A 57302-nucleotide genomic window follows, 5' to 3' on the forward strand; every position below is an offset into this window, starting at 1 on the left:
CGCCCAGTAGAAACTGCGAGCGAAGCGAGCAGTTTGCACTCGCTACGTAACGAATCGGCCACCTCGTATTCAGCATCGAGGCTGAATACCAAAAATATCGTACCAACTACTGCTAAGCGGCGACGATCCTCTTCTCGCGTCTACCGACCGATGTCGAACACCTCGCGCGGGTTCTCGAGCACCACCTTCCGAATCGCCTCCGCGTCGATCCCGTAGCGATAGAGTTCGAAGATGGCCCGCTTCAGCGCGAACGGATCCGTCCGCAGGACGTTTGCACAGTCGGTGTCGACCATGATCCGCTCGGGTCCGTACTCGTCGATCGCGTCGGCGACGTCCGCGGCGGTGACGCCGATCAGCCACGAGTGGCCGATGGTGTAGCTCAGGTAGCAGTCGGTCTCTTCCATGAGGTACTCGGTGTTGTTCCCGTCCGCGTGGGAGGCGACGACCTGCTCCTCGTCGATCCCCGCGTCGCGTGCCGCCTCGACGTCGATCTTCACCGCCTCGAGCGCCGGGTTCTCGGCGTCGATCACCGGCTCCTGACCCAGCCCGGGGTTCTTCTCGTAGCCCGGCGTTCCGATCCCGTCCCGGTAGGATCGACCCGAGTCGCTCGAGGTGTTCGGCGTGTGCAGGAGCACCGGCAGGTCGTGGTCGGCCGCGAGTTCCATCTGGGCCTGAACGATCGCGCGCTGCTCGTCTATGTCCCACGCGCTGACGTGCTGGGAGGGCGTGACGCCGGTCTCGCCGACCGCGACGACCTCCTCGAGCGCGCAGTAGTCGGCCATCGCGTCGATCGCCTCGTCGGGGTCCTCGATGCGGACGCCCGTGTGGATTCCCAGTCCGAGGTTAGCCTCGAAGAAGTGGTTTCGTTCGATCGCCGCGCGTCGATTGATCGCGTCGTCCCAGAGGAACCGAATGTCCTCGGTCCTGACCGGCTTGTAGGGCGTCCAGTGGTAGCCCGAGGCGACCATCACCATCGACTCGCAGCCGGAGAGCGCGTACCGTTCGCGGTCCTCCCACGAGAGCGTGTGGGCGTGGTTGTGGACGTCGATCCAGGGCAGGTTGAGGAGTTCCGTCGGTAGCTCCGGGTGGTCGTCGAGGGACGCTGCGTCGGTCGGCCGTTTCGTCGGGTGTGTCGGTGGCATAAGTCAGGTTGGGTGTACCGCAAACGGTGTGAACGAGGCCGTCGTAGTCACCCTATCGTCGGCGCGAGCACTTAGCGTTTTACAGGCTGGTAAAACTTTATTATGTGCCCGAGTAACGTGACACACATGACGCTGCTGATCGGGACGGACGACGGCCTCTACCGGGTCGACGGGATCCCCTTCGATCGGGACGAGGCAGAGCGTGTGCTCGACTGCGAGGTCGTCACGGCGGTTAAATCGTGGGACCACGCCGACGGCGCCTTCGTCGCGTCGTCGACGGGGGCGTACCGCTCGAGAGACGGCGGCCGAACCTGGGAAGATCTCGAGGTCCCTCTCGGCGACCGCTTCTGGCACGCCGGCGAGAGCGAGGTGTGGTCGATCCTCGCGACCGCCGACGGGACGCTCTACGCGGGGACGAACGATCCCTACATCTACCGCTCGGTCGACGACGGCGAGACCTGGTCGGAGCTGAAGGGCTTTCGAGAACTCCCCTCGCGCGGCCACTGGGAGTCGCCGATCGATCCTCACTACGCGCGGCTGCGGGCGCTCGAGGCCGTCCCCGGCCGACCGGAGCAACTGATCGCCGGGGTCGAAGCCGGCGGGATCCACCTGAGCACGGACGGCGGTCAGACCTGGCTCGACCGCCGGGAGACGATCATCGACGACGTTCACCAGGTGCTGCCGATCTCCGAGGACGTCTGGCTCGCGACGACGGGCTACCTGGATCACGACCTCGAGAACCTCGGGCTGGGCCACGCGGTCGGCGTCGGCGGCCTGTATCGGACGACCGATGCGGGGGACTCGTGGACTCGACTCGACGACGGCAACGACTTCTCGTACATCAGGTGCGTCTTCGTCCACGACGGCCGACTGTTCTTTTGTGGCGGCGAGGAGGCGCCGCCGGCGTGGGTCGACGACGAACACGAGGTCGCGCTGTTCGAATCGACGAACTTCGGACGGGACTTCGAGCGGGTGCCGTTCCCCGGCGAGCCCCACGAGGTCATCGAGACGTGGACCGTCCACGACGGCGACGTCCTCTGTGGCTCCGGCCTGTTCGACGTGCCCGACCAGCGAGACGACGTTGAAGGGCGACTCATGCGACGCGACGAGCGCGGAGCGTACGAGACGGTCGGACGACTCGGGGCGAACGTCAGCCGAATGGAGGCGATCTGACCGATGGCCGACTCGTCCCCGCCCTCGAGACTGGGCCGTTTGCTGTACGGTGCGACGCTCGCGTACATGGCGATCGACGGCTTCCGGAGCAACGACAAACGCGTCGAGATCGCGCGCGAGAAGGGGGTCCCCGCCGCAGAACATCTGGTTCCGTTCGTCACCGGGATGCTCCTCGTCGCCAATCTGGGTATCGTCCTCTGGAAGTTCCCTCGAGCATCCGCCGGCGCGGTGATCGTCTTCTTCCTCGGGACGACGCCGGGGATCCACGATTTCTGGACGATGGAGGGCGAACAGCGCCAGGCGAACAAGATCAACTTCTGCAAGAACGTCGCCCTCCTCGGCGGGGCGATCCTCCTGCTCGAGGCCGCGAGCGAAGACCCCGTCGCGACGAACGAGTAGCGGACCGACCGGGCCGCCGCGTGCGGGAGAGCGGTTTTAACCCACACCGCCGAACGTGTCCTATGGACGAGAACACAGTGCACGTCGTCGCCGTCGCCGGAAGCCTCCGCGAGGAGAGCTACACCCGCCCCGCCCTGCGACACGCCCTGGACGCCGCCGCGGCCGCCGGCGCGAGCACCGAACTGATCGACCTCCGGGAGCTCGAGATCCCACTGTTCGACGCCGACGACGACGAGGCCGGCGACGCGTCGGAACTCGCCCGACGGGTTCGGGAGGCCGACGCCATCCTCCTGGGAACGCCGATGTATCACGGGTCGTACTCCTCGGTGTTGAAGACCGCGCTCGACTACTGCGGGTTCGACGAGTTCGAAAACAAGACCGTCGGGCTGCTCGCGGTCTCCGGCGGGAGCTTCCCCATCGGGGCGCTCGACCACCTGCGGGTCGTCTGCCGGGCCCTCGACGCCTGGGTGCTCCCGCATCAGGCCGCGGTTCCGAACGCCCACCGTCGGTTCGAGGGGCGCGAACTCGTCGACGACGCTATCCGTCAGCGCGTCGAGACGCTCGGGACGCGGGCGGTCCAGTTCGCCAACATCGAGCCCGACCCCGAGTCGTTCGAGAGCCGGGAAAACGTCGGCGCCGACGAACGTGCCGGCTGATCGTGGGGTGAGGTTCGCCCGAATCTGCCGAATTAACCGTTATAGACGTCGCACAAAGTATATACGCTCGAGCGGATTACCAGCGCTCGATGACTGAGACCCAGTACAAGTGTACCCGGTGCAGTGCTGCGCTCGATTACAGAACCACGAAACACGTCGGCTGTCCGGAGTGTGGATCCATTCCGGCCCACAGCGCGGACTGAGTGAGGAGCCGAACGTCAACCGACCGTCGTCCTCTTCGAACCGACGATCCGAACGCAGTCGAAGACCGCCGCTCAGCCGACCGTGATCGCGGTCGCGAACCGTACGGCGTCGAACAGCGGCCTGCCTACCGTTCGTCGAGTCGCTTCGAGAGCCGATCGAACTTCTCCTGCAGCCGTTCCCGTCGCTCTCGCTCGCGCTCGGGTCGATGCTCGAGGTCGACGAGCGTCCCGTCGGAGACGTCGGCGTCGAACAGCGCACCCTCGTGGCGACACTCCTCCGGGAGCGTCTCGAGGTCGAGATCCAGCTGGTCGACGACGTCGCCATCCTCCTCTAAGAGCACGACGGCCGTCGTCCCGTCGACGATGCGATCGACGACGCAGGTGAACGAGCCGTCGGCGGTCATTATCCGGACACACCGGCCGTAGCCGTATCAACCTGTGGTGTGGCGACGCTGGCCTGTTCGTCGGCTCGCTCTTCCCGGAGGTCGGCCGCGTCGTTCGAGAACTCCCGTTCGGTCTCGACGCTCACAGCGCTGCCGTCGGTCGTCACCACGACGTCGCCGTGGACGCCCGTCCAGTAGGTCTCGATCCCTCGCTCGGCGTAGTCCTCGAGCACCTCCTCGTGTGGATGGCCGTACTGGCTGTCGTAGTCGCTTGAGATGACGGCGATCTCCGGCTCGACTGCAGCCATAAAGGGCTGGGTGGACGACGTCGACGAGCCGTGGTGGCTAGCCTGGTACGCGTCGGCCTCGAGGTCGTCGCCGTGGGCCTCGACCATCCGCCGTTCGGCGTCGGCCTCGGCGTCGCCGGTCGTCAGGTAGACGAACTCGCCGAACTCGAACGCGACCGCGACGCTGTTGTAGTGGAGGTCGCCGGCGGCGCCCGCGGGCGGGTTCAGCACGGTCGCCTCCAGCCCGTCGATCGGCAGTTCGTCGCCCTCGGCGACCTCGAAGAGGTCGACGTCGTGGGTATCGACCGCGTCGAGGTAGTTCTCGTAGGTCGCGGAGTCGTGGACGACCCCCGAGTCGTAGGCGACTCCGACACCGTCGCCGTCGGTTTCGAAGTGTTCGATCACCGCGGCGTGACCGCCGACGTGGTCGGCGTGGCCGTGGGTCGCCACGAGGTGATCGATCCGGTCGACGCCCTGCGATTCGAGGTATGCGATAACGTCCGACCCGTCCTGGCGCCAGTCGCCGGTGTCGATCAGCACCGTCTCGCCGTCGGGGGTCACGAGCAGCGTCGAATCGGCCTGGCCGACGTCGATATGGTGGATCTCGAGTTCGCCGTCCACGTCGGTCGTTCGGTCGGGCTCCGAGTCGCCGTCCGTGCTGGCGGGTTCCGATTCGTCGCTCGGGTCGTCGTCAGGATCGTCCCCTCCGGTATCGTCGTCGGCGTCCGCCTCCGCTGACCCCGGTTCGCTGTCGGTTTCGTCCGCCGCACCGTCGTCGGACTCCACTTCGCCGTCCGCGTCGTTCGTCTCGTCGGCTTGCGTCCCGTCGTCGTCCGCCTGGCTGTCGGTATCGGCGGCCTCGAGGTCCTCGCCGTCGGCGTCGACCGCGGGTTCGTCGTCGGCCTCGAGCGGCGTGACGAGCACCCCGGTCAGAACCGCGACGACGACGAGGACGGCGAGGACGCCCGACGAGAGGGAACGATCGGTCCGTCCGACGATCGCCGCCCGCGTTCGCGGAACGATGAGCGCCGCGGCGCCGAGAAACAGGAGGGCAGCGAGCACGCCCTGCAGTATCGAGAGCGGTGAGAGTTCGATCGCGGAGAGCGCGGTAAGCGCGAAGAGTGCGACGAACACGCCCAGCCCCCACTGGACGAGCGATCTGACGGTGACCATACCGTTCAGTGACGAGGGAGTATCGGATGGCTCTTTGGATTGTCTGTACTTCAGGCGACGTCGACAGTCGGGTTCGTCGAAACTCGAGCGCACCCTTTTGTATCGCCGACCCGACTCCGGCAGTATGACCGGAGGACTCGAACCGACCGAGGAGATCGACGGCTCCGTAACCGTTCGCCTGCTGGACGACGGCGACGAGACGAGGACGATCCGGTGTGACTCGTACTCCGACGCGATCGAGGTGGTGAAAGACCACAAGCAGTCGGTGACGGCGGCGAAGATCGTCGACCGCGACGAGAGCGTCGTCTTCACCTCCGCGGAGATGGATATCGAACGCTGGGAGGCCGCGTGGGAGGACGCGAAGCGCGAACTCTCCGTCGACGTCGAGGAGTCCGACTGCCCGCACGACGACGACGGCTGCGTCCCCGGCGACCGCTGCGTTCGGTGTCAGCTCTCGAACGCTCGAGCGGGGTACTGACGGCGCGATCGGCGTTTCGGCGACCTCAGTCCCCTCGAAGGACCAGCGGCCCCATCGCCGACGTTCGCTTCGCGATCGTCGCCAGGCGAAGGATGTAGGAGACGAACAGCAGGAACGGCAGCACGCAGATCGTGTACGCGAGAGCGACGATCCACAGCAGGTTGTCGACGCCGAACAGCGAGCCGATCATCGTCCCCTCGTGGACGAACAACAGCATTCCGCCGGCGACGACGAGCGCGAGGACGGCCAGGTAGAGGATCCCCTGCGAGAGCTTGACGAGCGACCACTGGAAGTACAGCGTTTTGATGTACTCTCTCGCCGGCCCGTACATCGTCAGCGCCTCGAGGGTCCGGACGCCCGCTTCGCGTTGTTCCTCGGAGAGCCGGTCCTCGTACTCGGCCAACAACCAGCGGAGATCGTACATCTTCCGGTCGTAGTTGTAGTTCAGCGCCGAGTTCATCACGTCGTAGGAGCCGAAGTCGGCACCGTTCAGCCCCTCTCCGGCCACGGTCGCGTTCTCGAGGAGGTCGTCGACGTACTCCGCGGTCTGTGCGCGCAGCTCCTCGTCGTCGCTGCGTCGTACGGCCTGCTCGAATCGACGAGCCCGATCGCTGGTCGCGTCGATGAGTTCCTCGAGGAACAGCGCCGGGTTCGCGGGACTCGGAAAGTCCAGTAGCTCGTCGGTGTTCTGGTAGAAGTCCATCGCGAGATCCATTCGCTTTCGCTGGCTCCCCAGCGGTCCGATCTCCTGGGAGAGGACCAGCTGGTTGATCGAGACGACGAGGGTCGTCCCGGTGATGATGGCGCCGACTAGCGCCTGGAACGTCATCTTCACCCAGTCCTCCGAGGCGATCACCGCGCGAATCGACTGCGAACTCGAGACGCCCCAGAGCATCAGCAGCGAGAACACGCCCGCCGCCAGCACCCCCGTGAGGAGCCACCGGTTCGCGTTGAGGAGCACCCAGAGCTTGTAGCGGTTCTCGGCGGCCCGCTCGCGCATCGTGTTGGCGGTCGTCAGATCCCTCATCGGTAGATTCAGTCCTCGAGACGCCGTTCGAAGAGCAGGAACTTCGTGCCGCCGCCGTCGTAAGAAACGGTCTCGACGAGCCGCCAGCCGTCCGCACCCAGCTCGTTCAACCGTTTCTCGGGGTTTGCGGATTCGCGCTTCGTCAACTCCGTCGGCGGCTCGACGGCCTTGTACTCCCAGCGCGGACTCCGATCGCTGCTCATCCCCTACGAAGGTCGTTCGTCTCACCTTACTCTTTCCCTTGAGATCGGGGCGAGCGCCCCTCTGGGCTGCCTCGAGGAAGACGGAGTTCGTTTAGTCGCCCGCTCGAAGCGTCGCCGTGTACTCCAGATCGGTGTCGAGGGCGACGGTCTCCTCCAGGGTCGGATAGCCGTCCGCGGCTGCGGTGAGTTCGTACTCGCCGTCCTCGAGGTCGAACTCGGCTCGCCCCCGGTCGTCGACGTTTTGTGACTCGCTCGCGCCGCCGAATCCGCTCTCATCGACCGCGACGGTCGCGTGATCGATCGGGTCGTCGTCGCCGTCCCGGACGAAGACGGTCAGCGTGTTCGTCTCGTCTTCGTCGCTCTCGTCGCTTCCGTCCGCCTCGAGCGTCATCGCGTGCTCGGTGTCGCCGTCGACCTCGACGGTCTCCTCGACGGGCGAGTAGCCGTCCGCCTCGGCGGTGAGCGTGTGCGCCCCGTCCTCGAGGTCGAACTCGGCTCGCCCCTGGTCGTCGACGTCTCGAGTTTCGCCCCAGTTGAACAGGCCGGCGCCGTCGACCTCGACGGTGGCGTGATCGATGGGATCCCCGTCCTCGTCCTGAACGGTCACGCGGAGCACGCTCTCCCCGTCGTCCGCGTCGTCTGCGTCCTCCTCGTCGTCGGCGTCGTCCGTGTCGTCGGTTTCGTTCTGGCCGTCGCTGTCGTCGTCCGACTCCGCCTGTTCCTCCTCGTCCGGTTCCCCGTCGTCCGGGTCCGTTTCCCCGTCGTCGCTATCGTCGACGTCGGCTTCGTCCGCCTCGTCGGTCTCTTCGGCCGTCTCCTCGTCCGCCTCGTCGAGGTCTTCCTCGTCGAACTCTCCGGCGACGTCGGCGACGGTGACCTCGAGTTCGTACTCGGCGGTCGCCTCGCAGTTGTTGAGTTCGATCGAGTACACCGCGTCGTCCTCGTCCGGCTCCGGGCCCGCCACGCCGGCGCTCGTCGTCGAGGAGAGTTCGGTCCCGTCCTCGTCGTAGATCCGAGCCGTCATGTCGACGGTCAGGTCGGCTCCGCTGTCGTTCGCGAGCATCACGTGTACGTGACACGTGTCGCCGGGCGACTCGTTCATCCAGGAGAAGGTCTCCCGGACGGCCTCGAGGTGGCGGTCGGCCTCGTCCGACAGGACGACCTCGCCCGGCATCGATTCGTCTTCGTACACCTTCTGCTCGTCCTCGACGTCGGTCTCGGTCTCGGGATCCTCGCCGCCGCCGCTCTCCTCGGTATCGCCGGCGTCGTCGGTATCGTCAGTTTCGGTATCCGTCTCGTCCCCGTCGCTTTGCTCGTCGCCGAGCGCGCTACAGCCCGCGAGCAGCGCCGAGAGCGAGGCTCCCGCGGCCGTCCCGAACTCCCGACGACCTAGATCCATCCCTCCCCCCGTTCGCCGTCGAGTCCACGCCAGTACATCGAATCTACTGAACCGTTCTCGGCTCCAGGATATTCAGCACGTCGAATCGAGCCGGAGCCGAAGACGGCGGACTCGAGGGCCCGAACAGCCGAATTCGTCCTCGATCGATTGACGTCCTCGGCCCCTTCGCCCCTCGCTGCGGGCCACGAGGGCCGTCACCTGAAGCCGTCCGGTTTCGAGATCGATCGGAGGTCGCCCACATATAGCAACTATATTACCATCCCGGTACCCACTGTAGTTAGTAGTTCAATATATTGGGTTAGAGATAGTATCTTCGCTCACTGACGGTCCGGAGGTGAACGCGCGGTGCCGGCAGGAAACGGGTTCGATTAGCGCGCAGACAGCGCGGCCCCATCACAGGAAGTCGCTCTAAAACACGCGGATGATACGACTCTCGTATGGAGTAGACGGCCAGTCTCGTCCTTCGACGATGGTCTACCGAGGACTGATTTCCGACTGTCGGTTGCGAGACGCTCGAGCGTAATCCGCCAATAGTATAGTATATAGAGCACAATACTATACTCGGCCTGGATTGACATAACTAGAACATTTCGAACTCAGTAGGGAACGCGACGGAACGCCCCTACATTCGGAACGACGACCGGTGTTCGTTCGGTTACCGGGCGTTCGCAACGACATCTATAAGACAGTGTGGTTTGTTATCTCACGCACTGAGATGGTAAGTCATAACTCCCCGCAGGGTCGGCCAGAGGCATCGCCGACTCGCTTCGGACTCCCCGGCGTCGGTATGACGAGGTTTACCGGATCCGACGATCGATCGATCGCCGAGTTGTTAGAAACCGCGGCGGAACGGGCCCTCGAGGACGCCGAGGTCGAACCGGCCGCCGTCGATTCGGTACACGTCGGGAACATGGCCGCCGAAGCGTTCAACAGCACGTCCGGACTGGCCAACGCGTTGACCGCCAGCCTCGGCCTCGGTCGCGCGTCCGCACGCCGGATCGAGAACACGAGCGCGACCGGTGCGAGCGCGGTGCTCGACGCGGTCGACACCGTTCGCGCGGGACGTTCCGAGGTCGCACTCGCCGTCGGCGGCGAGAAGATGTCGGTGGCCGACACGTCGGTCGCGACCGAGATCATCAGCCGGATCACGCACAGCCAGGAGTACGACCAGGGGATCACCCTCCCCTCGTTTGCGGGTCTCGCGGCCGCACGGTACCTCGAGACCTACGACGGGACCCGGCGCGACCTCGCACGGGTTGCGGTGAAGAACCACGCGAACGCGCGGCGAAATCCGTACGCGCAGTTCGAGCGCGACGTGACCGTCGCGGACGTTCTCGACTCGCCGAAGGTCGCGACGCCGCTTCGCCTGTACGACTGCTGTCCGACGTCGGACGGAGCCGCCGCGGTGGTCGTCACGGCGGCGGACGCGGACGTGTCGGTCACGGCCTGCGAGAGCGCCGTCGGCGTCCACGCCGTCGCGGATCGGGCAGACCCGTTACGGATCGAGAGCGCCGCGGCCGCCGGCCGAGCGGCCTACGACGCGGCGGAGACGAGCCCCGACGAGATCGACGTCGCGTGCATCCACGACGCGTTCACCATCCTCGAGTGGCTCGAGATGGAGGAACTGGGTCTCGCCGAGCGGGGTCAGGCGTGGAAACTGACTCGCGACGGTCACACCGATATCGACGGCGACGGCGGTCTGACGGTCAACCCCGGCGGCGGGCTGAAGGCGCGGGGTCACCCCCTGGGAGCGACGGGAATCTCCCAGCTAATCGAACTCGTCTGGCAGCTCCGGGGCGACGTTCCGAACGACCGCGCGGTCGATTCGCCCCGGTACGGACTCGCCATCAACGTCGCCGGGTTCGGAAACAACAGTGTCTGTACGATCGTGGAGGCGAGCGGATGACGCGCGTCCTCGAGTGTCCGAACTGCAGTCGGCGAACCTTCTACGAGAAACGCCGCTGTCTCGACTGCGGCGCCGACGGACTGCGGTCTCGCGATTCGGGCGTCGGAACCGTGCAGGCGGTGACGGCGGTTCACGTCACGCCCGACGGCGTCAGCGCCCCGAACCGGCTCGGGCTGGCCTCCTTCAACGGCGATGCGAGTATCATCGCGCGCCTCGAGGACGGCCTCGAGGCGGGCGATTCGGTCGTCCTCGAGCCGACCGACGGGGCGGAGTCCCCGCCGCGACTCGTTCCCGTCGAGACCGAGCGGGATCGAGAGACGCCGACGGGTTCGGGCAAACAGCGGGATCGGTGACCGACGGCTAGATCGAGTGAGCGATGTGGAGTTCGAGTTCGTTGACCGCGCTGAGCACCCGCTCCGGAAGCTCGTCGGTGAGCTGTGACCCTTTTACGCGGTGGGCGGGTCCGGAGACGCTCAGCGCCCCGATCACCTCGTCGTCCGCGTCCGTCACCGCCGCACCGACCGCGTGAACGCCCTCCGTCGTCTCCTGCCTGTTGAAGGCGTACCCCCGGTCCCGGATTCGCTCGCACTCCTCCTCGAGTTCCGCGCGCGTCGTGATCGTGTTTTCGCTCACTCCCTGTAACCCGTGTGTCGCCACGATTTCGTCGACGCGGTCCGCCGGCATGTTCGCGAGGATCGCCTTTCCCGCAGCACTCGTGTGAAGCGGGCCCCGTTTTCCGATGTGGGCGCCCGTCTGCACCGCGCTCTGTCCGACCTCGGTGTACAGGTAGACGCGTTCACCGTTTTCTTCGACGAGAAACTGGGCTCGCTCGCCGGTCTCCGCTGCCAGCGTGTCGACTTTCTGCTTGATCATGGGGTACGCCGTCGTCGTCCGCTGTGCGTGGCCGCCGACGGTGAGAAACTGGAGCCCGATCCGGTAGCGGCCGTCCGCGAGAACCACGTAGCTGTGCTCGCGAAGCGTGACGAGATGGCGATGGACGGTGCTCGGCGCGAGTCCGAGATGGTCGGATAGATCGTCGATCGTCGCCTCCCCCAGCTCGCGGAGCGCGTCGATGATCGCTATCGAGGTCTCGGTCGTTCGTGCCCCCGATTTCGGTCTGTTTGCCATGGTCGATCTTGTGCCTCGAGGCATTATAAATTATCCCCATTCACCGCAGAGACGGCTCCCAGGATCGATCTCCCTTCGAATCCGACGATGCGGGACTGTCGACGTTCGCTCGCCGAATCGACGATCTCGATTCGGCCGTCTTTCGTCGCAGTTTCGGATATATTATCATCCAAGACCGGGCTCGTTCCTGCTGATTACACCTGTACTTTTGTAATAAAGACTGCCGGCCGACAGCTGAACGTGTGATTCGGCTCCATTCGACAGGCTCGGACCGATTTCCACACCTATCCCGTATGTTCGGATTCTATATAGCGTTTGTCTCAGCGAGTTGCTCGACCAATTGGCGTTTAACAGCCGCCTATTGACCACATATGAGACGTCCTAATATGCGGGATAGCGCGTCGCCGATCGGCCCGGACGGAAGCGAAAACGGTAGGGAACGGGTTAAGTAGATCCGACACGCTTCGTTATGACATGCCAGGTGCGTCCCCGCTTTCGAACGGAGTGATAGACGACGATGGATGAGAACGACCGATCGATTACGGGGTTTACGATGCTCGCACACGGGATCTTCCACACCTACGAGCTGAGCATCCCCATCTTCATCGTCATCTGGCTGGACGTGTTCGACGTCTCGCCGTTCGTCCTCGGAATCGTCGTCAGTATCGGCTACGGCCTCATCGGCGTCGGCGCGATCCCGAGCGGGCTGCTCTCCGATACGTACGGATCGCGCCGATTGATCGTCGCATCGGTGATCGGAATGGGCGGCGGGTTCTTCCTGCTCGCGCTCGCGCCCAACGTCTACGTGCTGATGGTGGCGATCGTCGTCTGGGGCGTCGCCGCGAGCGTCTATCACCCCGCCGGTCTCTCGCTGATCAGTCGCGGGGCGAAAAACCGCGGCACGGTGTTCGCCTACCACGGCGTCGGCGGCAACATCGGCACCGCGTTCGGTCCCCTGTTGACCGCCTCGCTGCTCCTCTTTTTCGACTGGCGGCTCGTCGTCGTCGCGCTCACCGTCCCGGCGGTCGCCGTCGTCGCGTTCGGCTCGCTGATCGAGTTCAACGAAGACGCCGCGACCGCGGCCGACGGGGGGGACGGCACCGACGACGACCGCTCGTCGATGGACCTCCAGTCGATCGTCGACGACTCGAGGCTGCTGTTCACGACCGGGTTCCTGCTCACGTTCGCCGCGATCATGATTTACGGGGTCTACTACCGGGGTCTCCTCACGTTCCTGCCGGATATGATCGGGGGACTGCCGCAGTTCGGCACCTACGAGATCTTCGGACAGGAGGCCGAACCCGCACAGTACATTTACACGGGGATCCTGATGATCGGCATTCTGGGCCAGTACGCCGGCGGCCGGATCACCGACCACGTTCGGACGGAGTACGCGTTTTTCTCGACGCTGTTCACCCTCGGCGTGCTCGCGTTCGTCTTCATTCCCTCCGTCAGCTGGGGGCTCGCTCCGTTCTTGCTCGTTTGTGCCGCGCTCGGCTTTTTCCTCTACGCGACGGCGCCGATCTACCAGGTAGTGATCGCCGAGTACGCGGCGGCCGACGTTCACGGGCTCTCCTACGGCTACGCCTACCTCGGGATGTTCGGCTTCGGCGCGGCCGGGGCCGCGCTCGCCGGCTCCCTGCTCACGTACGCGAACGAGACGGTTCTTCTCGGAACGCTCGGTGCGCTCGCGCTCGTCGGTGCCGGGATCGTCCTCGCCTTGCTCGTGCTGTACAGTGGGAATGAGTAACTAACGGCAAGATTTAATACGGTATTCTCGCATCCTTGGTGTATGGTAGCCAGAGCTAGCCGTGGGATTCTCGACGACATCACCGTAGTCGATCTGACGACGTTCGTGACCGGCGGGTTCGCGACGCTGATGCTCGCGAACCAGGGCGCTGAGGTGATCAAGATCGAACGGCCGGAGGTGGGCGACGACAGCCGACACTCGGGACCGCCGTTCGTCGACATCTCCGACTACGAGGGCGAAGGACGGGCGGCGTCCGAACACGGCGAGTCGCCGTACTTCTGGACGGTCAACTACGACAAACGGAGCGTCGAACTCAACCTCAAATCCGAGGAGGGGTACGAGATCTGTCGGGAGCTGATCGACGAGGCCGACGTCGTCGTCGAGAACTTCAGGCCGGGGACAGCCGAACGCCTCGGCCTCGGCTACGAGGAGCTGGCCGAGGACCACCCCGAACTGGTCTACTGTTCGATCTCCGCGTTCGGCGACTCCGGACCCTGGAGCGATCGGCCCGGCTACGACCTGCTGATCCAGGGGATGAGCGGCATGATGAGCGTCACCGGCCCCGAGGGCGGCGACCCCGTCAAGGTCGGGCTCCCGCAGACGGATCTGATCACTGCGATGTGGTCCGCGTTCGGGATCGTCAACGCGCTCTACCGGCGCGAGCGGACCGGCGAGGGCGAACGCGTCGAACTCGGGATGCTCGACGCGGCGCTGCCCTGGCTGACGAAACAGGCCGCGAAGGCGTTCGTCGGCGACGAGCCGACCAGGATGGGGACGAAAGATCCCGTCCTCGCGCCTTACCAGAGCTATCCGACGGCCGACGGCTACCTGAACGTCGCCTGCGGCAACCAGAAGCTGTGGGAGCAGTTCTGCGCGGAGATCGGACGAGAGGACCTCGCTTCTGATTCCAGGTTCGAATCGAACGCCGACCGGGTCGAGAACATGGACGCCCTCGAGGCGGAACTCGCCGAGACGCTCACCGAGCGCTCGACCGACGAGTGGGTCGAACGCCTCGCCGACGACGCCGACCTGCCGGTCGGACCGGTCTACAGCGTCGACGAGGCGCTGGACAACGAACAGGTCAACGCGCGCGGCGCGATCGAGACGCTCTCTCACCCCGCCGCCGGCGAGATCCCGATCCTCGAGCACCCGTTGAACTACGCGGAGTCGGAAAGCGGGTTCGACGAGGCGCCGCCGCTGCTCGGGGAGGACACCGAGGCCGTCGTCGAGGCGCTGGGATACTCCGAAGCGGAGATCGAAGAGCTTCGCCGGAAGGGGGTGTTGTCAAGCTAATCCCACGGGAAGACGGGATCGAGCCCCCTCGAGAGCGGCGGCACTGTCGGATCGAGTATACGATCCGACGGCGACCGACTTGCGGGACGAGACGACGGATTCTTGGAGCGATAACCCCGCATTCGGCCGAAAACCGACCGCAGGCGTCGAAGGATTTATGATAGTGCTCGGGAGTAGGAGTAGATAGCCCTACCCGGAGCAAACACTATGGATGTCAATCAAGCGATCGCGCGTACCCTGAAAGAGGAAGGAGTAGAGTATCTGTTCGGATTCCCGAGCAACCCGCTCTTCGACACCGGTGCGGCCGAAGCGGAGGGGATCCGAACGATCATCACCAGACAGGAACGGACCGCCGTCCACATGGCCGACGCCGTCGGTCGACTGAGTTCCGGCGAGCGGGTCGGCGCGTTCGCGTGCCAGCACGGCCCCGGCACGGAGAACTCCTTCGGCGGCGTCGCCCAGGCCTACGGCGAGTCGGCGCCGATCGTCGCGATCCCCGCCGGCTACGACGAGGCCAAGACCGACGTCGATCCCAAGTTCAGCTCGCTGGTCAACTACCAGCACGTGAGCAAGTCCTGCGAACAGCTGACCAAGCCCGACGCCGTCGGCGAGACGATGCGCCGCGCGTTCAGCGCGGCCCGGAACGGTCGTCCGCGTCCGGCCGTCGTCGAGGTCCCGAAGGACGTCTTCTACACCGACCTCTCGGAGGACCTCGAGTACCGGCCGACCGACTCGAACCGGTCCGGTCCCGACCCGGACGGCGTCGACGAGATCGCGGACGTGCTGCTCGAGGCCAAGAACCCCGTGATCTTCGCCGGTCAAGGCGTCCACTACGCCGAGGCGTGGGACGAGCTACGGGAGCTGGCCGAGACGCTCGAGGCGCCCGTCGCGACCAGCCTCAACGGCAAGAGCGCGTTCCCGGAGGACCACCCGCTGTCGCTGGGCGCCGCCAGCAAGAGCGAACCGGGACAGCTCGCACACTTCATGCGCGAGACCGACGTGCTCTTTGGCGTCGGCTGTAGCTTCACCGAGACCGCCTACGGCGTTACGGTCCCCGACGGCCCGACGATCGTCCACTCGACGCTCGACTCGACGGACATCGACAAGGACGTCGAGTCCGACTACTCGCTGGTCGGCGACGCCAAGCTGACCCTCGACGCGCTGGTCGATTCCGTCGATGCACAGGTCGACGACTCCCGCGGTCGCTTCGACGACGTCGTCAGCGAGATCGAGGACGCACGGGAGGCGTGGCTCGACGAGTGGCGGCCGAAGCTCACATCGGAGGAGACGCCGATCAACCCCTACCGCGTGATCCACGAGCTCACGGAGGTCCTCGACGCCGAGGACACGATCATCACCCACGACGCCGGCAACCCGCGGGACTTCCTGGCGCCGTTCTGGGAGTCGACCGAGCCCCTGTCGTACATCGGCTGGGGGAAGACGACCCAGCTCGGCTACGGGCTCGGGCTCGCGCTGGGTGCGAAGCTGCTCCACCCCGACAAACATTGTATCAACATCATGGGCGACGGCGCGATCGGAATGACCGGCCTGGACTTCGAGACGGCCGCCCGCGAGGACATTCCGATCCTGACGATCCACCTGAACAACTACGAGATGGCCTCCTACGACACCCCGTTCTCCGGCGACTTCGCCGACGTCGGCGAGGCGCTGGGCGGCTACGGCGAGCGCGTCGAGGATCCCGACGAGGTCGGCCCGGCCATCGAGCGCGCCATCGAACAGACCGAGTCCGGCACGCCCGCGCTGCTCGAGATCATCACCTCGAAGGAGACCGAGCTCTCGCGGCCGGACCTCGAGTAACGGCTCCCGTTCTCCGATCTCTCGTTTCGACGGCTAACGCGACGAGCCGCCGCTCGGGACCGTTCGTAAACCGCTTCGAAAGAAGTGTTGGGTCAGTCGCCGAACGCGCCGTCCTCGCTCCACTGCTCGAGGGTCGTCTGGTCGCCCGCGACCTCGTCGAACACCTCCTCGGTGTGTTCGCCGAGTCGCGGCGCCGGCGATCGGACGACGGTGTCGTACTCGGGATAGTTGATCGGGTGGCCCGGCAGCAGACACTCGCCCCAGTCGGGATCCTCGTGGTTGACGACGAGATTTCGGGCGCTCGTCTGCTCGTCCGCGACGACGTCGGCCACGTCGTTGATCGGACCGCAGGGGAAGTTCGCGGCCGTCAGCTGCTCGAGCCAGTGCTCGGTGGACTCCCCCTCGAGGGCCGTCTGGATCAGCTCAGTCACGCGATCGGCGTTGTCCTGGCGGTCGTCGTTGGTCGGGTACTCCCGCAGTTCTTCCTCACCCAGGAGGTCGACGAAATCGTCCCAGCGGTCGTCGCTGGGAACGCCGGTGACGATGGCGCCGTCGGCGGTCTCGAAGCGCTGGTAGGGAACCAGCGTCTGGTGGGTCACGCCCTGCGGGCCGGGAACGGTGCCGTCCATCGAGTACTCGGTGAGATACTCGTTGAGCAGGGTGACGATCGAGTCGAACAGGCCCACGTCGAACTTCCCGACGAACGCGTCGGGATCCTCGAGGCGGTCGCGCTCGTACAGTCGCGCGAGGACGCCCATCGCGGCGAACATCCCCGTGGTGAGATCGCCGATCGCCTGGCCGACCTTGACGGGCTCGGCGCCCTCGGGTCCGGTGACGCTCATGATCCCGCCCTCGGCCTGCAGGATGAGGTCGAGTCCCGGCTGCTCTCGCTTGGGACCGGTCTCGCCGTACCCCTTGATGCTCGCGTAGACGATGCCGGGGTTGCGCTCGCTGATCTCGTCGTAGCCGATGCCGAGCTTGTCGGTGACGCCGTAGCCGAAGTTCTCGACGAACACGTCCGCGCTGGCGATCAGCTCCCGGGCGGCCTCCGTTCCCGCGTCGGTCTTGAGATCGAGGGTAACCGACCGCTTGTTGCGGTTGTTCGCCATGAAGTAGCCGGACTTGCCGTCGGGACCGATCCCCTGGGATCGGGCCGGATCGCCGACGCCCGGGCGTTCGATCTTCACGACGTCGGCGCCCATGTCGGCGAGCAACGCGCCACAGAACGGCCCCGCGCGGTGACCGGTCATCTCGACGACCGAGACGCCGGAAAGCGGTCCCCCGGTCATTGGCCCTCGTTGAACTCGTCGACGAGTTCGCGGCGCTCGTCGGTGGCGAACTGCTCCCACCAGATCTCGGCCTCCTGTTCCCGCGCTTCCTCGAGGCTGCCGGCGCGTACCGCGCCGTTGATCGCGCGTTTGGAGTTCTTGACCGCACCGCGCCCGGTGTCCTGAATCGCGTCGACGATCCCGTCGACGGTCTCGTCTAACTCCTCGCGCGGGACGGCGTGGTTCACGAGGCCGATTCGCTCGGCCTCGTCGGCGTCGATCATCCCCGCGGTGTAGACGAGTTCCTTCGCCTTCGCCTCGCCGACGAGTTCGACGGCTCGCCAGGTCGAACCGCCGGTGGGGATCTGGCCGATGTTCGCCGTCGGGACGCCGAACTTGGCGTCGTCGACGGCGATCCGGAGGTCGCAGTACATCGCGAAGATCAGCCCGCCGCCGACGCAGTAGCCGTTGATCTTCGCGATCACCGGCGCGTGGCAGTCGTAGGGCTTCTGGTACATCTCGTAGAACAGCTCCTGGCGGTCCCGCTGGAGCGGATCGTGCTCGTCGGCGGTTCCGGCGTACTGGGAGATGTCCGCACCCGCGGAGAACGCGTCCTCGCCCTCGCCCGTGATCACGACGGCGTCGATATCCCGGTTCAACTGAATTTCGTCGAACGCGCGGCTGAGGTCGAGCATGACCTCGTTGTTGAGCGCGTTGTAGACCTCGGGGCGGTGGAACTCGATCGTCGCTACTCCGTCGTCGACGTCGAGGGTGATGCTTTCGTAGGCACTGTAGCTACCCATGCCTCCTCGTTAGTGGCTCTCTCGCAAAAAATTTTGTATTACGGTTCCGCACCGCACGGAGCAGGGTCGACCAGCGGTAGCTCCGCGGATCGAAGAGCGATCCTCGCCGGTAGCTCACTCGACCCGAAGGGAGACGACCGGCGACGAGGCGTTCAACAGTACCGACTGTGCGACGCTCCCGAACAGGGCCTTCCCGACCGGTGATCGGTTGCGTCCCGCGACGACCAGGTACGTCGCCTCGACATCGTCGGCGTAGTTAGCGATCTCGTCCGCGGGGTCTCCGATGAGGCCGACCGGCGTCGCGTCGACGCCGGCTTCCGCGATCGCCTCTTCCGCGATCTCCTCGGCGATCTCGACGACGTCCTCGACCGGTACCGTCCCTCCCGTTTCGCTCACATTCGTTCGCTCGAGGGAGACGAATTCGTCTCGAGTGAGGACGTGGACGACTTCGACCGGTTCGCCGAACGCTTCGCCGAGTTCGCTCGCCTGTGCAACGACCGCGGGTGCCCTGTCCGAACGGTCGACGGCGGCAACGACAGTCATAGCTACGCTGACGACCTCCACCCATAAATCAGTTACTTGCCCTTCGGGTACCGTTCGCGAGCCGGGATCGGTCGGTCGCAGTCCGCGGGAATAGTTTACTATTTACTATTGAAATCTTAATTTTTCGTATTAGGTCGGATCGAGAGCCACGATAAGAGAAAGCTTTATATCTGTACTATTTGATCATGGTAGTGTGACCCTGACTCACGGAGTCGAGTAACGAATTCCAGGGTCTGTGGTCGATACGTATGTCCGAAAAATCAACTCAACGACGTTTGACGGTGGATGCAACGACCAGGCGAGGGTTCCTCGGGATCGCTGGTGCGGGAGCTGCCGTATCGATGGCTGGCTGTCTACAGGACGACGACCCGGACGCGGGGGACGACGAGGACTGGGAGCCCTCCGAGACGATCCGATACATCGTGCCGTACGACGAGGGTGGCGGTACCGACGTCTACGCTCGCGGGATCGTCGAATCGCTCACCGACGCGATGGACCAGGATATCCAGGTCGACAACGTTCCCGGCGGCGGCGGCCTGAACGGATTCGGCGAACTGTACGGCTCCGACCCGGACGGACACACGATCTCCGGGAGCGCGACCCCGCTCGAGGTGCCGCCACAGATGCTGGACGACCCCGGCTTCGACCAGCGCGAACTGGAAGGAATCGCGAACATCGGCCGCTCGACGTGGTGTCTCATCGTCAACGAGGAGTACGAGGGCGAGGTCGAGACGTTCGACGACGTCCGTGAGATGCACAACTCCGGCGAGTGGAACTCGATCGGTATCCAGGAACCCGGCAGCCCGCAGGACATCATGACCCTGCTGGCGAAACACGGTGAGGGGTACGCCGAGGAGTACGACTGGCAGTGGGAGGATCGGGTTCAGTACACTGGTACCGGTCCGGTCGCGGAAGCGGTGACTTCCGGCGAGGTTCCCTGCGGGATCGGAACCGACGCGGGGACGGAACCGGACGTCTCCGCAGGCGGGGTCTACCCGGTCTGTACGTTCTGGAGCGAGGGAACCGAAGTGTACCCCGACATCCCGTCGGTGACCGACGAGGGGTATCCGAGTATGGACTTCATCTCCGGCGTCACCCGTGGGCTGTACGCGCCCCCGGACACGCCCGACGGCGTCATCCAGGAACTGACCGAGCGAGTCGAAGAGGCGACACAGGACGAACGGTACGAGGAGTGGTCCGAGGACACCGGGAACCCGATCTTCTACGAAGGGCCCGAGGAAGCGAACGCGGCGATCGACGACGCGTTCGAGGAGATGGAGGAACTGGAGATCATCGATCTGATCGAAGAGCACTCGTAACTACCCTCGCCGTTGTTATATTATAATGAGTAACTCAGAGTCAATTACGGGGAAAGTAACGCCGGAGCGGATCATGCTCGTTACGTTCCTCGTCGTGAGTGCGGTGTTTATTATCGAGCCGGTGATCGAGAGTTACCCGGACGACGCTCGCGTCTTTCCTCAGTTAACCGCGGCGGCGGTTTTTATCGGCTCGCTGCTGCTGTTACTGCAGAACTACCTTCCGGGCCCCCTCCAGCGGTTCGTCGCCGAGAGCGTCAGTATCACTAGCTCCGACGAGTCAGAGGTGATCGACCAGGCCGACGAGGTCGACGAACAGCTCGAGGAACCCGAACCGGAAGCCGAGGAGTACAAGAAGGACACGCTCGGTGCGAAATACGGGTACGAAGTGAACGAGACGGTATTCATGGTCTCGACGGCGGTGTTATACTTCGTCGCGGGATGGGCCGCCGGCTTCCTCTTCGTTACGCCGCTGTACATCCTCGGATACACCCTCTGGTTCCGCACCAACCCCCTCGTCAGCGTCGGACTGGCCGTTGCGGGAACGGCCGTTATCTACCTGTTCATGACGTATCTCATACTGCCGTTCGATCAGGGGTACGTCTTCGACTTCAGTCCGCTCGTGCCGATGCTGTTCGACGGCCCGCCGGTACTCCTGGGAGGTGGTTCGTAGATGGCAGTCGACGCCTTCTTCGAGGGGCTGTCGATCGCGACGACTCCCGAGATGGTGATGTGGTTGGCGCTCGGATTGCTCCTCGGTATCGTCCTCGGCGCGCTTCCCGGTATCGGCTCACCGGTCGGGATGGCGATCGTACTGCCGCTGACGCTGCCGCTCGACGCGACGGCGGCGATCATCCTGCTGGTCGCGATCTACAGCGGCGCGATGTTCGGCGGTTCGATCGCGGCGATCCTTATCAACGCACCCGGGACCGAGTCCGCCGCGGCGACGACACTCGACGGATATCCGATGTCCCAGAACGGGCTCGCGAAGAACGCACTCGCCATCGCGACGACGGCGTCGGCGCTGAACGGCTTTCTCGCCGCGATCGCGCTAATTCTCCTCTCGCCGATCCTGATCGAAGTCGTGTTAGCGTTCGGTTCGCCGGAGTACTTCCTGCTGGCGATTCTGGGCATCTCCCTGATCACGATCGTCACACAGGGATCGATCGTCAAGGGACTGGTCGCCGGTGCGCTCGGCTTCATGATCTCGACGATCGGGACCGCGATCCTCAGCCCGCGCCCGCGGTACACGTTCGGCCAGTTCGGGCTTTACGAGGGAATCGACTTCGTCGCGGCGCTGATCGGGATGTTCGCGTTCGCCGAGATGATGAAACTCGCCGCCCGCAAACAGATCTCGGAGGACGACGTCGAACTCGCCGGCAGCGTTCGCGACGGTATCACGACGGTCTTCAAGTACCCGGTGACGACGCTGAAGTCCGGGCTGATTGGAATGGGGATCGGGATGGTTCCCGGATCGGGCGCGACGACGTCGACGTTCGTCGCCTACGCCGAAGAGGCCCGCTCCTCGACCAAGGACGGGAAGTTCGGCGAGGGCGATCCTCGCGGGGTCATCGCGCCGGAGGCCGCGAACAACCCGACCGTGAGCGGATCGCTCATTCCGACGCTGTCGTTCGGGATTCCGGGCAGCGGATCGACCGCGGTCCTGCTCGGGGGGATCCTCATGCACGGACTCCAACCGGGTCCCGTCCTCTTCGGCGAGCAGCTTCAGATCACGTACGCGCTGTTTATTTCGCTGTTCCTCGGTAACATCCTCATCCTCGCCGTCGGATTGACGCTGATCCCGTACGCGAGCAAGATCACCGAACTCGATACGACGCTGATCATTCCGATGGTCATCGTGCTCTCGTACGCCGGCGCGTACACCCTGAATCAGAACTGGTGGGACGTCGGCGCGGTCATCGTGCTCGGGATTCTGGGCTTCTACATGGTCCGGAACAACTACTCGATCATCGCGTTCGTCCTCGGGATCGTGCTCGGTCCGATCGCCGAGGAGAACTTCTTCCGGTCGCTGCAGATCTCGGGCGGCGAGTACACGATCTTCATCGACCCGATCAACCAGCCACTGTCGTTCCTGCTGTCGCTCGCCATCTTCCTGATCCTGTTCGGCCCCTTCCTGAAGGGACGAGTCGAAGGGATCGTCAGCAGGAGCTGACCCCCCGACCCGTTTCGGAGCGAGCGAGAGGCTGCCGTTATCACAACGGCTAAGTTCCGACGTGCGACCGGTAGCGTATGGAAGACGGCTGGCAACACGTCACACTCGAGGAGCTCGAGACGAATCCCGACAAGCCCGGACGCCGGTGGGAGGCCTCGCCGGCGCTCGGTATCGACGCGTTCAACTTCAACGTCGCCGTGCTCGAGTCGGGCGAACGGCTCTCGCAGAACCAGTTTCACTACCACGAGAACCAGAAGGAGCTGTTTTACGTCGTCTCCGGGTCCTGTCGCGCCGAAACGACCGACGCGACGGTGACGCTCGAGACCGACGATATCATCGCGTTCGACGAGGGGACGGCGGGCGCCCACCTCGTCTACAACCCCTTCGAGGAGCCGTGCAAGCTCGCCGCGGTCGGCTGGCCACAGGACGGGCGGTATCCGGTCCACCAGCTCGAGACGGTCGAGGAGGCGACGGACGGGGCAGTCGGGGACGACGGCGAGTAGTACCGATCCCGCGGAGACGGTCCGATCACCGTATTTAAGACTCGAGTCCTCGTACCGACGGCTATGCCGCGACTCCAGCGGGGACTCGTACTGGGCGGAATCGTGCTCAACACGTCGGCGTTCGTCTACTCCCTGTCCGTTCGATCGGTGCTGTACGCGACGGTGTTTCTCGTCGTCACCGCGTATCTGATCGTCGTCTACCGGGCGAACGACGGCTACGCGGAGTGAGACCGACACACCGGGGATGCCCGCCTTTCGTCTGACGACCGACGTCTGTAACGGAGTGGCACAACAGTTATGTGACCTCCCGCGACTAGCAGTTATCACGCACAAGATATGCAAGCGGTTAGCAAACGATCGGTGAGCGCTCCCCGTTTCCCGACCGACCGGCTCGTGGCTCGGCGGACGGCCCGATCGGTCGCCGACGACGGGACCGACGGGTAGACGCCCTCGGCGGCTTCCCGAGTCGGTTCCGGCCCCGCTTGCAACAGAAACCCGAACACCAGACAACCAATGGCTACACACGACAGACCGATCGACGGAGACCCTGCGACGGATCGTCGCGCGGCGTACGACTACCAGAACGACACGACCGAACGGACCGATCTCGTCGACGCGCTCGAGCGACGGGTCGACGGCGACGTCCGCTTCGACGAGTACTCCCGCGAGCTGTACGCGACCGACGCCAGCGCCTACGAGATGCTGCCGATCGGCGTCGTCTACCCGACCGGAACCGACGACGTCGCCGCGGTGATGAGCTACTGTGCGGACCACGAGATCCCGGTACTCCCCCGAGGGGGCGGAACGAGCCTCGCCGGCCAGACCGTCAACGAGGCCGTCGTCCTCGATTTCACCCGCTACATGAACGCGGTGACGGACACCGATCCCGACGCCCGGCGGGCTCGAGCCCAGGCGGGGATCACGGTCGGCGAACTCAACCGGACCCTCGAGCCACACGGACTCAAGTTCGCCCCGGACCCGTCGACCGCCGACCGGAGCGCCCTCGGCGGCGCAATCGGGAACAACACGACCGGAGCGCACTCGCTGCAGTACGGCAAGACCGACGCCTACGTCGAGGAGGCGGAGGTCGTCCTCGCCGACGGCTCCGTCGAGCGGTTCGGCGAGATCGACCTCGAGGAACTGCGCGAACGCGCCGACCCCGACGGGGAGCTCCTCGAGCGGATCTACGCGGAAGTCGCTCGGATCGTCGACGAGGAGAGCGACGCCGTCGAGGATGCCTACCCGACGCTGAAGCGAAACGTCTCGGGATACAACCTGGACATGCTCGTCGAGGAGGCAAAGAGCGGAACCGTCAACCTCGCGAGGCTGCTGGTCGGCAGCGAGGGCACCCTGGGGATCGTCACGGAAGCGGAGGTCTCCCTCGAGACGATCCCGAACACGACCTCTGTCGCGGTGCTTTGCTACCACAGTCTGCTCGACGCGATGGACGACGTCGGGGACATCCTCGAACACGATCCCGCGGCGGTCGAGGTGTTGGACGACGTGTTGCTCGACCTGGCGCGAAACACCGAGGAGTTCGCCGACGTCGTCGGCATCCTCCCGGAGGGGACCAGTTCGTTCCTGCTGGTCGAGTTCTACGCCGACGACGAGGAGGCGGGCCGCGAACTGGTCGAGGCGCTGATCGACGACCGCGAGGGCGAGATCGCGTTCGACGCGCTGACGGCCTACGACGAGAAACAGCAGTCCCGGCTCTGGAAGATGCGAAAGGCCTCGACGCCGATCCTGCTCTCCCGGACCGGTGACGAGAAACACATCGCCTTCATCGAGGACATCGCGATCCCGCCGGAGCACCTCACGGAGTACGTCGCGGACTTCCAGGAAGTTATGGAGGAAAACGGGACGTTCGGAAGCTTCTACGCCCACGCCGGGCCGGGCTGTATGCACGTCCGACCGCTCGTCAACACGAAAACGGCCGAGGGGGTCGACACGATGGAGGCGATCGCCGACGGCGCGACGGACCTCGCGGTGAAGTACGGCGGCAGCGTCTCCGGCGAGCACGGCGACGGTCGCGCCCGGACCCAGTGGAACCGAAAGCTGTACGGCGATCACATCTGGAACGTCTTCCGCGAGCTGAAGACCGCGTTCGATCCCGACTGGCTGCTCAACCCCGGTTCGGTCTGTGGCGACCACGACATGACCGAGAACCTCCGGTTCGGTCCCGACAGCGAGTTCGAGGCGGGCTTCGACCCCGCCCTCAACTGGGAGAACGAGAACGGGTTCCAGGGAATGGTCGAGCTCTGTCACGGCTGTGGCGGCTGTCGGACCAGCCAGGAGGGTACTGGCGGCGTGATGTGTCCGACCTACCGGGCGGCCGACGAGGAGATCACGAGCACCCGCGGGCGGGCGAACATGCTCCGCCAGGCGATGACCGGGGAACTCGAGCCCGACGAGGCCTTTTCCGACGAGTTCGTCACCGAAGTGATGGACCTCTGTGTCGGCTGTAAGGGGTGTGCGAAGGACTGTCCGAGCGAGGTCGACATGGCGAAGCTCAAGGTCGAGGTCGAACACGAGTACCACCAGCGAAACGGCGCCTCGATCCGCGAGCGCATGTTCGCGAACATCGACACCCTCTCGAAGCTCGGCAGCGCCACCGCGCCGCTGTCGAACTACGCGCCGAAACTTCCCGGCGCGCGGATCGCGATGGAAAAGACGGTCGGCATCGCCCGGGAGCGGTCCCTGCCGACGTTCCACCGGGAGACGTTCACCGACTGGTTCGAGAGCCGGGAGCCAGCGGTGGATCCGGAGACGGCCGACCACAAGGTCCTGCTGTTCCCGGACGTCACCACGGAGTACAACGATCCCGAGATCGGCAAGGCGGCGGTTCGGCTCCTCGAGGCCGCCGGCGTCCACGTCGATCTCCCGTCCGGAACCACCAGCAGCGGCCGCCCCGCCTACTCGAAGGGCTTCCTCGAGACGGCCCGCAAACAGGCCGAACAGAACGTCAACGCCCTGATTCCGAGAGTGCGGAACGGCTGGGACGTCGTCGTCTGCGAGCCGAGCGACGCGGTCATGTTCCAGTCGGACTACCCGGACCTGGTCACCGGTCACGACGTGAGCGACGTCGCCGAAAGCGCCTACGGGGTCTGCGAGTACCTCGACGTCCACCGACTCGACGACCGCCTCGAGTTCGAGCCCGTCGACGAACGCCTGACCTACCACGGCCACTGCCACCAGAAGGCGACGAAGAAGGACCACCACGCCGTCGGCGTCCTCCGCCGGGCGGGGTACGGCGTCGACCCGCTCGACAGTAGCTGTTGCGGGATGGCCGGCTCGTTCGGCTACGAGGCCGAACACTACTCGATGAGCCGCGCGATCGGCACGCAGCTGTTCGGCCAGATCGACGAGAGCGACGGCGACGGCGTCGTCGCTCCGGGAGCGTCCTGTAGAACCCAGATCGGCGACGAGTACGACGAGAAACCGCCCCACCCGATCGCGAAACTCGAGGCGTCGCTCGAGTAAGCTACACCTTGTACTTGTTCAGCTCGATGACGTTCGCGGTGCGACGGAGCTGCTCGACGAACTCGTTTTCCGCCCAGTCATCGTCGATACGGGCCGTCGGCGCCGAGATGCTGATCGCGCCGATAACCTCGGAGTCGAACCGGATCGGCGCGGCGATACAGCGCAGCCCCTCAAGGCGCTCCTCGTCGTCGACGGCGAACCCTCGTTCCCGGGTGCGCTCGAGCGCGTCGTAGAGTTCGTCCCGAGTCGTGATCGTCTTCGGCGTGACGGGCGGCAGGCCGTGGCGGTCGATGATCTCCTCGACCCGCCCTTCGGGGAGATGCGAGAGGATCGCCTTGCCGAACGCCGAGCTGTGCATGGGGTGGCGACAGCCGACGTAGGTGTCGAGGTCGACGGCCCGCTCGCCCTTCGCGCGACAGAGATAGACGCCCTCGCCGCCCTCCTCGACGACGAAGTGGACCAGCTCCCCGGACTCCTCGGCCAGCGCCTCGACCTGCGGTTCGGCGACCCTGTAGACGTCCATCTCGCTGCGGAGCTGGCCGCCGATGTCCAGAAAGCGCAGACTCAGCTCGTAGGTGTTCCCGTTCTTGACGACGAACCCGTGCTCCTCGAGCGTGCTGAGGTGGTTGTGGATCGCGCTCTTGCCCATGCTCAACTCGTCCGCCAGCGTCGTGATCCGCGCTCCCCCGCGGCGATTGAGCTCCTCGATAAGCGTCAGCGACTTCTCGGTCGTCCGGACGGGGTGTTTGGCCCGTTTTTCCATACGCGAAGCCAGTCAGTGGAGACCAATAAAGGTTGGTCTCTCATAGAGAACGCTGCGATCCTCGAGTACCGGCCCTCACGATGGGGAATCGACGATTACGGTCGCCGACAGAAACTGCTCCTCTCAGCAGAAGTGGACGTAGACGCCGTCTGAGGTCCGAAAGCGCCGTTCGGTACTACGTGCGAAAATCAGGGTTTGCACGGAAAGGGAGTTCTCACATCGAGAACGATTGCTCGTCGTAGTCGCGACGGTCCGTCGTCGGTCTCGAGCCGACACCGACGCCTCGAAGCGGAGGAATTGCCCGTCCGCGAGGATAGGTTAGTGCTACGGATGTCGGCGTCGAACGGTGCCGTCGGACGCCCGCTGCCGCCATCGCCTGCGAGCACGAACTGCGGACGTCGTCGGCCGTGCTCGAGAGCGCTCGCCACCGCGGAGGGAGCCGGGACGAGCCGACAGGGTGAGAGTAGGGATCCGTCTCCTCGAGCACGAGCGTCCAAAAAGAACGAAACGATCCGGTTCGCGGTACCGAACCCGGTTATCCGACGAGGCTCGCGCGCTCGACGAGGTCCTCGCCGTAGAGGTCCTCGAGGTCCTCGTGCTGGTCGGGGCGGTTCTCGTAGACGTCCTGGAACAGCGTGATCGGCGTCTGAGCCGCCTGGTAGGTCGCCTCGTCCCACATGCGGTCGTTGCTGACCTCGACCTCGACGCCGTCGATGACGAGCGTCCCCGATCGCTCCATCGCGATGGCGCCCTTGCCGGCCTCTTTGGCCGCCTCGAACTCCTCCATCGAGTCGACGATGTCGTCCAGGCTCGGGATGTAGGAGGTCATGTCGAGCAGCTCCTCGGAGAGCTCCTCGCCGTCGAGTTCGAGCTCGTCGCCGCCGACGCGGAGCGTGTACTGGTCGTCGCCCGTCTCCTCGAGTTCGACCTCGTTACCGCTGTAGACGTGGCGTCCGTCCTCCTCCTCGAGTTCGATCGTGCGGTCGTTGACCTCGAGCTGCCAGCTCCCGTTCTTCGGCGGCAGCGGCGACTTGTTGGCCTCGACGACCTGGCCGGGGGTGAGCGACCAGATGCCGAGCATCCCCTTCGCCTGGTTGTCGGTCATGCGCTCGTGGTAGCCCTCGACGTCGCGGATGTCGTCGTAGGGACCGTCGACCGCGATCAGACCGGCCGCGCTGGCGCCGCGGGAGGTGTTGTGTCGCAGCTCCGGCCACGGCGGCAGCTCGCCGGTGGGCGTGATCGCGCGCATGTCCTTGGTGTAGTCGACCTCGCCGTCGACCAGCATGAACAGGCGCTCGAGGTTGTTCGACGGCTTGCCCATCTCCTCGCGGAGGTCGCCCATCGCCAGCTCGGCCTCGCCGCTCTCGACGATGACCGACATGGCCAGACTCCCCTCCTCGAGGTCGTGCTCGTTCTCGACGATCGTGAGGAACTCGTCGGCCTTCTTCCAGTCGTCGATGTCGCCGACCTCCGGAATCACGAAGCCGTCGAGATGCTCGATGGCGCCGTTTTCGGGGTCGGCCAGCTTCAGGATCTGCTGGAAGCCCTGGTATCGCGTGGCGGGGCTCTCGCGGTGCCAGACGACGCGGGGGTGGATCTCGCCGGGGAAGTCGGCGCCTTCCTCCGAGATCACGTCGATCATGTTCTCGACACCCTCGGGTCGCATCGAGGGTGCGGTCGCGTCCTCGTTGTCCGGCACCCAGACGTCGGGCGCCTGCATGCCACGAAGTTGCGATGCGCTCTGCAGCATCTTGGCGGAGTCGTCCTCTCCTTCCACAGCAGTCGGCGTAGTAAAGAACGTCCGCACGAACTTCCGGTCGTGAAGACGGTCGGTATGCGTACTCATGAATCCATCTGGCTCTATTGCATTCTAATATTAAAATCGTTTGGTAACGCCTCGCGGCCGAGACGACCGAGTTCGGTGTGAACGTGCCGTATCCGGCCGGGACTCCGTGCGACGGTTCGGTACAGCGCCGCGGATCGAGGAACCGAACCGACCGACGGAGCAGCGATCGAACCCGATTCATGGACCGAGCGACCGAGTACTCGACGGTCAGCGTTCGTTCTGAGATAGAGAACTCGAGTCGGTTCCCCTTCTTTTACCACTCCGTAGCTCCGAGAGGATATCAGTATATTTACAGCAGTATTTTTGTAATTTGCTTCGGTTTCGGCCCCGCTGGTGCCGAATATTCTGAAATAGAGAACTCGAGTGCCGAACTATACTGGTTTGTCATTCCCGAGTCGGCGGATCGCCGTTCGGTTCGTCGACGCCGTCGATCTACGGGGCCGAGTTCCGCCGAGAGGGAGCGGAAAATCGGTCGTGCGGCCGCTCCGCCGCGGCGAGTGCGTGCCGATCCAGGTTAGTCGAGCGACTCGACGAGTTCGACCTTCCGTCCGTCCGGGTCGTAGACGAACGCCGTTCGGGCGCCCGCTTCGGGCTGATCGCCCGGTTCCTTCTCGACGCCGTAGTGGTCGATCTCCTCGAAGGTCGCGTCGACGTCGTCGACGCCGATCGCGAGGTGGTCCCACGACGACCCCTCCTCGAAGCTGTCCTCGCCCTCCGTGTCCGACAGCTGGAGTTCGACGCCGTTCTCGTCGGCGATATACCGGTTCTGGGTCTCGCCGTCGGGCGTCTCGAACTCCCAGCTCTCCTCGAAGCCGAACTGCTCGTAGAACGCGATCGTCTCGTCCGCGTCGGCGACGTTGATGTTGATATGGATGAGCTCCATACCGTTCCCCCGGTCGACCACCGTATTAAATTCACTGGATGCTACCGATCGACACGCCGAGTTCGCGGGACACGGGCGCTCGTCGGGTAGACGAGGAATCCTTGACCCTTTCAGAGTCTTTTTGACGGTCGGGCGGTATCACTCCACATGGCCTACGAGATAGCGAGTATTCCAGGCGACGGTATCGGCCCCGAGGTCGTCGACGCGACCCGGCCGGTGTTCGAGGACGTCGCCGAACGGCACGGGTTCGAACTCTCCTTCACGCGGTACGACTGGGGCACCGAGCGACACCTCGAGCAAGGCGCGATGATGCCCGACGACGGCCTCGAGGAGCTCGAGGGGTACGACGCGATCCTGCTGGGGGCGGTCGGTCACCCCGACGTCCCGGACCACGTCACGCTGAACAACCTCCTGCTGCCGATCCGCAAGGGGTTCGACCAGTCGATCTGCAAGCGACCCGCGATCCTCTTCGACGGCGTCGAGAGCCCGCTCGAGGGGTACGACGGCGGCGACATCGAGTTCGTCGTCTACCGGGAGAACACGGAGGGCGAGTACGCGAACGTGGGCGGCCAGGAACACCCCGGCCACGACCACGAGGTCGCGATTCAGAGCGCGGTCTTCACCCGAACCGGAACGGAGCGCATCGTTCGGGCCGCGTTCGACGCGGCGACCGAGCGGGAGGGCCACCTGACGAGTATCACGAAGTCCAACGCCCAGGCCCACAGCATGGTCTTCTGGGATCAGGTCGTCGAGGAAGTCAGCGAGGAGTACCCCGAGGTCACCGTCGAGCGCCTGCTCGTCGACGCGGCGAGCATGGACTTCATCCGCCGTCCCGAGGAGTTCGACGTCGTCGTCGCCTCGAACCTCTTCGGCGACATCCTGACCGACATCGGCGCGATCATCACGGGCAGCATGGGGCTGGCGCCCTCGGCCAACGTCGACCCCTCGAGGACCTACCCCTCGATGTTCGAACCCGTCCACGGCAGCGCCCCCGACATCGTCGGCGACGGGGTCGCGAACCCGCTGGCGACGGTGCTCTCCGGCGCGATGATGGTCGATCACCTCGGCGAGGAGGAAGCCGGCGACGCCCTCTGGGACGCCGTCACCGAACAGCTCGCCGACGCGGACGCCCCGCGGACGCCCGACCTGGGCGGCTCGGAGGGAACCGAAGACGTGGTCGAGGATCTCCGGACTCGGCTCTAACCGATCGATCGGCACCGTCACGACCGCCACAAAGAAGTCGATTTTACCGACGTTACTCGTTGAGCCAGAGGTCCAGACCCGTCGTCTCGTCGAAGTTCCGGACGAGGGGGTCCTCGAACGCGCGGAGGTGGACCTCGCCGGCGAAGACGGTCCCGCCCTCGAGGTGGCCCGCGAGGGTCTCGCCGTCCCGCCGGGAGAGCACGGCGTGGGTGTGAGCGAACACGTCGCCGTCGAGTTTCGCGATATTCCCCACGCAGGCGGCGACCTCGAGCGGTTCGTCGAAGGAGACCGACTGGTACTCCTCCTTGTCCTGGTCGTAGAACCAGATCTCGGCGTCCTGGACCGCGCCCATCGCGTTGAACCAGCCCGCCTCGACCTCCGCCGCTCGAGCGAGGCTCTCGATCTCGTCGCGCCAGTCCTGTCCGGTCTCGAGTCGCGCGAGGAACTCCCGCGTCGCCTCCACTTCCTGGTACTCCATACCGCAACACGCGCAACGTTGCTCAAAAAAGATTGCGGTGGCGGCGACGCGACCGCCGCTGCCCGGGACCCGGACCGACTGTGTTCGTTCTCCCGAGGCCCTGAATAATACGCAACATTCAATTCCCCTCCACGGAAGGAGTAGCGTATGACCGAGCGCCACGAGCTCGAGCAGCTGTACGTCCACGAATCGGTCGAAAACGTGATCCCGCCGGAGGCGTTCGTCGAGGCGTTCGACGATCTTCCGATTCCGGCCGAACTGGTCGGCGACGGCCGCGAGTACGGCCCGACGGACGCGGTGGCGACCTACGTCCCGCGACCGGAGTACCTGGACGCGGGCTGGGTCCACTGCATCCGCGCCGGCTACGACGAGTTCGACACCGACGAGTACGAACGGGAGGGAGTTCCGCTCACGAACAGTTCGGGGATCCACGGCTCGACGGTCAGCGAGGTCGCGCTCAACTGTATGCTCTCGTTGGCACGGCTAGGTCATCGCTACCGAGATCACCAGAACGAGAACGAATGGTGGGAGCCGCCGTACGAACGGCCCTTTACCCTCGAGAACGAGCGCGTCTGCGTCGTCGGCCTCGGGACGATCGGCGAGGCGACCGCGACCCGCTGTGACGCCCTCGGAATGGACGTCGTCGGCGTTCGCCGTTCGGACGAGCCGGTACCCGGCGTCTCCGAGATCTTCTCACCCGATCGGCTCCACGAGGCGATCGAGGACGCCAGGTTCGTCGTCCTCACCGTCCCGCACACGCCGGCCACCGACGACATGCTGAGCGACGCCGAGTTCGAGGCGATGCGCGAGGACGCCTACGTCATCAACGTCGCCCGCGGCCCCGTCGTCGACGAGGACGCGCTCGTCGAGGCCCTCGAGGGCGACGTGATCGCCGGCGCCGGCCTCGACGTCTTCGAGACCGAACCGCTTCCCGAGGAGTCGCCGCTGTGGGACTTCGACGACGTGATCGTCTTCCCGCACAAGGGGTCGGCGACCAACCGGTACCACCTCGACATCGCCGAACTCGTCGCGGAGAACGTCGATCGCTACCAGTCGGACGAGGAGCTGAAAAACCGCGTCGCCTGAGACCCGGGTCGATCAGTTCTCCGTTCGCTGTGCGTCGACGACCGCTACGGCCGCCAGATTCACGATATCCTTGACCTCGTCGCCTCGCTGGAGGACGTGGACGGGTTTGTCCATCCCCGCGAGCATCGGCCCGGTCGCCTCGGCGCCGCCCAGCCGCTGGAGTAGCTTGTAGCCGATGTTGCCCGACTCGAGGTTCGGGAAGACGAGCACGTTCGCGGGCTCCTCGAGTTCGGAGAACTCGTAGGTACCGTTGAGGATCTCCTCGACGACGGCGGTGTCGGCCTGCATCTCGCCGTCGACGGGGAAGTCGACGCTCGGGTCGGCCTGCAGCCGCTGGGCGGCCTCGCGGGAGGGACGCGTGCGCTCGTTGTCGACGCTGCCGAAGTTCGAGTACGACAGCATCGCCGCGCGGGGGTCGACGTCGAACCGGCGGGCGACGTCGGCCGTGTGGCGGGTAACCTCCTCGAGCACGTCGGCGTCGGGATCCTGGTTGACCGTCGCGTCGGCGATGAAGACCACGCGGTTCTTGAACGCCAGCATGTAGACGCCGGCGGCGTAGTCGGCGTCGTCACCAGTGCCGATCACCTCGAGGGGCGGACGCAGCGCCGAGGGGTAGTGGTGGGTCAGCCCCGTCAGCATGGCGTCGGCGTCGCCGACGTCGACCATCACGCTGCCGAGGTAGTTCGGGTCGCTCCGGACGAGTTCGTCGGCCTCGTTGCGGGTCATCCCCTTGCGCTGGCGCTGCTCGTAGAGGTGGTCGGCGTAGGACTCGTAGTCGCCGGTCGACGGATCGACGATCTCCGGCTCGAACTCGAGGCCGAGCCGGGTGACCGTCGTCCCGATCTCGTCGCGGTCGCCGAGCAACACCGGCGTCGCGATCCCCTCGTCCTGGATCTGGTAGGCCGCCCGGATCATCTTCTCGTCTTCCCCCTCCGAGAGGACGACCCGCTTGGGGTCGCTCTTGGCCTTGTTCAGGACGACCCGCATCATCTCGCGGGACTTGCCCAGGCGGGCCTCGAGGCGTTCCCGGTAGGTCTCGGGATCGACCTCGCTGCGGGCGGCCCCGCTCTCGATCGCCGCCTCGGCGACCGCAGGCGCGATCTCGAACAGCACTCGTGGATCGATCGGCTTCGGCAGGATGTACTCGGGGCCGAAGCGAAGCGGCTGATCGCCGTAAGCCTTGATGACGGCGTCGGGGACGTCCTGTTTCGCCAGGTCGGCCAGCGCCTCAGCGCAGGCGACCTTCATCGCCTCGTTGATCTCGGTCGCCCGGACGTCGAGCGCGCCCCGGAAAATGAAGGGGAAGCCCAGCACGTTGTTGACCTGGTTGGGGTAATCGGAACGACCGGTCGCCATGATCACCGTATCGTCGCGGGCGGCTTTCGCCTCCTCGTAGCCGATCTCGGGATCGGGGTTGGCCATCGCGAAGATGATCGGATCCGACGCCATCGATCGTACCATCTCCTGGGAGACGATGCCGGCGGCCGACAGCCCGACGAGGACGTCGGCGCCCTCCATCGCGTCCGCGAGTCCTCCTTCGGGCAGGTCGCGGGCGAATTCGCGTTTGTACTCGTTGACGTCGCCGGCAGCGGCGCGCTCCTCGGTGATGATCCCGGTCGAGTCACACATCGTGATGTTGTCGGGATCGACGCCGAGCGAGACGTAAAAGCGGGCCGTCGCGATCGCGCTCGCGCCCGCACCCGAGAAGACCACCTCGAGGTCCTCGAGGTGTTTGCCGACGAGTTCGGCGGCGTTCAGCAGGCCGGCACCCGAGATAATCGCGGTCCCGTGCTGGTCGTCGTGGAAGACGGGGATGTCCATGCGCTCGCGGAGCCGTTCCTCGATCTCGAAGCAGTCCGGCGCCGCGATATCCTCCAGGTTGATCCCGCCGAACGTCGGCTCCATCGCCGCGGTCGCCTCGACGATCGCGTCGGGATCGTCGAGTTCGAGTTCGAGATCGAAGACGTCGATGTCGGCGAAGCGCTTGAACAGGACCCCTTTCCCCTCCATCACCGGCTTCGAGGCCTGCGCGCCGATGTCGCCCAGCCCCAGCACGGCGGAGCCGTTCGAGACGACGCCGACGAGGTTTCCCTTCGTCGTGTACCGGTAGGCGTCGTCAGCTCGCTCGTCGATGGCGCGACAGGGGCCGGCGACGCCGGGCGAGTACGCGAGCGAGAGGTCCCGCTGCGTGCTCGTCGGCTTCGTGGTCGAGATTTCGATCTTTCCGGGCGGTTCCTCCTCGTGGTAATCCAGTGACTCGTCCTCGAGGGACATATGTCATCATATATCGTACGAGTGGTAAAGCTGTTTTTACCACCAACAATCATGCATGACCGGAGACGGGTACGGGAGCCGCGACCGATCCAGGAAAGCTACATACCGCGGTCCGTACATTGAAACGTATGGTTACGATTGCGAACCGTGACGCACTCGAGCGATCGCGCGCCCACGAGGTTGCACTCGATTGCCTCGTCGCCGGCCTCGAGGCCGCCCATCCCGAGCGAATCGTCGACGAGACGCTAACCGTCCGCGACGGCGTGCTCGCAGTCGAGAACGCCGCCGGAGACGAGCGCACCGAGTACGACCTGGACCGTTACGAGAACGTCTTCATCGTCGGGGGCGGCAACGCCGCGGGCCACCTCGCCCGGACCCTCGAGGACGCGCTCGGCGACGCGCTCGCGGGCGGAGTCATCGTCACCGACGATCCGGCCGGGACGTCGGTCGTCGAGGAACACCCGGGCGACCACCCTATCCCGAGCGAGGACGGCGTCGAGGGCGCCCGACGGGTGCTCGAGGTCGCCGACCGGGCCGGCGAGGACGACCTCGTACTGGCCTGTATCACCGGCGGCGGGAGCGCCCTGTTGCCGGCTCCCGCCGGATCGATCTCGCTTGCCGACCTCCAGTCGGTCACCGAGTCGCTGCTCGAGTGTGGCGCCTCCATCCACGAGATCAACGCCGTCCGCAAGCACTGCTCGGCGATCAAGGGCGGCAAACTCGCCCGCCGGGCGGCGCCGGCGACGGTCGCGACGCTCGTCCTGAGCGACGTCGTCGGCGACGACCTGAGCGTGATCGCCAGCGGCCCGACCGCCCCCGATACCTCCACCTACGCGGACGCCCTCGAGGTGCTCGAGCGATACGAGCTATCGGTTCCCGAGACGGTCTCGGCGTATCTGGCGGCCGGCGAGCGCGGCGAGAACCCCGAGACGGTGTCGCCGGACGATCCGCTGCTCGAATCCGTGCGGATCCACGTGCTCGGAAGCGGCCGGACCGCGATCGAGGCGGCCCGCGAAGTGGCGAGCGAGCGGGGGTACGATCCGCTCGTCCTCTCCTCGCGGGTCCGGGGCGAGGCCAGCGAGTCCGCGATCACCCACGTCGCGATCGCCGAGGAGTGCGCCGAGACCGGCGATCCGATCTCGCCGCCCGCAGTACTGCTCTCCGGCGGGGAGACGACCGTAACGCTCGCCGAGGATCACGGCAAGGGAGGCCCGAATCAGGAGTTCGTGCTCAGTGCTGCCGTCGAACTCGAGAGCGACGCGGTCGTCGTCGCGAGCGTCGACACGGACGGGATCGACGGCGCGACCGACGCCGCCGGGGCGATCGCGGCAACCGGCGACGTCCCGACGGCAGACGGGCGACGCGCGCTCGTGCGCAACGACGCCCTGCCCGTGCTCGAGGACGCCGGCGCGATCGTCCGAACCGGACCGACCGGAACGAACGTCAACGACCTTCGGGTCCTCGTCGTCGACTCCGAGGAGTGACTGCTGGGCTCCCCTCGGTCGGCAAACCTTACGGGAACCGCCAGTTCGTGTGGGTATCTACCGGATTGCATGGGGAGGACAGACACAGGATTTATCATAATCGATCCCCGAGGGACGAGTAATGGCTGTTGAAAAGCCACGCAGTGGCTTAGATAACTACGAGGAGTTCCGTGACGAACTCGATCACGAGTACGACGACGTCGAGGAGTACGTCGATCTCGCTGCGGATCTTCGATCGGTCGTCACGGGCGAGGTTCGGTTCGACGAGTACGCTCAGGTCCTGTACGCGACCGACGGCAGCATCTACAAGGCCAAACCCGCCGGCGTCGTGTTACCCCGGGACGCCGCCGACGTGCAAAACGCCGTTCGCGTCGCGGCCGAACACGACGTGCCGATCATGGCTCGCGGCGCGGGCTCGTCGCTCGGCGGCCAGGCCGTCGGGCCGGGCTGTGTCGTCCTCGACATGACGACGTACATGGACGACATCTTAGAGATCGACGCCGATCGCCAGCGAGCGCGGGTCCAGCCCGGCGTCGTCCAGGACCACTTCGACGAGGCAGCCGAGGAGTACGGGCTCAAGTTCGCCCCCGACCCCGCCTCGTCGAACCGCGCGACGATCGGCGGCGGTATCGGGAACAACTCGACGGGCGCCCACTCGGTCCGCTACGGGATCTCCGACGCCTACACCGAGGAGCTGGACGTCGTGCTCGCCGACGGCTCGCTGATCCACACCCGCGAGGTCGTCCTCGACTCCCCCGAGTACGAGGGGATCGTCTCGAAGAACGACCGCGAGGCCGAGATCTACGAGACCGTCCGCGCGATCGTCGAGGAGAACGCCGAGGAGATCGAGGAGCGGTACCCCGACCTCAAGCGCAACGTCTCGGGGTACAACCTCAACAAGGTCGTCTACGAGAACGAGGACGGCGAGGACGTCATCAACCTCTCGAAGCTGTTCGTCGGCGCCGAGTCGACGCTCGGCGTGATCGTCGAGGCCGAGATCAGCCTCGTCACCCTCCCCGAGAAGACGGCGCTCGTGCTGTACTGCTTCGACGACCTCATCGAGACCCTCGAGGCCGTCCCCGAGGCCCTCGAGTTCGAACCCAGCGCCGTCGAGCTGATGGACAGCGAGGTGTTCCGGCTCGCCCGCGAGTCCGAACAGTTCGCGCAGTACGAGGAGCCGATCCCCGACGGTACCGAGGCGACGCTGATGCTCGAGTACGACTCGGAGCTCCACGACGACTTCGAGGAGGCCGTCGGGCGGACCAACGAGCACTTCGTCGAGAACGGCGACGCCTTCGACGCCCTGGAGGCGTACACCGAGGAGGATCAGGCGGACCTCTGGAAGCTCCGGAAGGCGGCAATCCCGCTGCTGATGAGCCTCGAGGGCGATCCGAAGCCGTACCCGTTCATCGAGGACGCGACGGTTCCGCCCGAGGAGCTCGCCGAGTACGTCGAGAAGTTCATGGACGTCCTCGAGGACCACGACACCTCCGCCGCTTACTTCGCCCACGCGGGCAGCGGGACCTTACACATTCGGCCGATCCTCAACCTCAAGGACGACGGCGGCATCCAGACGATGCAGTCGATCACCGACGCCGTCACCGACCTCGTCCTCGAGCACGAGGGGTCGTTCTCCGGGGAGCACGGCGACGGGCTCGCCCGGACCGCGTTCAACCCGAAGATGTACGGCGATGACCTCTGGCAGGCGTTCAAGGACGTCAAGTCGGTCTTCGATCCCGACTGGCGGATGAACCCGGGGAAGGTCGTCTACACCGACGAGGAGCCGACCGACATGCGCGAGAACCTCCGCTACGGGCACGCCTACGCCTCGATCGAGCCCCAGACGAAACTCGACTTCTCCGATGAGGGGGGCTTTTCGCACCTCGTGGAGCTGTGTAACGGCTGTGGCACCTGTCGTCAGACTGACGACGTGATGTGTCCGACCTACCGCGGGATGAAAGACGAGATCGCAACGACCCGCGGGCGGGCGAACATGCTCCGTTCGGCGATCTCGGGCGATCTCCCGGAGGAGGAGATGTACTCCGAGCGGTTCCAGGAGGAGGTGCTCGACCTCTGTGTCGGCTGCAAGGGCTGTAAGAGCGACTGCCCGACCGGCGTCGACCTGGCGAAGCTCAAAGCCGAGACGAAGTACCAGTACTACGAGCGCGAGGGCGTCGGCCTGCGCTCGCGGCTGTTCGGCAACATCGACACCCTCTCGAAGGTCGGCAGCGCGCTCGCGCCCGTCTCGAACCTCGGGCCGAAACTCCCCGGTAGCCGCCTCGTGATGGAGAAAGTCGCGGGGATCGCCGCCGATCGGGAACTCCCCAGCTTCCGACAGGAGTCCTTCCAGGACTGGTTCGCGAAGCGCGGCCCGCGGGTCGACCCCGACGCGGCCGACCGGAAGGTCGTGCTGTTCCCCGACACGTACACGAACTACAGCTACCCCCGACCCGGCAAGGCCGCCGTCCGCGTCCTCGAGTCCGCGGGCGTCCACGTCACCGTCCCCGAGGACGTCGGCCCCAGCGGTCGCGCGGCGTTCTCGGTCGGCATGCTCGACGACGCCGAAGAGCGCGCGGTGGCGAACATCGAAAAGTTCGCCGAGTACGTCGATCAGGGGTACGAGATCGTCTCGCTCGAGCCCTCCGACGCCGTGATGTTCCAGGACGAGTACCTCGATCTGGCACCCTCCGCGACCGCCGAGAAGGTCGCCGGCCACTCGTATGGCATCACCGAGTACATGGACACGTACCGTCTCGTCGAGGAGCTTCCGCTCGAGGAGACCGACGAGACGCTGGCCTACCACGGCCACTGCCACCAGAAGGCGACCGGACGGGACCACCACGCCGTCGGCGTCCTCCGGCGGGCGGGCTACGCCGTCGATCCGCTCGACACCACCTGTTGCGGGATGGCCGGCTCGTTCGGCTACGAGGCCGAACACTACGACCTCTCGAAGTCGATCGGCGAGCGCCTCTACGAGAAGATCGACGAGAGCGACGGGAACCCGGTCGCGCCCGGCGCCTCCTGCCGGAGCCAGATCGGCGACCGCAACGAACCTTCGGAGAAGCCGCCGCACCCGATCGAGAAGGTGAACGAGCTGCTCCCGGCCCGGTAACGTCAGACACCTTGTAATTTTTCGCACTGTTCACGAACCGATAGCTTCACGATCGAGTGACAGCCCGCCGCTGTATCGGATTCGTTCCCTCCTACTGATACTCAATAGTCAGATTATAAATAGAACCATTTATTATACTTTGTGATATACGTGATCACGGGACGTTCATGACACGAAAGGACGGTGCGACGCGACAGGAAACCGTGCAAGGGAACGGACGGGCGGTGGCTACACGCCGACGCAACCGGGGTGAACGTGGCAGATGGTGATGGATATCATCGTCGCGGCGTTACCGCTCGCGGTCGTCGCGGTGTTGCTCGTCGGGTTGTTGTGGCCGGCGACGAGAGCGATGCCGATCGCGTGGATCGTCGCGCTCGTCGTCGGCTACGTGTGGTGGAACAACCCGCCGGACTACCTGGCGGGCTCGTCGTTCGTCGGGGTGATGACCGCACTCGAGATCCTGTGGATCGTCTTCGGCGCGCTGGTCCTGTTGTACACGCTGATGCAGGCCGGCGCGTTCGATCGGATCAACAAGGGATTCACGGCCGTCTCGGACGACCGTCGGGTGCAGATCGTGTTGATCGCGTTCTTCCTCGCGACGTTCATCGAGGGCGCCGCCGGCTTCGGGACGCCGGCGGCGGTCGTGGCACCGCTGATGCTCGCACTCGGGTTCCCGGCGCTGGCGGCCGTCATCGCGGCGCTGATCGGCCACATCATCGCGGTCACATACGGTGCGGTCGGGACGCCGATCATCGTCGGCATCCAGGATCCGCTGATGATCTACGAGGAACAGATCGTCAACGACGGCGGGATGAGCGTCGTCGAGTACTCACACGAGGTCGCGGCGTGGGCGGCGACCTACCACGCCCTGACGGGCTTTCTGATGCCGCTGTTCGCCGTCGGGATGGTCGTCTACTTCTTCAGCCCGCCCGAGGAGCGCTCGCTCAAGCCGGCGCTCAGCGTCTGGCCGCTCTGTCTGTTCTCCGGGTTCGCCTTCGCGATCCCCTACTGGATCTCCGCGTGGTTTCTCACCGCGGAGTTCCCGGCGCTGATCGGCGCGATGGTCGGCGGCGCGATCACCGTCTCCTTGCTCCAGCGGGGATACCTCCTGCCGGACGACGAGTGGGACTTCCCGCCGCGCGAGCAGTGGGCCGACCACTGGGTCGGCGCGATCGAACCCGGTAGCGAGGAGGCCGACGGCCCCGTTCCGAACGGCGGCGAGCAGATGTCGCTGCTGAAGGCGTGGTCCCCCTACATCGTGCTCATCGTCCTGCTGGTCGTCACCCGCGTGGTCGACCCCATCTCCGAGACGATCACCGACGCGGGTCTCGGCACCGACTTCGCCGTCGCCGGCGTCGGCGAGTTCACGATCGGCGTGGTGATCCAGTGGTCCGAGATGTTCGGCTACGACCTCTCCGCCGGGATCGAGTGGATGAACGCGCCGGGCTTCTGGCTGTTGCTCAGCGCGCTCATCGCGATCGGCATCTTCGGCATGTCCGGCCAGCAGGTGAAGGCGGCCTGGACGGAAGCGGCCCAGAAGCTCGTCTCGCCGTTCATCGCGCTGATCTTCGTGATCGCGATGGTCCAGGTGATGATCCAGTCCGGCGGCGCGCCCGGTGCGCCCGAGGTGGGCAGTATGATCGAGATCCTCGCGATCGCAACCGCGAACGCCACCGGACCGCTGTACCCCGCGCTGGCGGCGCTGATCGGCGCGCTCGCGGCCGCGATGGTCGGCTCTAACACCGTCTCGAACATCACCTTCGGCGGGTTCCAGTTCACGGCCGCACACGAACTCGACCTGCCCAGCCAGATCGTCGTCGGAACGCAGGCCGTCGGCGGTGCGATCGGGAACCTCGTCGCCATCCACAACATCGTCGCGGCGCTGGCGACCGTCGGCCTCGTCGGTCAAGAGGGGCGAGTTATGCGGCTGAACCTGATTCCGCTGTTCTACTACGCCGTCGTCGTCGGAATCTGGGCGCTGCTGTTCGTCTACGTCATGCCCGACGTGCTCCCGTCGGTGTTCGACGTCTACTAAGCGCTCCCTCTCCCCTCTGCGGCTCTGCTCGGGGCGGTTCGGAAACGACAAATTCGACGCTTACTGTCAGTATAGATATGTTATGTGTAATTTTATAGATAGTCCCCGAACGTGAGCGATCAGGACCGATACGCAGGGCTCCGGACTCGAGTACGACGACCTGACGAACGACGCCACTGCCACCTGTAGCGAAGCGAGGAGAGACGGCGCGTTCGATCGAAAGACCGGTCCGATAGCTCGTCGAGGTCGAGATCGATAAATAACTAGAATAGTATACTTCTGCAATGATGGCATTCGGGAGGAACGATCGGCAGTTGGACGCATCGGTCCACTTCCGGTATCCAAACCTGTATCGTAGCGAACGGGAGCTGATCCCGGGAGGAGTTCGACCGTCCTCGTTCGTTCGTCCGCGACTCAGGACGGGAGATATGAACGGACGGGGTATATTCTTCGGTACTGTTATATCATTCTCGCTCGAGAAAGGGGTATGGCGTGGCAACACACCGTCTACGCGTACCCGATCCTTTTCGCGACGGCGCTTTCGGTCGTCCTGGGTGCGTACGCGGTCGCCCGCGTTCGACGCCGCGGGCGCTCGCCGACGTTGCTCGCGTTCGCCGCGATGACCGGCGCGATCGCGATCTGGACCGGATTTTCGGCGCTGAAACTCCTCAGCACCGACCCGACGGTTCAGTTCCGGAGCTACCAGTTACTTCACGTCGGCAGCGCCGCCGTCGGCCCCCTCCTGTTGCTGTTCACACTAGCGTACACCGATCGATCCCGCTGGCTCACCCCGTCGCTCTCCGTCGGGGTGTTCGTCGTGCCGGTCGCGTTCGTCGCGCTTCTGATCACGAACCCCTACGACGTGGCGATCATCGACACGCGGATCGTCGACGCCGACGGGCTGGTCGTCTGGCGGGCGGACCGCGGTCCGGCCCACGTCGCGCTGAGCTTCGTCTACGCCGCGCTCATGGCCGCGCTCACGCTCGCCGTCGTGCTCTCCGAATCGGTTCGCACCGGACGAACGTACTACCCACAGGCCGCCCTGCTGACTGTCGCGGTCGTCGCCCCGATAGGGGCGAGTTTCCTTACGGTCGCGGGCGCTCCGCCGTTCGGTCGCGAGGGGGTGAACCTCGTTCCCGCAGCGGCGGGCCTCTCGGTCGCCGCACTCGGGGTCGCGACGTTTCGGTACCGGCTGCTGGATCTGCCGCCGATCGCCTACACGACCGCGATGCGCGAGTCGCCGGACGGGATCCTCGTTCTCGATTCGAACGGGCAGATCGTCCACTCGAACGAGAGCGTCGGTCGGTTGCTCGGCGTCTCGCCGCCGTTCACGGGAACGCCCGCAGACGCCGTTCTTCCGGAGCTGTGCGACGAAACGGCCGACGGACGGACGCTCGAGGTTACGACGTCCGAGGGAGATCGGGCCCTCGAACTCCGCTCGCAGCCGTTGCGCTCCCAGGAGACGACCGTGGGGCGAGTGATCGTCCTCCGGGACGTCACCGCACAGAAACGCTACGAACGCTCACTGGAGCTGCGAAACGAACAGGGAGAGCTGTTGAACCAGCTGGTTCGCCACGACATCAGAAACGAGATGGGGCTCGTCCTGGGACTGCTCCGTCGGGTCGACCCCGAACTCGAGGAACTCCGCGAGGACAGTCCCGAGGCCCACGATCGGCTCGCGGAGTACACCGACCGCATCAGATCGAACTGCGAGCACGTCGTCGACCTCACCGAGACGGTCGGCGAACTCCTGCGGACGATCGATCAGCGCGAGCGCGAACCCCGGCCGGTCGACCTCGCGCCGGTTCTCGAGGAGGAACTCGAGGTCGTGGCGGCCGCGTTCGAGGACGCGCGCGTCGAGACCGACGCCGAGATCCCGGACGCGACGGTGTACGCCGACGAGATGCTCTCGTCGCTGTTCTACAACCTGTTGACGAACGCCGTCGTCCACAACGACGGCCCTCGGCCCGAGGTGACCGTTACCGCGGTCGAGTCCGACGACCGGATCACCGTCTCGATCGCCGACGACGGCCCCGGGTTTCCCGAGCAGCCACGGGAGCTACTCACCGGGGAGACCCCGCTTACGGAGTACGAGGGGTCGGGCTACGGGCTCTACATCGTCCGGTCGCTGGCCGAGGGGTACGGGGCCGAGCTCTCGGTCGCGGACAACCGGCCGACCGGGTCGATCGTGACGATCCGACTCGTGCGCGCCGGCGACGAGCGCGAACCGGAGGCCGTACCGGCCGTCGCGGTTGCCGATGCTGCCCCCTCGGACGGAACCGGAACGCCGATCGAGCGCGAACGCCCGTCGGACGACGCAGCCGGGTGGTCGAATGACTGAACCGCCGACCGACGACTGCGGGAGAGCGCCGTCGCTCGAGCCGATCGACGTCCTGCTCGTCGACGACAACGAGCGGTGGGCCGCGTTCACGGCCGAAGAGCTCGAACGGCGGGAGCCCTCGCTGCGCGTCGAACTGGCCCTCGGTGCGAACGAGGCGCTGTCCGCGATCAGGGAGGAGGATCACGACTGTCTCGTCGTCGACTACCGGATGCCGGAGACGAACGGGATCCAGCTGATAGAGCGCGTCCGGGAGGAACGGCCGGAGCTCCCGGTCATCCTCGTCACGGGCGAGGGCAGCGAGACGGTCGCCGCGCGGGCCATCGACGCGGGCGTGACCGATTACCTTCCGAAGGATCCCAAGACCGACCAGACGCCCGTTCTGGCCGGCAAGATCCGAAACGCCGTCGAACGCCGCGCGTTGCGGCGGGCGATCGAGGACAGCGAACAGCGCTACCGGACCGTGATCGAGCAGAGTCGCGACGCGATCGTGATCCTTCGCGAGGGACGGATCCTGTTCTGTAACGAGCGATTCGCCGAGTTCACCGACTCGAGCGTCGACGGCCTCGTCGGCACCCGGTTCGTCGAGACCGTCGTCCACGAGGCCGACCGCGAGCGGTTCCGCGGGATCGACAGGGAGATCCTCACTGACGGCGTCCACCGCATTCGGCTGGTGACCGGCGACGGAACGGTCGCGCACTGCGAGTACACGGGGTGTGAGCTCACGTACGACGGCGCCCCGGCGACGATGCTCTCGATCAGGGACGTCACGGCGAAGCGACTGAAGGAGGTGCGCCACCGCCGGGAGCGAAACCTCAACAGACACCTTCAGCGAGCGCTCGTCGCGTCTCGAAACCGGGACGAACTCGAGGACGCCGTCGTCACCGAACTCGCCGATCAGGGGTACGACCTCGTCTGGTTCGGGACGGTCGTCGACGGGACGCTCCGGCCGCGCGCCGTCACCGGGGACCGGCGGTACGTCGACGACATCGGGCTCTCGCTCGAGCGGACCGAACACGAGTGCGAGCCCAGTGTCTGGGCGGCCCGGACCGGAACGACGCAGGTGATCTCCGACCTCGAGGCGCTGTTTCCGACCGACTGGCGAAACCTCGCCCTCGAGCGCGGGTTTCGGGCCGCGATCGCGCTCCCGGTCGGCTACGAGGACGTCGTCTACGGCGTCCTCGCGGCCTACCGGGCCGAACCCGACGCGATCGACGACGCCGAGCGCGAGTTCCTCCGCGATCTGACGGCGACGGTCGGCTACGCGATCCACCACATGGACGCCCGGAAGGCGCTCACCGCGGACCACGGCGTCGAGGCGCGGATCGAACTCCGCGACGGATCGCACTACCTGAGCGAGGTCGCCGCCGTCGCCGCCGTCGAAACGTCGGAGCCGGAACTGGTCGTTCACAGCACCTACTCGAACGGCGACGGCGAAATCGTCCAGTACGTCACCCTCCGTGGCGGCTCCACCGAGGAGTTTCGCGCCGCCGTCGCGGATCATCCGGCCGTCCGAGATGTCGTCCCGGTCCGGCGGGCCGAATCCGATTCGTTTCAGCTGACTGTCGACGGTCCGACGCCGGAGTCGACCGTCGCTCCGTTCAACGCGCGCGTCCGATCGACCCGGGTCACCGCCGATCGCGCGGTGCTTCGGATCGAACTCCCCTCGAGAGAGAACCTCGATGCACTGGTCGAGCGCCTCGAGGAGCGATACGGGCGCGTGTCGGTGCTGTCCCTCGTCGAACGCGAGTGGGCGGACGGCGACGGGACGCTCACGGTCGATACGAGCGCGCTGACCGAAAAGCAGGCGGTCGCGCTCGAGGCGGCCTACCGTCACGGCTACTTCGAGCAGCCCCGTCGCTCGTCCGCGACCGATATCGCGACCGCCCTCGGCGTCGCTCACTCGACGTACCTGCAACACCTGCGTGCGGCCCAGCAGAAGGTGTTCGCCGAGTTCTACGGCGACTGATACGGATTGCTGTAACGATTTCCCGGCGCAACCGCCGTACGGGTCGCGGTTGCGCCGGTAATGACGTACAGTAAACCGTATGAGGCCGCCATCCATGATCGACGACTTCGACGCCCCGTTCCCGTCGGGGGAACGGGCGGGAGTCGCTGCTCGGTACGAACGTCGTGAGGATCGCCCTCGGTGGTCGTATAAAACGATGATACCTTCATGTGTCGGATCCCGGGTACCCAGTTCCGACTCCGACCCGCACGGAGCGACCGTCGACGCGACACATGTCGTGGCAACAGTTCTCACATACGGGTGACAACTGTGTAATGCAGCGTGAACGTCTTCCCCGCAAGTCTGTCGCGAGAGGCGGGACGGAACCCGCAGAACGCGACGGGGGGGTGGAAGGCTCGATCGACAGCGGGTGACCGACCCGTCACCCGAGACGCGATTCGACACGCATCGATTCGATAACTCGTCCCCTCCTCGAGAGCGGACGAGCCAAGCGGCGATACGGAGGAAACACCAATGGCAACAGACAACACGGATATCGACGAACAGCTATCGACCAGCGGCCCGGACCCCGTTACGGCGGAGACGGAGTCGGCCAGTAGGGATCCGGCGATCGCCGAGGCGGATATCGAAGACTCGACTGCCGAGGAGGAGGCCGTCGTCGGCGGACTCAGCGAGAACGTCGCGGGGGCGCTCGCCTACCTCTTCGCACCGTTTATCGCGGTGCTGTTTTACCTCCTCGAGGATCGAAACGAGTTCGTCCGGTTCCACGCCGCACAGAGTATCGTCGTCTTCGGCGGCTTCTTCGCCCTCTCGATGGGCGTGTTCATGATGGGCTTCGTCCTCGAGTTCCTGCCGTTCGTCGGCTGGATGCTCTCGCTGGCGATCTCGATGCTGACGTTCCTGGTGCTCGCCCCGCTCGGGTTCATCCTGTGGGCGCTGCTGACGTACAAGGCGCTCACCGGTGAGCGCTACGCCCTCCCCGTCGCCGGGGAGGTCGCAGAGAGGTACGTCTGATGGGAGTGCGCCGGCGTTCGTTCGTGGCGGTCGCCGGACTCACCGCGTTGAGCGGCTGTCTCAGCGTCGACGACATCACGAACAGGGCGAGAAGCGAGGCCAGCGACCGGGCGGGCGACGAGCTCCGGGACCGAACGGGGATCGACGTCGAAATGCCCGAGGAGCCGCCGGAAACCGACGAGGAGTGGCGGCTGTACGAGTTCCTGCCGGGCGAACGCTACGAGTACCGCATCGAGACCGAGGAGGACGGTCCCGGAACCTTCAGCTGGAACGTCGAGGACGCAGGGGAAGATCGGCTCGTCGTCGACACCGAGCTGGCGTTCGAAAGCGGGGACGAGTTCGCTCGAACCGTAACCGGCAGCCAGGACGAGGTGTTCTCGGAGCTGATGGCCACGCCGGCGGCGATCTTCATCGGTTCGGGGTTACACTCGCCGTACGTCACCGCCAACGAGGGCGTCTACGTCGGCTACGAGTGGCGGGTCGCGACCGACGAGGGAAGCTTCCGATACGCGGTCGATGACACCGACTCCTACGTCGGACGGGAGTGTTACGTGGCCACGACCGAGATCGACGGCGCGGTCGTCCACGAGAGCTGTCTCTCGCCAGAGCTGGCGTTTCCGGCGTTCGTCGCGTACTACGACGAGAGCGGCGAGCAACTGCTCGAGATGGAGCTGCTCGAGTACGAATCGCCGAGCGGCGGGAGCTGAGAGTCGAATGACAACGAATCGAATCACGAAATCGATGACGACAGCAAATCAGAACGGTGGAGGGAGAGTCGACCGGAGAACGGTTCTCCGAGCGCTGGGAGTGGCGAGCCTTCCGGTCGTGAGCGGCTGCCTTAGCGGGGACGAGGACGACACCGAAGGCAACGGTGACGAGGCCGAGGGGACGAGCGACGAGTCGACGGACGGCGGTGACGAACCGGAGGAATCGAGCGACGAGAGCAACGACGACGGAAGCGAGGAGAGCATCGGAACCGCCGAGATCACGTTTCTGGGCGAGACGTACACCTACGACGACGCCTCGTGTAGGGGGAGCAGGACCTTTCCACCGGAAAACGAGATGATTCGCCACCGCGATGTGGACGATGAGATCGAGTTCGAACTGGGGACCGGGACGTCGGGCTCGGTCTTTCTCGAGCCCTCGGATCACATGAACGACGACGTGGCACACGACCCCGACGGCGGAGAAGTAGTTTGGGAGATAGCATGCTAACACGAGAGATATCGACGATGCGGAACAGTACGACGACTTCGGCGAGGGGGTCCTCGTCGTCACCGGCGAGCCGACGGAGGGTGTAGCGGTGGTCCTGCACTTCCTGAAGGCGACGAGCGTCTTCCTCAGGACGCTCCCGTTCGTCGCGTTGCGGATCGCCGTCGGGATCCTGTTCGGCCTCGTCACGGTCGTCTACTTCGGGATCGTCGGCTGGCTGGTGCTGACGCTGCTCGACGCGGGGACCGTCTCCGGACCGATCGGGGCGGTCGGGTTGCTCCTCGCGACCCTGCTGTTCCTGGCCGCCATGCGGTTCGCCCGTCGGTACGTCCTCTACATGGTCGCGGCCGGCCACGTCGCCGTCATCGCCCACATCGTCGAGACCGGCGAGACGCCGCGAAACCAGCTCGCGTTCGGGACCGGACAGGTGCGATCGCACTTCAAGGAGGCCAACGCCCTGTTCGTCGTCGATCAGCTGGTGAAGGCGGCGATCCGGCAGTTCAACAACACCGCCATCTCGCTGTCGAATCTGGTGAGCTTCGTTCCGACGTTGAAGAACATCCTCACCGTCCTCCGGAAGGCGATCGGGCTCGCAGCCTCCTACATCGACGAGGCGATCATCGCCTACGTCTTCATCGCCGAGGAGGAGAACAACTGGCGGGCCGCCCGCGACGGCGTCGTCCTCTACGCGAAGACCTGGAAGTCCATCCTCGGCTCGACGCTGGCGATCGTTCTCGGGATGTACGCGGTTGCGTTCGGGCTCTTGCTGGCGCTGACGCCGCTGGCCGCCGTCTTCGGGAGCCTCTCGCCGACGTTCGAGATCCTCGGCTGGGTCGCCGTCGCCGGGATCGGCCTGACGGTCTACCTCGGCGTGCTCAGACCCTGGGTGAAGACCGTCGTCATCACGACGTTCCTGATCGAATCCCGCGAGGTGACGCCGGACAGCGAGACGATCGAGTTCCTCGAGCGCCGTTCGAAGAAGTTCCGGGAGCTGACGGCGAAGGCCGACGCCGAGGAAACGGAGACCTATCCGACCGGCGATTCGTCCGACGGCGACGTTCCGAGAGAAGAGCCCACCTGAGAGGCGTCGTCCGGGTGTTGGGTGCTCGGACCGGCCCCGAGGGACCGTTCGAGCCCGGACGGGTCATCGGCTCGAGCCGCGTTCGTAGAGGATCGCGAGGGGAGACACCGTGTTTCCGATGAATTCGAAGCGCCGTCGGCCGACCCGTTGGATCGATCGAGCCGAGACCCGTTCAGTCGGTCTCCGATGAAGATCAGGAAACGCAGCATGTGTGTGTGTCTCTTACGGAAAGCATATTAGCGAGTGGTGTCGTTCGTATTACATGGCTCAATACGCGGCCGACCGATGTACCGACTGTGGCGGACGGAAGATCGCCCGGGCCGACAGCTCCGTCTGGTGTCCGAACTGCGCCCTCTTTCGTCCCGGGACGTAGCGGTCTCCGACCGGGAGGGCCCGGTCAGGGCGGATTCGTGTCCGAGGGGACGTCGTTTCGGAAAACGGCGTGAGTTCCTCGACGCACTCTCGAGTGTCGGTCCGAGCGACTGGGCGGTGGAAGCCGAAATCGGCCGCTCAGAGGCCGTCGTCGGGTCGGGGCGTTCGGCTCTCGCTCAGCAGGTGGGTGAGCGTTCGTTTGACCCGCTCCGGGTTCGGAACGCTGCGGAAGGTGACGTCGTCGGTCGACGTTCCGGCCGTGTAGACCACGACGTCGCCGAAGGAAAGCGCACGCTCGAGCGCCGACTGATTGTACGCGGTGTTTTGAACCCTGTCGAGGCGAATCTGCGTGACGTCCCGTGAGACGAGCCCGTGTTTGACGTAGATCTCCTCGTCGGTGATGACGTACAGCAGGCGGATCCAGTTGAGGTACGTCATACCCACCTGCCCGGCGCCAGCCAGGACCAGCACCAGCGGCAGATACGCCACCCAGGACGGGACGGTCTCGCCGGTGATAACTCCCGACAGCCAGACGGTGAGGACGATCCCGAGCACCGCGAGACCGACTCCGAAGGCGACCGCTGTCGCGATCGTCAGCCACGACGGGCGCCCCGCCCACTGCACCTGCTCGCCCTCGGTGAGGTGAAGCCAGTCGGCGGTCTCGAGTTCGTCGTAGGACTCGTACGTAGGGTCCATCGGTACCCTCTTTCGGCTCTTCGATACTGGTACTTTCGGCGGCGAGATCGGCTCGCAGTCGGCGAGCGCGCCCGCTCCGCCGATCGACGAAGAGGGGCGAACCTCCGATCCCTGCGGGAAATGTTCAGAACGTCGGTCCCATGCAGTTTGGCGCGGTACTTTTTGACAGTCACCGACGAGGGCCGACCATGGACACCCAGACGGCGTTCGAGATACTCGCGAACACGGATCGCCAGCACATCGTCGAGGAACTCCTCGAGAACGACGGCCGAACGACCGTCGGCGACCTCTCCCAGCAGCTGGCCGCTCGCCGAAAAAACGATGCCGGCGAAACCGAGCTGGAACGCGCGAAACTCGAGCTGTATCACAATCACCTCCCTCGGCTCGAGGACCACGGCGTGATAGCGTTCGATCGACGAACCGGAGACGTCGTTCTGCGTGACGGCTCGGGACTCGAGCCGTACCTAAACGATCCGACCCGAAAACGTAGCGTTCCGCTCGATAGCTGACGGGCTGATACGGGGTCGCGGCGCGCGACGAGTCCAGCGCGCCGCCGGGCGATCGGCCCTCGAGGGCCGGTCGCCCGCTCAGTCCTCCTCCCAGTAGTACAGTTCCTCCTTCGGGCTTCCGCACTCGGGACACGCGTCGGGAAGGCTCCCGCTGAACCGTCCCATCTCGCCGCACTTCCGACACCGCCACATGCTGTGCTCCCGGTTGTCGGGCTCTTGTGGCTCGCCGATCGGAATTTCCGTCTCCTCTTTGTTTCTGAGTTCGCTGTCGGCGGACGGTGTGTGCTGGTCGGGGCTCATTCCGAGTATCCGTACGACCCGTGTCGTGTTAAAGCGTGCCACTAGTGGAGCTCGTCCGAACGGTCTTCGATCAGTGACCGTTGCGTCGCATCGTCCAGAGGTCGTCGAAATCGATGACCTCGAGCGCGTCGCCCTTGCTATCGATGTGCTCGAGCAGCGTTTCGTACTCGTCGGCGTCGATCGTGTTGTGCTGATCGAAGGCGTGGAAGTTCAGGATCGAACACTGGCGGTGTTCGGCGGCGAGGTCGACACACCGCATCGCGATGTCGAGATCGTGGCCGATCGTTCGCGGGAGCACCAGCGGATCGAAGCCGTGGACGCCGGTGAGGTTGACGTCGCCCGACTGGTTGAACCCGCCCGCGTAGTAGTAGTCCGAGATGACGTCCAGAACCGTCCGGTCGAAGCTGTTGTGCGGGTAGACGAGGTAGTGTCCGCCCTGGAACTCGTTCTGGACCGCCCAGTTCTTGTCCCGTCGAATGCTGTCACGGAGCGACTCCGCGTCCATCCGTGCGAGATGGGTGTGGGTGCCGTGGGCGACGATCTGGTCGCCGGCCTCCTGGCGCTCCTTGAGCTGGCCGACCGTCATGATCCCCTCGCGCTGTCCACGCGTCCACTGACGGACGGCCGCCTGGACCGCGTTGACGCCGTACTGGTCGTGCAGCGGGCTCGCCACGTCGTAGTAGTCGTCGAAGCCGTCGTCCCAGCACAGCACCACGTACCCCTTCTCGGGCTTGTCGTGGATCCGGAGGTCGTCGACCCACACCTCCGCGTCGCCGGTGTTGTAGACGATGAGCTGGATCTCGTCGACGACGTCTCGCTCGAGCGGGACCGAACTCTCCTCGAAGACGCCGGGGTTCGTCCGGAACCAGCCGATGTCGGGCGTTCGGTAGGTGACGCTTCGAAGCTGGTGGTGGGCGTACCCGCCGTAGATGTCGAAAAGCCGGATATCGACCGCCACGTTTCCGGGGGTCGACGTTCGCACGGCCAGCGAGAACTCCTGGTCGGTCAGATCGGTCGTCTCGATGCTCCGCTCGACGATGACGTTCTCGCCGTCCTCGGCGGTGAGCTTGAGGCTCTGGGAGCCCTCGAAGGCGACATCCTCGTCGGCTTCCGCAGATCCCTGAACCGTCTCCCAGATGTCGGGGTCCTCGAAGTCGTCGAACGACTCCCCGGGTTGGCCGAACTCCTCGCGGCTATCGTACTCCGTCTCGACCGTGAGTGCCGGCGGTTCGTAACTGTTCGTCACGTCCTGATCGCCGGTGTCGGACGTCGATTCGTTCGACGACCCGCTCCCGTTTTCCTCGGACGTCTCCGAGCTAAACCGGTCCGTGCAACCCGCAAGCCCCGCGAGCGTCGCCGATCCCGATAGTGCGAGAAACCGACGCCGCGTGTTGTTGTCTTCCGTCATCGGTGATCTATAGGGCATACAGTAATAAAAGTATTACAGTCATAAAATCCTATTTGTTACTGAGGCGAGCTTCGAGCGAGAGCTAGCGGACCAAGCACCGATAAGCGGGCCGAGTACCGGGCGGAAGACGGTATCGCCTCGATCAGTAACCGATCGAACGACTGATAGTCCGGGCATTCCTCCGTCCGACCGATGGACACCGGACTCGGATTTGCGATCGTCGCCGCTTTCGTCTGGGGGTTTTATATCTACGTGCTGAAGCGCTCGTTCTCGGGCTATCCGCCCGCGGCGCTGACCGTCCTCATCAACGCCTTCGCGATCGCGTGGTACCTGCCGGTCCTGCTCACCCGAACCGAACGCTCCACGGTCGCGTTCGACGGGTTCGGCCCCCTCGAGTTCGGGGTGATCGCCCTGACGATCGCGTCGACCGCCGCCGCGTTCGTGCTGTTTCTGCGAGCGATCGCGCAGGGTGACGTCTCGTACGTAACCCCGATCAACAAGGTCGTCCCGATGTTCGTCCTCCCGCTCGAGATCCTGTTTCTCGGCCAGTTTTTGACGCCGCTGCAGGTCGCCGGGGTCGTCGTCGCGACGCTCGCGGTGTACGTGGCGAACTACGACCCCGGTGGGTTCTTCCGCCCGTTCGTCAAGGCCGCGCGATCGCGACCCGCACAGCTGGCGCTGGTGAGTGCGATGTGTTACGCGATCGGTGACGTCGGGAAACGCGTTGCGCTACAGGAACTCGCTATCCCGGAGACGCTCTGGGTACCACTGTTGCTGTCCGGGGTCGCAGTCGTGCTCCTCCCGAGTGCGGTCCGGAGCCCGCCGACGGGCGTTCGCGGGGATATTCCCGAACTGGCCCTCGCAGGAGCGATCGTCGCGCTCGGAGAGCACCTGACGACGCTGGCGTTCGCCCTGTTGCCAGCGAGTATCGCCTCCCCCGTGATCAACACGCAGGCGATCGTCGCCGTCGTTCTCGGTGGGATCCTCCTCGGAGAGCGCTACTTCCGGATCCGGCTCGTCGCGGCCGTACTGGCGGTCGTCGGCGTCACGCTCATCGCGATCTGAGTTCCGAACGCCCTCGCGGACGAGCGGGGTCTCGAGGGGCGATGCCCGGCAAGACGCTGCCTTCGCGAGCGGGCGGCTGTCGGCGCGGCAGAGAGAGAAAGAGAACGCGACCGTCGGTAGCTAGTCGTGGATCCCCATCGCGCTGATCTGTTCCTGGTACCGGTTCCGGATCGTGACCTCGGTCACCTGGGCCACGTCGGCGACCTCACGCTGGGTCTTTTTTTCGTTACAGAGGAGCGCGCTCGCGTAGATCGCGGCCGCGGCGTAACCCGTCGGAGACTTGCCCGACAGCATCCCCTGTTCGGCCGTCGTGTTGATGATCTCGTTAGCCTTGAGCTGGACCTCCTCGGGGAGGTCGAGCTCCGAACAGAACCGCGGCACGTACTTCTTCGGATCGACGGGCTCCATCTCGAGGCCGAGCTCCTGGGAGATGTAGCGGTACGTGCGGCCGATCTCCATCCGATCGACCCGCGAGACGGCGGCGACCTCGTCTAACGACCGCGGAATCCCCTCCATCCGACAGGCCGCGTACAGCGTACTCGTGGCGACCCCCTCGATCGACCGCCCGCGAATGAGGTCCTCGTCGAGCGCGCGCCGGTAGAGCACGCTGGCCACCTCGCGGACCGAGCGGGGGACGCCCAGCGCGGACGCCATCCGATCGGTCTCGGAGAGCGCGAACTGCAGGTTCCGCTCGCCGGCGTCTTTCGTCCGGATTCGTTCCTGCCACTTCCGGAGCCGACTCATCTGGTTTCGCTTCTCCGAGGAGAGCGAGCGGCCGTAGGCGTCCTTGTTCTTCCAGTCGATGGTCGTGGTCAGCCCCTTGTCGTGCATCGTCTGGGTCGTCGGCGCCCCGACCCGGGACTTGCTGTCGCGTTCGGACTGGTTGAACGCCCGCCACTCGGGCCCGTGATCGATGCCGTCCTCCTCGAGAATGAGGCCGCAGTCCTCGCAGCTGACCTCGCTTCCGTCCGAACTCCGGACGAGTGCCGTCGAATCGCACTCCGGACACGCCCGAACGCCCTCCTGCTCAGTCGTGTTGTTCTTCGTCTGCTCGTCACGTTGTTTCTGACGGGTCGGGCGTTTCATCAGTCGAGTAGAGAGAGTGACCCGAGAAGGTTAAACGCTGGGAGTGATCGGAGCGAACCGAGCCGAAAAGAAGTCGGAAAATAAAACCGGGTTTCGTTTGTCGTTTCCCTTCATAAGACGACGGTGCATTGCGAAAGGTATGCGAGTACTGTTGGGAATCGACGCCGGGACGACCGCGATCACGACCGTTGCGTACGATACGAGCGGGTCCGTTCTCGCAACCGCGACGGAAACGCAGTCGGCCGAGTACCCCGATTCCGGCCGAGCGGAACAGAACATGACGGCAGTCTGGAGCCGAACCCGAGAGACGATCGAGCGAGTAGTCTCGACGCTGGACGACTGCGTCGAGATCGACGGCGTCGGCATCACTGGCCAGGGGGACGGCTGTTGGCTGATCGACGCGGAGGGAGAGCCGGTTCGAGACGCCGTCCTGTGGTCGGACAGTCGAGCGGCACCGATACTCGAGACCTGGAACGAGGACGGAACGATGGACGCGTTGGTCGAAACATGTGGCTCACCCGTGTATCCGGGAATGTGCCTTCCGATCTTGACGTGGCTCGCCGAGCACGAACCGGAAACGCTCGAGCGGGCGACGACCGCGTTCTCGTGCAAGGACTGGCTCGGCTACAACCTGACCGGATCTCGAGTAACTGACTACACCGAAGCGACGGTACCCTTTCTCGACCGCGAGACCGGCAATTTCGATCCGACGGTGTTCGAACGAGCCGGTATTCCGGAGTGGAACGATCTCATTCCGGATGTCTATGCCGGAACTGACGTGATTGGAACGGTAACGAGCGACGCCGCCTCGAGAACGGGGCTGCCCGAGGGCACGCCCGTGGTAGCCGGAGCCATCGACGTCGCCGCCTCGGCCATCGGAGCCGGTGCGGTCACCCCCGGTGACGGCGCGGTCTCGCTCGGCACGTCGCTGTTCACGCAGACGATCACCCGGACTCCGGGCACCGGCGGCGAGAGCATCGGCATGGCGTTCGGAATCGAGGACCGCTGGACGGCGGCGATCGGTTCGAACGCGGGCACCCCGAGCCTCGAGTGGGTGTGCGAGGAACTGCTCGAGAAAGAGGGGATCGAGACCCTCGAGCGGATCGCCGCGTCGTCGCCGGCGGGATCGAAAGGGGTGCTGTTTCTCCCCTACCTCAGTGCGACCGGTGAGCGGGGACCGTTTACCGATCCGAACGCCCGCGCCGGATTCGTCGGACTGACGCCGGAGCACGGCCGGGCCCACGTCGTCCGCAGCGTCTACGAGGGGCTCAGCCTCGCGGTGCGGGACTGTATCGAGCACCTTCCCGCAGCGCCGAACCGAGTGTTTCTCACCGGCGGCGGGAGTCGATCGACGTTCTGGTGTGACCTGCTCGCGGACTGTCTCGGGGTCGAGCTTCTGGTTCCCCGGACCGACCACCCGGCGGCGAGAGGGGCTGCAGCGCTGCTCGCAGTTGGGCTCGAGATCGAACCGCGCCTCGAGCGAGCCGTCGGCCGACTGGCCGGCGAGCGAGATCGATATTCGCCGAACGAGGAGGCCGCGGGGACGTACGACGAGGTGTACGCCGCGTATCGTCGAACGCGCCGAGAGATGGAGCCGATCTGGCGTCGACAGGCGGAGCTGCGTCGAAGCCTCGAGGGGGCAAGCTTTTGAGGAGCGGTACAGACAGTAGCTCCGTGGGACGATACCAGCCCGGACGACACGATTCGTTCATCAAGTGTGAGACGGCTCGCTGCGGAGCGAGCAACGCCCCGGAGGGATCGCCGGAGTACGACGGGGAGTGCTGGCGGTGCGGGGAACCGCTCGGCGGGAAGCCCGAACCGGGCGACGAGGTCACCGTCGATATCGTCGACGAGAAATCGGACGGAACGCTCGTCTGCAAGACCGAGGACGGGTTCGTCCTCTTTCTCGAGGCCGACGTCGTCGCGATCGAAGCGACGGTCAGGGTCACGTCCGTCGACGAAACCTACGGCGAGGCGGAACTCGTCGAAACGGAGCTGTAGCTGTACGAGTCTGCAGCTGTGGGTTTTCGGACCGAGCCGGAGAAGTCCCCGATCCGATAGCGCGCTGGCGTGTCATCGGCGAGAGGGAGCGAGACGAGACTCATCGGAATCCGGAAGACTCGGGTTCGGGTTCGGGTTCGGGCTGTGAGGACTCGAGCGCAAACTGCGAGACTCCGGATGCGGACCGCGAAAACTCGAGGACAGAGCGGGAAGGCTCGGAGTGCAGATCGGGCGTTCGATTCCACACACACACACACCACGTTTCCGGTGAAACTGGGAGAGCGAAGCGGTGTCTCTCGAGCGCCGAACTGCCACCGATGCCAGTCAAGAATCACCACGTTTATACTCTACTGCTGAGTAAATTCCATTGATTCGGTCACATTCTATAGAAAGTGACGTTGGTCACGGACTACAGTCGCTCTTCCAAGGGAAGCTGCGGAGCCCTCGACGGGGTTCCGGAGCCCTCGGCGGGGTTCGTTGATTCGCTCTTCCGTTTCGCGTCCGCCGTTTCCTGCTGGGTTCAGCGATACCCTACCGGAATCGGCGGTCGACTCGGATCCGACGTTCTCGCAACGACCGCCGT

General features: G+C 65.3%; 49 protein-coding genes. 30 read left to right on the forward strand and 19 right to left on the reverse strand.

Going from position 1 to position 57302, the window contains the following annotated elements; genetic code table 11:
* Positions 1–140: 140 nt before the first annotated feature.
* On the reverse strand, positions 141–1142 hold the full coding sequence (locus tag ACNA7R_RS00655; protein WP_416281595.1) for a TatD family hydrolase: 1002 nt from the start codon (positions 1140–1142) through the stop codon (positions 141–143).
* 126 nt (positions 1143–1268) lie between these two features.
* Between ACNA7R_RS00655 and ACNA7R_RS00660 the strand changes: the two genes are divergently transcribed.
* The 3 genes from ACNA7R_RS00660 (at position 1269) to ACNA7R_RS00670 (ending at position 3370) form a co-directional block, all read left to right on the forward strand.
* Entirely contained in the window at positions 1269–2315 is a 1047-nt protein-coding gene (locus ACNA7R_RS00660; RefSeq protein WP_416281596.1) for a sialidase, read from the forward strand.
* A 3-nt stretch (positions 2316–2318) separates the two neighbouring features.
* Entirely contained in the window at positions 2319–2714 is a 396-nt protein-coding gene (locus ACNA7R_RS00665; protein WP_416281597.1) for a DoxX family protein, read from the forward strand.
* Positions 2715–2776: 62 nt separating this feature from the next.
* Complete coding sequence (locus ACNA7R_RS00670; protein ID WP_416281598.1) at positions 2777–3370, forward strand: NADPH-dependent FMN reductase; 594 nt, start codon at positions 2777–2779, stop codon at positions 3368–3370.
* A 328-nt stretch (positions 3371–3698) separates the two neighbouring features.
* On the opposite strand, the gene ACNA7R_RS00675 is transcribed toward ACNA7R_RS00670, so the two are convergent.
* Positions 3699–3977 (reverse strand): DUF3006 family protein, encoded by a 279-nt coding sequence (locus tag ACNA7R_RS00675; protein ID WP_416281599.1) that lies wholly within the window; start codon positions 3975–3977, stop codon positions 3699–3701.
* The gene (locus ACNA7R_RS00680) at positions 3977–5029 is read right to left on the reverse strand and encodes a ComEC/Rec2 family competence protein (RefSeq protein WP_416281690.1); all 1053 of its coding nucleotides are present in this window, start codon (positions 5027–5029) and stop codon (positions 3977–3979) included. Before ACNA7R_RS00680 ends, ACNA7R_RS00675 begins: the two co-directional genes overlap by 1 nt.
* A gap of 511 nt (positions 5030–5540) precedes the next feature.
* Here ACNA7R_RS00680 and ACNA7R_RS00685 point away from each other — a divergent pair.
* Positions 5541–5894 (forward strand): hypothetical protein, encoded by a 354-nt coding sequence (locus ACNA7R_RS00685; RefSeq protein ID WP_416281600.1) that lies wholly within the window; start codon positions 5541–5543, stop codon positions 5892–5894.
* Positions 5895–5919: 25 nt separating this feature from the next.
* On the opposite strand, the gene ACNA7R_RS00690 is transcribed toward ACNA7R_RS00685, so the two are convergent.
* From ACNA7R_RS00690 to ACNA7R_RS00700, 3 genes are all read right to left on the reverse strand, one after another.
* Complete coding sequence (locus ACNA7R_RS00690) at positions 5920–6921, reverse strand: hypothetical protein (protein ID WP_416281601.1); 1002 nt, start codon at positions 6919–6921, stop codon at positions 5920–5922.
* Between the two features lie 8 nt (positions 6922–6929).
* Positions 6930–7124 (reverse strand): DUF4177 domain-containing protein, encoded by a 195-nt coding sequence (locus tag ACNA7R_RS00695; RefSeq protein WP_416281603.1) that lies wholly within the window; start codon positions 7122–7124, stop codon positions 6930–6932.
* 91 nt (positions 7125–7215) lie between these two features.
* Positions 7216–8523, reverse strand: a complete 1308-nt coding sequence (locus tag ACNA7R_RS00700) for a carboxypeptidase-like regulatory domain-containing protein (protein ID WP_416281604.1) — start codon at positions 8521–8523, stop codon at positions 7216–7218.
* Between the two features lie 787 nt (positions 8524–9310).
* Between ACNA7R_RS00700 and ACNA7R_RS00705 the strand changes: the two genes are divergently transcribed.
* Together ACNA7R_RS00705 and ACNA7R_RS00710 are read left to right on the forward strand one after the other, a co-directional pair.
* Entirely contained in the window at positions 9311–10429 is a 1119-nt protein-coding gene (locus tag ACNA7R_RS00705; RefSeq protein WP_416281605.1) for a thiolase C-terminal domain-containing protein, read from the forward strand.
* A complete protein-coding gene (locus tag ACNA7R_RS00710; RefSeq protein ID WP_416281606.1) occupies positions 10426–10782 on the forward strand; it encodes a hypothetical protein in 357 nt (118 codons plus the stop codon). The genes ACNA7R_RS00705 and ACNA7R_RS00710 overlap by 4 nt, the downstream gene beginning before the upstream one ends.
* 7 nt (positions 10783–10789) lie before the next feature.
* On the opposite strand, the gene ACNA7R_RS00715 is transcribed toward ACNA7R_RS00710, so the two are convergent.
* Entirely contained in the window at positions 10790–11557 is a 768-nt protein-coding gene (locus ACNA7R_RS00715; RefSeq protein WP_416281607.1) for an IclR family transcriptional regulator, read from the reverse strand.
* 517 nt (positions 11558–12074) lie between these two features.
* On the opposite strand from ACNA7R_RS00715, the gene ACNA7R_RS00720 reads away from it, so the two are divergent.
* The 3 genes from ACNA7R_RS00720 (at position 12075) to ACNA7R_RS00730 (ending at position 16418) form a co-directional block, all read left to right on the forward strand.
* Positions 12075–13307, forward strand: a complete 1233-nt coding sequence (locus ACNA7R_RS00720) for an MFS transporter (protein WP_416281608.1) — start codon at positions 12075–12077, stop codon at positions 13305–13307.
* 42 nt (positions 13308–13349) lie between these two features.
* Positions 13350–14600 carry a CaiB/BaiF CoA transferase family protein gene (locus ACNA7R_RS00725; protein ID WP_416281609.1) on the forward strand — a complete coding sequence of 417 codons (1251 nt, stop codon included), beginning with the start codon at positions 13350–13352 and terminating at the stop codon, positions 14598–14600.
* A gap of 207 nt (positions 14601–14807) precedes the next feature.
* Positions 14808–16418, forward strand: a complete 1611-nt coding sequence (locus tag ACNA7R_RS00730; RefSeq protein ID WP_416281610.1) for a thiamine pyrophosphate-requiring protein — start codon at positions 14808–14810, stop codon at positions 16416–16418.
* A 92-nt stretch (positions 16419–16510) separates the two neighbouring features.
* On the opposite strand, the gene ACNA7R_RS00735 is transcribed toward ACNA7R_RS00730, so the two are convergent.
* The 3 genes from ACNA7R_RS00735 to ACNA7R_RS00745 all read right to left on the reverse strand — a co-directional run bounded on the left by ACNA7R_RS00735 (position 16511) and on the right by ACNA7R_RS00745 (position 19032).
* Positions 16511–17707: a CaiB/BaiF CoA transferase family protein gene (locus tag ACNA7R_RS00735; protein ID WP_416281611.1), complete on the reverse strand. Its 1197-nt coding sequence runs from the start codon at positions 17705–17707 to the stop codon at positions 16511–16513.
* Positions 17704–18489: an enoyl-CoA hydratase/isomerase family protein gene (locus tag ACNA7R_RS00740; protein ID WP_416281612.1), complete on the reverse strand. Its 786-nt coding sequence runs from the start codon at positions 18487–18489 to the stop codon at positions 17704–17706. The genes ACNA7R_RS00735 and ACNA7R_RS00740 overlap by 4 nt, the downstream gene beginning before the upstream one ends.
* 114 nt (positions 18490–18603) lie before the next feature.
* Entirely contained in the window at positions 18604–19032 is a 429-nt protein-coding gene (locus tag ACNA7R_RS00745; protein ID WP_416281613.1) for a universal stress protein, read from the reverse strand.
* 314 nt (positions 19033–19346) lie between these two features.
* Between ACNA7R_RS00745 and ACNA7R_RS00750 the strand changes: the two genes are divergently transcribed.
* The 6 genes from ACNA7R_RS00750 to ACNA7R_RS00775 all read left to right on the forward strand — a co-directional run bounded on the left by ACNA7R_RS00750 (position 19347) and on the right by ACNA7R_RS00775 (position 26504).
* Positions 19347–20351 (forward strand): Bug family tripartite tricarboxylate transporter substrate binding protein, encoded by a 1005-nt coding sequence (locus ACNA7R_RS00750; RefSeq protein ID WP_416281691.1) that lies wholly within the window; start codon positions 19347–19349, stop codon positions 20349–20351.
* Between the two features lie 73 nt (positions 20352–20424).
* Positions 20425–21021 carry a tripartite tricarboxylate transporter TctB family protein gene (locus ACNA7R_RS00755; protein ID WP_416281692.1) on the forward strand — a complete coding sequence of 199 codons (597 nt, stop codon included), beginning with the start codon at positions 20425–20427 and terminating at the stop codon, positions 21019–21021.
* Positions 21022–22521, forward strand: coding sequence for a tripartite tricarboxylate transporter permease (locus ACNA7R_RS00760; RefSeq protein ID WP_416281614.1), 1500 nt, complete (start codon positions 21022–21024; stop codon positions 22519–22521).
* Positions 22522–22598: 77 nt separating this feature from the next.
* On the forward strand, positions 22599–23024 hold the full coding sequence (locus ACNA7R_RS00765; protein ID WP_416281615.1) for a cupin domain-containing protein: 426 nt from the start codon (positions 22599–22601) through the stop codon (positions 23022–23024).
* 63 nt (positions 23025–23087) lie between these two features.
* Entirely contained in the window at positions 23088–23252 is a 165-nt protein-coding gene (locus ACNA7R_RS00770) for a hypothetical protein (RefSeq protein WP_416281616.1), read from the forward strand.
* Between the two features lie 285 nt (positions 23253–23537).
* A complete protein-coding gene (locus ACNA7R_RS00775) occupies positions 23538–26504 on the forward strand; it encodes an FAD-linked oxidase C-terminal domain-containing protein (RefSeq protein WP_416281617.1) in 2967 nt (988 codons plus the stop codon).
* Position 26505: 1 nt separating this feature from the next.
* Here the strand turns inward: ACNA7R_RS00775 and ACNA7R_RS00780 are convergent, their stop codons facing one another.
* The 3 genes from ACNA7R_RS00780 to ACNA7R_RS00790 all read right to left on the reverse strand — a co-directional run bounded on the left by ACNA7R_RS00780 (position 26506) and on the right by ACNA7R_RS00790 (position 29996).
* Positions 26506–27267, reverse strand: a complete 762-nt coding sequence (locus tag ACNA7R_RS00780) for an IclR family transcriptional regulator (RefSeq protein ID WP_416281618.1) — start codon at positions 27265–27267, stop codon at positions 26506–26508.
* A 535-nt stretch (positions 27268–27802) separates the two neighbouring features.
* Positions 27803–29113, reverse strand: a complete 1311-nt coding sequence (gene aceB / locus ACNA7R_RS00785; protein ID WP_416281620.1) for a malate synthase AceB — start codon at positions 29111–29113, stop codon at positions 27803–27805.
* 514 nt (positions 29114–29627) lie between these two features.
* Positions 29628–29996, reverse strand: coding sequence for a VOC family protein (locus ACNA7R_RS00790; RefSeq protein WP_416281621.1), 369 nt, complete (start codon positions 29994–29996; stop codon positions 29628–29630).
* A 147-nt stretch (positions 29997–30143) separates the two neighbouring features.
* Between ACNA7R_RS00790 and ACNA7R_RS00795 the strand changes: the two genes are divergently transcribed.
* Positions 30144–31199, forward strand: coding sequence for an isocitrate/isopropylmalate dehydrogenase family protein (locus ACNA7R_RS00795; RefSeq protein WP_416281622.1), 1056 nt, complete (start codon positions 30144–30146; stop codon positions 31197–31199).
* 52 nt (positions 31200–31251) lie between these two features.
* Here the strand turns inward: ACNA7R_RS00795 and ACNA7R_RS00800 are convergent, their stop codons facing one another.
* Entirely contained in the window at positions 31252–31677 is a 426-nt protein-coding gene (locus ACNA7R_RS00800; protein WP_416281623.1) for a PPC domain-containing DNA-binding protein, read from the reverse strand.
* A gap of 147 nt (positions 31678–31824) precedes the next feature.
* Here ACNA7R_RS00800 and ddh point away from each other — a divergent pair, with 147 nt between their 5' ends.
* Complete coding sequence (gene ddh, locus ACNA7R_RS00805; RefSeq protein WP_416281624.1) at positions 31825–32763, forward strand: D-2-hydroxyacid dehydrogenase; 939 nt, start codon at positions 31825–31827, stop codon at positions 32761–32763.
* A 12-nt stretch (positions 32764–32775) separates the two neighbouring features.
* Here the strand turns inward: ddh and ACNA7R_RS00810 are convergent, their stop codons facing one another.
* On the reverse strand, positions 32776–35037 hold the full coding sequence (locus ACNA7R_RS00810; protein WP_416281625.1) for an NADP-dependent malic enzyme: 2262 nt from the start codon (positions 35035–35037) through the stop codon (positions 32776–32778).
* A gap of 128 nt (positions 35038–35165) precedes the next feature.
* On the opposite strand from ACNA7R_RS00810, the gene ACNA7R_RS00815 reads away from it, so the two are divergent.
* The 9 genes from ACNA7R_RS00815 (at position 35166) to ACNA7R_RS00855 (ending at position 49282) form a co-directional block, all read left to right on the forward strand.
* Positions 35166–36521, forward strand: coding sequence for a glycerate kinase type-2 family protein (locus ACNA7R_RS00815; RefSeq protein ID WP_416281626.1), 1356 nt, complete (start codon positions 35166–35168; stop codon positions 36519–36521).
* Between the two features lie 121 nt (positions 36522–36642).
* A complete protein-coding gene (locus ACNA7R_RS00820; RefSeq protein ID WP_416281627.1) occupies positions 36643–39633 on the forward strand; it encodes an FAD-linked oxidase C-terminal domain-containing protein in 2991 nt (996 codons plus the stop codon).
* A 262-nt stretch (positions 39634–39895) separates the two neighbouring features.
* Entirely contained in the window at positions 39896–41668 is a 1773-nt protein-coding gene (locus tag ACNA7R_RS00825) for an L-lactate permease (protein ID WP_416281628.1), read from the forward strand.
* A gap of 487 nt (positions 41669–42155) precedes the next feature.
* Positions 42156–44009 (forward strand): histidine kinase N-terminal 7TM domain-containing protein, encoded by a 1854-nt coding sequence (locus tag ACNA7R_RS00830; RefSeq protein ID WP_416281629.1) that lies wholly within the window; start codon positions 42156–42158, stop codon positions 44007–44009.
* The gene (locus ACNA7R_RS00835) at positions 44002–45975 is read left to right on the forward strand and encodes a bacterio-opsin activator domain-containing protein (RefSeq protein ID WP_416281630.1); all 1974 of its coding nucleotides are present in this window, start codon (positions 44002–44004) and stop codon (positions 45973–45975) included. The genes ACNA7R_RS00830 and ACNA7R_RS00835 overlap by 8 nt, the downstream gene beginning before the upstream one ends.
* 513 nt (positions 45976–46488) lie before the next feature.
* A complete protein-coding gene (locus ACNA7R_RS00840; RefSeq protein ID WP_416281631.1) occupies positions 46489–46989 on the forward strand; it encodes a DUF4870 domain-containing protein in 501 nt (166 codons plus the stop codon).
* Between the two features lie 23 nt (positions 46990–47012).
* The gene (locus ACNA7R_RS00845) at positions 47013–47696 is read left to right on the forward strand and encodes a hypothetical protein (protein ID WP_416281632.1); all 684 of its coding nucleotides are present in this window, start codon (positions 47013–47015) and stop codon (positions 47694–47696) included.
* A 118-nt stretch (positions 47697–47814) separates the two neighbouring features.
* Positions 47815–48204 carry a hypothetical protein gene (locus tag ACNA7R_RS00850; RefSeq protein ID WP_416281633.1) on the forward strand — a complete coding sequence of 130 codons (390 nt, stop codon included), beginning with the start codon at positions 47815–47817 and terminating at the stop codon, positions 48202–48204.
* 88 nt (positions 48205–48292) lie between these two features.
* The gene (locus ACNA7R_RS00855) at positions 48293–49282 is read left to right on the forward strand and encodes a hypothetical protein (RefSeq protein ID WP_416281635.1); all 990 of its coding nucleotides are present in this window, start codon (positions 48293–48295) and stop codon (positions 49280–49282) included.
* Positions 49283–49792: 510 nt separating this feature from the next.
* On the opposite strand, the gene ACNA7R_RS00860 is transcribed toward ACNA7R_RS00855, so the two are convergent.
* Positions 49793–50350: a PH domain-containing protein gene (locus ACNA7R_RS00860; RefSeq protein ID WP_416281636.1), complete on the reverse strand. Its 558-nt coding sequence runs from the start codon at positions 50348–50350 to the stop codon at positions 49793–49795.
* 188 nt (positions 50351–50538) lie between these two features.
* Here ACNA7R_RS00860 and ACNA7R_RS00865 point away from each other — a divergent pair, with 188 nt between their 5' ends.
* Positions 50539–50859 (forward strand): hypothetical protein, encoded by a 321-nt coding sequence (locus ACNA7R_RS00865; protein WP_416281637.1) that lies wholly within the window; start codon positions 50539–50541, stop codon positions 50857–50859.
* Positions 50860–50937: 78 nt separating this feature from the next.
* Here ACNA7R_RS00865 and ACNA7R_RS00870 read toward each other — a convergent pair whose 3' ends face one another.
* Together ACNA7R_RS00870 and ACNA7R_RS00875 are read right to left on the reverse strand one after the other, a co-directional pair.
* Positions 50938–51159, reverse strand: coding sequence for a hypothetical protein (locus ACNA7R_RS00870; protein WP_416281638.1), 222 nt, complete (start codon positions 51157–51159; stop codon positions 50938–50940).
* A gap of 70 nt (positions 51160–51229) precedes the next feature.
* Positions 51230–52567, reverse strand: a complete 1338-nt coding sequence (locus tag ACNA7R_RS00875) for a polysaccharide deacetylase family protein (protein WP_416281639.1) — start codon at positions 52565–52567, stop codon at positions 51230–51232.
* Positions 52568–52759: 192 nt separating this feature from the next.
* On the opposite strand from ACNA7R_RS00875, the gene ACNA7R_RS00880 reads away from it, so the two are divergent.
* The gene (locus tag ACNA7R_RS00880) at positions 52760–53632 is read left to right on the forward strand and encodes an EamA family transporter (RefSeq protein WP_416281640.1); all 873 of its coding nucleotides are present in this window, start codon (positions 52760–52762) and stop codon (positions 53630–53632) included.
* A gap of 120 nt (positions 53633–53752) precedes the next feature.
* On the opposite strand, the gene ACNA7R_RS00885 is transcribed toward ACNA7R_RS00880, so the two are convergent.
* Positions 53753–54718 carry a transcription initiation factor IIB gene (locus ACNA7R_RS00885; RefSeq protein ID WP_278303812.1) on the reverse strand — a complete coding sequence of 322 codons (966 nt, stop codon included), beginning with the start codon at positions 54716–54718 and terminating at the stop codon, positions 53753–53755.
* A gap of 139 nt (positions 54719–54857) precedes the next feature.
* Here ACNA7R_RS00885 and ACNA7R_RS00890 point away from each other — a divergent pair, with 139 nt between their 5' ends.
* Entirely contained in the window at positions 54858–56369 is a 1512-nt protein-coding gene (locus ACNA7R_RS00890; RefSeq protein ID WP_416281641.1) for an FGGY family carbohydrate kinase, read from the forward strand.
* A 23-nt stretch (positions 56370–56392) separates the two neighbouring features.
* On the forward strand, positions 56393–56719 hold the full coding sequence (locus tag ACNA7R_RS00895; RefSeq protein WP_416281642.1) for a TRAM domain-containing protein: 327 nt from the start codon (positions 56393–56395) through the stop codon (positions 56717–56719).
* Positions 56720–57302 lie beyond the last annotated feature (583 nt).

Source organism: Natronococcus sp. (assembly GCF_047921035.1).
Classification (GTDB): domain Archaea; phylum Halobacteriota; class Halobacteria; order Halobacteriales; family Natrialbaceae; genus Natronococcus.

What these genes read in the sequence shown, in the direction of transcription:
- ACNA7R_RS00830 (WP_416281629.1), top strand. Translation starts at nt 42,156, where the DNA reads ATGGCGTGGCAACACACCGTCTACGCGTACCCGATCCTTTTCGCGACG.
- ACNA7R_RS00675 (WP_416281599.1), bottom strand. Translation starts at nt 3,977, where the DNA reads ATGACCGCCGACGGCTCGTTCACCTGCGTCGTCGATCGCATCGTCGAC.
- ACNA7R_RS00740 (WP_416281612.1), bottom strand. Translation starts at nt 18,489, where the DNA reads ATGGGTAGCTACAGTGCCTACGAAAGCATCACCCTCGACGTCGACGAC.
- ACNA7R_RS00840 (WP_416281631.1), top strand. Translation starts at nt 46,489, where the DNA reads ATGGCAACAGACAACACGGATATCGACGAACAGCTATCGACCAGCGGC.
- ACNA7R_RS00810 (WP_416281625.1), bottom strand. Translation starts at nt 35,037, where the DNA reads ATGTCCCTCGAGGACGAGTCACTGGATTACCACGAGGAGGAACCGCCC.
- ACNA7R_RS00735 (WP_416281611.1), bottom strand. Translation starts at nt 17,707, where the DNA reads ATGACCGGGGGACCGCTTTCCGGCGTCTCGGTCGTCGAGATGACCGGT.
- ACNA7R_RS00695 (WP_416281603.1), bottom strand. Translation starts at nt 7,124, where the DNA reads ATGAGCAGCGATCGGAGTCCGCGCTGGGAGTACAAGGCCGTCGAGCCG.
- ACNA7R_RS00755 (WP_416281692.1), top strand. Translation starts at nt 20,425, where the DNA reads ATGCTCGTTACGTTCCTCGTCGTGAGTGCGGTGTTTATTATCGAGCCG.
- ACNA7R_RS00745 (WP_416281613.1), bottom strand. Translation starts at nt 19,032, where the DNA reads ATGACTGTCGTTGCCGCCGTCGACCGTTCGGACAGGGCACCCGCGGTC.
- ACNA7R_RS00765 (WP_416281615.1), top strand. Translation starts at nt 22,599, where the DNA reads ATGGAAGACGGCTGGCAACACGTCACACTCGAGGAGCTCGAGACGAAT.
- ACNA7R_RS00660 (WP_416281596.1), top strand. Translation starts at nt 1,269, where the DNA reads ATGACGCTGCTGATCGGGACGGACGACGGCCTCTACCGGGTCGACGGG.
- ACNA7R_RS00780 (WP_416281618.1), bottom strand. Translation starts at nt 27,267, where the DNA reads ATGGAAAAACGGGCCAAACACCCCGTCCGGACGACCGAGAAGTCGCTG.
- ACNA7R_RS00730 (WP_416281610.1), top strand. Translation starts at nt 14,808, where the DNA reads ATGGATGTCAATCAAGCGATCGCGCGTACCCTGAAAGAGGAAGGAGTA.
- ACNA7R_RS00775 (WP_416281617.1), top strand. Translation starts at nt 23,538, where the DNA reads ATGGCTACACACGACAGACCGATCGACGGAGACCCTGCGACGGATCGT.
- aceB (WP_416281620.1), bottom strand. Translation starts at nt 29,113, where the DNA reads ATGAGTACGCATACCGACCGTCTTCACGACCGGAAGTTCGTGCGGACG.
- ACNA7R_RS00870 (WP_416281638.1), bottom strand. Translation starts at nt 51,159, where the DNA reads ATGAGCCCCGACCAGCACACACCGTCCGCCGACAGCGAACTCAGAAAC.
- ACNA7R_RS00665 (WP_416281597.1), top strand. Translation starts at nt 2,319, where the DNA reads ATGGCCGACTCGTCCCCGCCCTCGAGACTGGGCCGTTTGCTGTACGGT.
- ACNA7R_RS00760 (WP_416281614.1), top strand. Translation starts at nt 21,022, where the DNA reads ATGGCAGTCGACGCCTTCTTCGAGGGGCTGTCGATCGCGACGACTCCC.
- ACNA7R_RS00710 (WP_416281606.1), top strand. Translation starts at nt 10,426, where the DNA reads ATGACGCGCGTCCTCGAGTGTCCGAACTGCAGTCGGCGAACCTTCTAC.
- ACNA7R_RS00890 (WP_416281641.1), top strand. Translation starts at nt 54,858, where the DNA reads ATGCGAGTACTGTTGGGAATCGACGCCGGGACGACCGCGATCACGACC.
- ACNA7R_RS00875 (WP_416281639.1), bottom strand. Translation starts at nt 52,567, where the DNA reads ATGACGGAAGACAACAACACGCGGCGTCGGTTTCTCGCACTATCGGGA.
- ACNA7R_RS00725 (WP_416281609.1), top strand. Translation starts at nt 13,350, where the DNA reads ATGGTAGCCAGAGCTAGCCGTGGGATTCTCGACGACATCACCGTAGTC.
- ACNA7R_RS00865 (WP_416281637.1), top strand. Translation starts at nt 50,539, where the DNA reads ATGGACACCCAGACGGCGTTCGAGATACTCGCGAACACGGATCGCCAG.
- ACNA7R_RS00835 (WP_416281630.1), top strand. Translation starts at nt 44,002, where the DNA reads ATGACTGAACCGCCGACCGACGACTGCGGGAGAGCGCCGTCGCTCGAG.
- ACNA7R_RS00700 (WP_416281604.1), bottom strand. Translation starts at nt 8,523, where the DNA reads ATGGATCTAGGTCGTCGGGAGTTCGGGACGGCCGCGGGAGCCTCGCTC.
- ACNA7R_RS00685 (WP_416281600.1), top strand. Translation starts at nt 5,541, where the DNA reads ATGACCGGAGGACTCGAACCGACCGAGGAGATCGACGGCTCCGTAACC.
- ACNA7R_RS00795 (WP_416281622.1), top strand. Translation starts at nt 30,144, where the DNA reads ATGGCCTACGAGATAGCGAGTATTCCAGGCGACGGTATCGGCCCCGAG.
- ACNA7R_RS00690 (WP_416281601.1), bottom strand. Translation starts at nt 6,921, where the DNA reads ATGAGGGATCTGACGACCGCCAACACGATGCGCGAGCGGGCCGCCGAG.
- ACNA7R_RS00885 (WP_278303812.1), bottom strand. Translation starts at nt 54,718, where the DNA reads ATGAAACGCCCGACCCGTCAGAAACAACGTGACGAGCAGACGAAGAAC.
- ACNA7R_RS00800 (WP_416281623.1), bottom strand. Translation starts at nt 31,677, where the DNA reads ATGGAGTACCAGGAAGTGGAGGCGACGCGGGAGTTCCTCGCGCGACTC.
- ACNA7R_RS00880 (WP_416281640.1), top strand. Translation starts at nt 52,760, where the DNA reads ATGGACACCGGACTCGGATTTGCGATCGTCGCCGCTTTCGTCTGGGGG.
- ACNA7R_RS00770 (WP_416281616.1), top strand. Translation starts at nt 23,088, where the DNA reads ATGCCGCGACTCCAGCGGGGACTCGTACTGGGCGGAATCGTGCTCAAC.
- ACNA7R_RS00815 (WP_416281626.1), top strand. Translation starts at nt 35,166, where the DNA reads ATGGTTACGATTGCGAACCGTGACGCACTCGAGCGATCGCGCGCCCAC.
- ACNA7R_RS00705 (WP_416281605.1), top strand. Translation starts at nt 9,311, where the DNA reads ATGACGAGGTTTACCGGATCCGACGATCGATCGATCGCCGAGTTGTTA.
- ACNA7R_RS00655 (WP_416281595.1), bottom strand. Translation starts at nt 1,142, where the DNA reads ATGCCACCGACACACCCGACGAAACGGCCGACCGACGCAGCGTCCCTC.
- ACNA7R_RS00720 (WP_416281608.1), top strand. Translation starts at nt 12,075, where the DNA reads ATGGATGAGAACGACCGATCGATTACGGGGTTTACGATGCTCGCACAC.
- ACNA7R_RS00715 (WP_416281607.1), bottom strand. Translation starts at nt 11,557, where the DNA reads ATGGCAAACAGACCGAAATCGGGGGCACGAACGACCGAGACCTCGATA.
- ACNA7R_RS00860 (WP_416281636.1), bottom strand. Translation starts at nt 50,350, where the DNA reads ATGGACCCTACGTACGAGTCCTACGACGAACTCGAGACCGCCGACTGG.
- ACNA7R_RS00670 (WP_416281598.1), top strand. Translation starts at nt 2,777, where the DNA reads ATGGACGAGAACACAGTGCACGTCGTCGCCGTCGCCGGAAGCCTCCGC.
- ACNA7R_RS00820 (WP_416281627.1), top strand. Translation starts at nt 36,643, where the DNA reads ATGGCTGTTGAAAAGCCACGCAGTGGCTTAGATAACTACGAGGAGTTC.
- ddh (WP_416281624.1), top strand. Translation starts at nt 31,825, where the DNA reads ATGACCGAGCGCCACGAGCTCGAGCAGCTGTACGTCCACGAATCGGTC.
- ACNA7R_RS00790 (WP_416281621.1), bottom strand. Translation starts at nt 29,996, where the DNA reads ATGGAGCTCATCCATATCAACATCAACGTCGCCGACGCGGACGAGACG.
- ACNA7R_RS00825 (WP_416281628.1), top strand. Translation starts at nt 39,896, where the DNA reads ATGGTGATGGATATCATCGTCGCGGCGTTACCGCTCGCGGTCGTCGCG.